The 56,761-nt window shown below is 72.2% G+C and carries 45 protein-coding genes, 1 tRNA gene and 5 pseudogenes (1 of these 51 running past the window's edge); 23 read left to right on the plus strand and 28 right to left on the minus strand.

What is annotated here, in order from left to right; all coding sequences use genetic code 11:
• Positions 1-173: 173 nt before the first annotated feature.
• Positions 174-2,129 carry an ABC transporter ATP-binding protein gene (locus ABTZ58_RS14315; protein WP_502996069.1) on the plus strand — a complete coding sequence of 652 codons (1,956 nt, stop codon included), beginning with the start codon at positions 174-176 and terminating at the stop codon, positions 2,127-2,129.
• Positions 2,130-2,213: 84 nt separating this feature from the next.
• On the opposite strand, the gene ABTZ58_RS14320 is transcribed toward ABTZ58_RS14315, so the two are convergent.
• The 3 genes and pseudogenes from ABTZ58_RS14320 to ABTZ58_RS14330 form a co-directional block, all read right to left on the minus strand.
• Positions 2,214-2,396 carry a DUF8839 family protein gene (locus ABTZ58_RS14320; RefSeq protein WP_309096974.1) on the minus strand — a complete coding sequence of 61 codons (183 nt, stop codon included), beginning with the start codon at positions 2,394-2,396 and terminating at the stop codon, positions 2,214-2,216.
• Positions 2,397-2,554: 158 nt separating this feature from the next.
• Positions 2,555-2,808 (minus strand): annotated as a pseudogene (locus ABTZ58_RS14325) (DUF899 family protein); the annotation flags it as partial.
• 65 nt (positions 2,809-2,873) lie between these two features.
• Positions 2,874-4,238 carry an amidohydrolase gene (locus tag ABTZ58_RS14330; protein ID WP_351355198.1) on the minus strand — a complete coding sequence of 455 codons (1,365 nt, stop codon included), beginning with the start codon at positions 4,236-4,238 and terminating at the stop codon, positions 2,874-2,876.
• 134 nt (positions 4,239-4,372) lie between these two features.
• On the opposite strand from ABTZ58_RS14330, the gene ABTZ58_RS14335 reads away from it, so the two are divergent.
• The gene (locus ABTZ58_RS14335) at positions 4,373-5,320 is read left to right on the plus strand and encodes an endonuclease/exonuclease/phosphatase family protein (protein ID WP_351355201.1); all 948 of its coding nucleotides are present in this window, start codon (positions 4,373-4,375) and stop codon (positions 5,318-5,320) included.
• Between the two features lie 59 nt (positions 5,321-5,379).
• Here the strand turns inward: ABTZ58_RS14335 and ABTZ58_RS14340 are convergent, their stop codons facing one another.
• Positions 5,380-7,272 (minus strand): FUSC family protein, encoded by a 1,893-nt coding sequence (locus ABTZ58_RS14340; RefSeq protein WP_351355204.1) that lies wholly within the window; start codon positions 7,270-7,272, stop codon positions 5,380-5,382.
• 304 nt (positions 7,273-7,576) lie between these two features.
• Between ABTZ58_RS14340 and ABTZ58_RS14345 the strand changes: the two genes are divergently transcribed.
• The 3 genes from ABTZ58_RS14345 to ABTZ58_RS14355 all read left to right on the plus strand — a co-directional run bounded on the left by ABTZ58_RS14345 (position 7,577) and on the right by ABTZ58_RS14355 (position 9,752).
• Positions 7,577-8,539, plus strand: coding sequence for an expansin EXLX1 family cellulose-binding protein (locus tag ABTZ58_RS14345; protein WP_351355207.1), 963 nt, complete (start codon positions 7,577-7,579; stop codon positions 8,537-8,539).
• A gap of 131 nt (positions 8,540-8,670) precedes the next feature.
• Positions 8,671-9,072, plus strand: coding sequence for a RidA family protein (locus tag ABTZ58_RS14350; protein ID WP_351355209.1), 402 nt, complete (start codon positions 8,671-8,673; stop codon positions 9,070-9,072).
• Between the two features lie 74 nt (positions 9,073-9,146).
• Complete coding sequence (locus ABTZ58_RS14355) at positions 9,147-9,752, plus strand: gamma carbonic anhydrase family protein (protein ID WP_351355211.1); 606 nt, start codon at positions 9,147-9,149, stop codon at positions 9,750-9,752.
• Here the strand turns inward: ABTZ58_RS14355 and ABTZ58_RS14360 are convergent.
• A pseudogene (locus ABTZ58_RS14360) lies at positions 9,747-9,896 on the minus strand (aspartate/glutamate racemase family protein); the annotation flags it as partial. The gene ABTZ58_RS14355 and the pseudogene ABTZ58_RS14360 overlap by 6 nt on opposite strands.
• Between ABTZ58_RS14360 and ABTZ58_RS14365 the strand changes: the two are divergent.
• Positions 9,888-10,281: pseudogene (locus ABTZ58_RS14365) on the plus strand (GntR family transcriptional regulator); the annotation flags it as partial. The pseudogenes ABTZ58_RS14360 and ABTZ58_RS14365 sit on opposite strands and share 9 nt — an antisense overlap.
• Here ABTZ58_RS14365 and ABTZ58_RS14370 read toward each other — a convergent pair.
• The 3 genes and pseudogenes from ABTZ58_RS14370 to ABTZ58_RS14380 form a co-directional block, all read right to left on the minus strand.
• Positions 10,278-10,985 (minus strand): uracil-DNA glycosylase, encoded by a 708-nt coding sequence (locus tag ABTZ58_RS14370; RefSeq protein ID WP_351355214.1) that lies wholly within the window; start codon positions 10,983-10,985, stop codon positions 10,278-10,280. The pseudogene ABTZ58_RS14365 and the gene ABTZ58_RS14370 overlap by 4 nt on opposite strands.
• Positions 10,985-11,716 carry a hypothetical protein gene (locus ABTZ58_RS14375; RefSeq protein WP_351355217.1) on the minus strand — a complete coding sequence of 244 codons (732 nt, stop codon included), beginning with the start codon at positions 11,714-11,716 and terminating at the stop codon, positions 10,985-10,987. Before ABTZ58_RS14375 ends, ABTZ58_RS14370 begins: the two co-directional genes overlap by 1 nt.
• A 684-nt stretch (positions 11,717-12,400) precedes the next feature.
• A pseudogene (locus ABTZ58_RS14380) lies at positions 12,401-13,042 on the minus strand (ArsR/SmtB family transcription factor).
• A gap of 468 nt (positions 13,043-13,510) precedes the next feature.
• Between ABTZ58_RS14380 and ABTZ58_RS14385 the strand changes: the two are divergent.
• Entirely contained in the window at positions 13,511-14,017 is a 507-nt protein-coding gene (locus ABTZ58_RS14385; RefSeq protein ID WP_351355626.1) for an RNA-binding S4 domain-containing protein, read from the plus strand.
• Between the two features lie 55 nt (positions 14,018-14,072).
• Here ABTZ58_RS14385 and ABTZ58_RS14390 read toward each other — a convergent pair whose 3' ends face one another.
• From ABTZ58_RS14390 to ABTZ58_RS14400, 3 genes are all read right to left on the minus strand, one after another.
• Positions 14,073-14,552 (minus strand): DoxX family protein, encoded by a 480-nt coding sequence (locus tag ABTZ58_RS14390; RefSeq protein ID WP_351355220.1) that lies wholly within the window; start codon positions 14,550-14,552, stop codon positions 14,073-14,075.
• Between the two features lie 136 nt (positions 14,553-14,688).
• Positions 14,689-15,363 carry a class I SAM-dependent methyltransferase gene (locus tag ABTZ58_RS14395; RefSeq protein WP_351355629.1) on the minus strand — a complete coding sequence of 225 codons (675 nt, stop codon included), beginning with the start codon at positions 15,361-15,363 and terminating at the stop codon, positions 14,689-14,691.
• 61 nt (positions 15,364-15,424) lie between these two features.
• Positions 15,425-15,580: a hypothetical protein gene (locus ABTZ58_RS14400; protein WP_502996070.1), complete on the minus strand. Its 156-nt coding sequence runs from the start codon at positions 15,578-15,580 to the stop codon at positions 15,425-15,427.
• A gap of 75 nt (positions 15,581-15,655) precedes the next feature.
• Between ABTZ58_RS14400 and ABTZ58_RS14405 the strand changes: the two are divergent.
• A pseudogene (locus tag ABTZ58_RS14405) lies at positions 15,656-15,916 on the plus strand (DUF6343 family protein); the annotation flags it as partial.
• 133 nt (positions 15,917-16,049) lie between these two features.
• Here ABTZ58_RS14405 and ABTZ58_RS14410 read toward each other — a convergent pair.
• From ABTZ58_RS14410 to rpsA, 4 genes are all read right to left on the minus strand, one after another.
• Complete coding sequence (locus ABTZ58_RS14410; RefSeq protein WP_351355226.1) at positions 16,050-16,430, minus strand: tetratricopeptide repeat protein; 381 nt, start codon at positions 16,428-16,430, stop codon at positions 16,050-16,052.
• A 50-nt stretch (positions 16,431-16,480) separates the two neighbouring features.
• A complete protein-coding gene (coaE, locus tag ABTZ58_RS14415) occupies positions 16,481-17,101 on the minus strand; it encodes a dephospho-CoA kinase (RefSeq protein ID WP_351355229.1) in 621 nt (206 codons plus the stop codon).
• A 139-nt stretch (positions 17,102-17,240) separates the two neighbouring features.
• Positions 17,241-18,179, minus strand: a complete 939-nt coding sequence (locus tag ABTZ58_RS14420; RefSeq protein WP_351355232.1) for a PAC2 family protein — start codon at positions 18,177-18,179, stop codon at positions 17,241-17,243.
• A 170-nt stretch (positions 18,180-18,349) separates the two neighbouring features.
• A complete protein-coding gene (gene rpsA, locus ABTZ58_RS14425) occupies positions 18,350-19,843 on the minus strand; it encodes a 30S ribosomal protein S1 (protein ID WP_351355235.1) in 1,494 nt (497 codons plus the stop codon).
• A 363-nt stretch (positions 19,844-20,206) separates the two neighbouring features.
• Here rpsA and ABTZ58_RS14430 point away from each other — a divergent pair, with 363 nt between their 5' ends.
• Positions 20,207-21,055, plus strand: a complete 849-nt coding sequence (locus ABTZ58_RS14430) for a class I SAM-dependent methyltransferase (RefSeq protein ID WP_351355632.1) — start codon at positions 20,207-20,209, stop codon at positions 21,053-21,055.
• Between the two features lie 49 nt (positions 21,056-21,104).
• Positions 21,105-23,618: an ATP-dependent helicase HrpB gene (gene hrpB, locus ABTZ58_RS14435; protein WP_351355238.1), complete on the plus strand. Its 2,514-nt coding sequence runs from the start codon at positions 21,105-21,107 to the stop codon at positions 23,616-23,618.
• 228 nt (positions 23,619-23,846) lie between these two features.
• Here hrpB and ABTZ58_RS14440 read toward each other — a convergent pair whose 3' ends face one another.
• Positions 23,847-25,592, minus strand: a complete 1,746-nt coding sequence (locus ABTZ58_RS14440) for a lytic transglycosylase domain-containing protein (RefSeq protein ID WP_351355241.1) — start codon at positions 25,590-25,592, stop codon at positions 23,847-23,849.
• Between the two features lie 318 nt (positions 25,593-25,910).
• Here ABTZ58_RS14440 and ABTZ58_RS14445 point away from each other — a divergent pair, with 318 nt between their 5' ends.
• Positions 25,911-26,765 carry a DUF4184 family protein gene (locus ABTZ58_RS14445; protein WP_351355244.1) on the plus strand — a complete coding sequence of 285 codons (855 nt, stop codon included), beginning with the start codon at positions 25,911-25,913 and terminating at the stop codon, positions 26,763-26,765.
• On the opposite strand, the gene ABTZ58_RS14450 is transcribed toward ABTZ58_RS14445, so the two are convergent.
• Together ABTZ58_RS14450 and polA are read right to left on the minus strand one after the other, a co-directional pair.
• Positions 26,686-27,273, minus strand: coding sequence for a hypothetical protein (locus ABTZ58_RS14450; RefSeq protein ID WP_351355247.1), 588 nt, complete (start codon positions 27,271-27,273; stop codon positions 26,686-26,688). The two genes, ABTZ58_RS14445 and ABTZ58_RS14450, sit on opposite strands and share 80 nt — an antisense overlap.
• 434 nt (positions 27,274-27,707) lie before the next feature.
• A complete protein-coding gene (gene polA, locus ABTZ58_RS14455) occupies positions 27,708-30,434 on the minus strand; it encodes a DNA polymerase I (protein ID WP_351355250.1) in 2,727 nt (908 codons plus the stop codon).
• A gap of 186 nt (positions 30,435-30,620) precedes the next feature.
• On the opposite strand from polA, the gene ABTZ58_RS14460 reads away from it, so the two are divergent.
• From ABTZ58_RS14460 to ABTZ58_RS14495, 8 genes are all read left to right on the plus strand, one after another.
• Positions 30,621-32,912: an FdhF/YdeP family oxidoreductase gene (locus ABTZ58_RS14460; protein ID WP_351355253.1), complete on the plus strand. Its 2,292-nt coding sequence runs from the start codon at positions 30,621-30,623 to the stop codon at positions 32,910-32,912.
• 56 nt (positions 32,913-32,968) lie between these two features.
• Positions 32,969-33,457, plus strand: coding sequence for a PaaI family thioesterase (locus tag ABTZ58_RS14465; RefSeq protein ID WP_351355256.1), 489 nt, complete (start codon positions 32,969-32,971; stop codon positions 33,455-33,457).
• 118 nt (positions 33,458-33,575) lie between these two features.
• The gene (locus ABTZ58_RS14470; protein WP_351355259.1) at positions 33,576-34,448 is read left to right on the plus strand and encodes a trypsin-like serine protease; all 873 of its coding nucleotides are present in this window, start codon (positions 33,576-33,578) and stop codon (positions 34,446-34,448) included.
• Positions 34,449-35,004: 556 nt separating this feature from the next.
• Positions 35,005-36,234, plus strand: coding sequence for a branched-chain amino acid ABC transporter substrate-binding protein (locus tag ABTZ58_RS14475; RefSeq protein ID WP_309096697.1), 1,230 nt, complete (start codon positions 35,005-35,007; stop codon positions 36,232-36,234).
• A gap of 139 nt (positions 36,235-36,373) precedes the next feature.
• Positions 36,374-37,303: a branched-chain amino acid ABC transporter permease gene (locus ABTZ58_RS14480; protein WP_309096686.1), complete on the plus strand. Its 930-nt coding sequence runs from the start codon at positions 36,374-36,376 to the stop codon at positions 37,301-37,303.
• Between the two features lie 4 nt (positions 37,304-37,307).
• Positions 37,308-39,116 carry a branched-chain amino acid ABC transporter permease gene (locus ABTZ58_RS14485; protein ID WP_351355264.1) on the plus strand — a complete coding sequence of 603 codons (1,809 nt, stop codon included), beginning with the start codon at positions 37,308-37,310 and terminating at the stop codon, positions 39,114-39,116.
• Positions 39,117-39,121: 5 nt separating this feature from the next.
• Positions 39,122-39,985 (plus strand): ABC transporter ATP-binding protein, encoded by an 864-nt coding sequence (locus ABTZ58_RS14490; protein WP_309096688.1) that lies wholly within the window; start codon positions 39,122-39,124, stop codon positions 39,983-39,985.
• Positions 39,982-40,698, plus strand: a complete 717-nt coding sequence (locus ABTZ58_RS14495; RefSeq protein ID WP_309096689.1) for an ABC transporter ATP-binding protein — start codon at positions 39,982-39,984, stop codon at positions 40,696-40,698. The genes ABTZ58_RS14490 and ABTZ58_RS14495 overlap by 4 nt, the downstream gene beginning before the upstream one ends.
• Positions 40,699-40,773: 75 nt before the next feature.
• On the opposite strand, the gene ABTZ58_RS14500 is transcribed toward ABTZ58_RS14495, so the two are convergent.
• The gene (locus ABTZ58_RS14500; protein ID WP_309096690.1) at positions 40,774-41,430 is read right to left on the minus strand and encodes an ANTAR domain-containing response regulator; all 657 of its coding nucleotides are present in this window, start codon (positions 41,428-41,430) and stop codon (positions 40,774-40,776) included.
• Positions 41,431-41,532: 102 nt separating this feature from the next.
• Between ABTZ58_RS14500 and ABTZ58_RS14505 the strand changes: the two genes are divergently transcribed.
• Together ABTZ58_RS14505 and ABTZ58_RS14510 are read left to right on the plus strand one after the other, a co-directional pair.
• A tRNA-Leu gene (locus ABTZ58_RS14505) sits at positions 41,533-41,619 on the plus strand.
• A gap of 86 nt (positions 41,620-41,705) precedes the next feature.
• Positions 41,706-42,485 (plus strand): helix-turn-helix domain-containing protein, encoded by a 780-nt coding sequence (locus ABTZ58_RS14510; protein ID WP_351355269.1) that lies wholly within the window; start codon positions 41,706-41,708, stop codon positions 42,483-42,485.
• 7 nt (positions 42,486-42,492) lie between these two features.
• Here ABTZ58_RS14510 and pyk read toward each other — a convergent pair whose 3' ends face one another.
• Entirely contained in the window at positions 42,493-43,929 is a 1,437-nt protein-coding gene (gene pyk, locus ABTZ58_RS14515; RefSeq protein WP_351355272.1) for a pyruvate kinase, read from the minus strand.
• 166 nt (positions 43,930-44,095) lie between these two features.
• Complete coding sequence (locus ABTZ58_RS14520; protein ID WP_351355275.1) at positions 44,096-44,815, minus strand: SIMPL domain-containing protein; 720 nt, start codon at positions 44,813-44,815, stop codon at positions 44,096-44,098.
• A gap of 165 nt (positions 44,816-44,980) precedes the next feature.
• Between ABTZ58_RS14520 and ABTZ58_RS14525 the strand changes: the two genes are divergently transcribed.
• Positions 44,981-46,789, plus strand: coding sequence for a bifunctional metallophosphatase/5'-nucleotidase (locus ABTZ58_RS14525; protein WP_351355278.1), 1,809 nt, complete (start codon positions 44,981-44,983; stop codon positions 46,787-46,789).
• A 21-nt stretch (positions 46,790-46,810) separates the two neighbouring features.
• Here the strand turns inward: ABTZ58_RS14525 and ABTZ58_RS14530 are convergent, their stop codons facing one another.
• From ABTZ58_RS14530 to ABTZ58_RS14555, 6 genes are all read right to left on the minus strand, one after another.
• Positions 46,811-48,229 (minus strand): lysine N(6)-hydroxylase/L-ornithine N(5)-oxygenase family protein, encoded by a 1,419-nt coding sequence (locus ABTZ58_RS14530; RefSeq protein ID WP_351355280.1) that lies wholly within the window; start codon positions 48,227-48,229, stop codon positions 46,811-46,813.
• Complete coding sequence (locus ABTZ58_RS14535; RefSeq protein ID WP_351355283.1) at positions 48,229-49,662, minus strand: pyridoxal phosphate-dependent decarboxylase family protein; 1,434 nt, start codon at positions 49,660-49,662, stop codon at positions 48,229-48,231. The genes ABTZ58_RS14530 and ABTZ58_RS14535 overlap by 1 nt, the downstream gene beginning before the upstream one ends.
• Positions 49,663-49,910: 248 nt before the next feature.
• Positions 49,911-52,406, minus strand: coding sequence for an aminopeptidase N (gene pepN, locus ABTZ58_RS14540; RefSeq protein WP_351355286.1), 2,496 nt, complete (start codon positions 52,404-52,406; stop codon positions 49,911-49,913).
• 67 nt (positions 52,407-52,473) lie between these two features.
• The gene (locus tag ABTZ58_RS14545) at positions 52,474-53,019 is read right to left on the minus strand and encodes a response regulator (protein ID WP_351355289.1); all 546 of its coding nucleotides are present in this window, start codon (positions 53,017-53,019) and stop codon (positions 52,474-52,476) included.
• A gap of 183 nt (positions 53,020-53,202) precedes the next feature.
• Complete coding sequence (locus tag ABTZ58_RS14550) at positions 53,203-53,553, minus strand: chorismate mutase (RefSeq protein ID WP_351355292.1); 351 nt, start codon at positions 53,551-53,553, stop codon at positions 53,203-53,205.
• A gap of 45 nt (positions 53,554-53,598) precedes the next feature.
• Positions 53,599-54,048 (minus strand): GNAT family N-acetyltransferase, encoded by a 450-nt coding sequence (locus tag ABTZ58_RS14555; RefSeq protein ID WP_351355295.1) that lies wholly within the window; start codon positions 54,046-54,048, stop codon positions 53,599-53,601.
• 121 nt (positions 54,049-54,169) lie between these two features.
• Between ABTZ58_RS14555 and ABTZ58_RS14560 the strand changes: the two genes are divergently transcribed.
• Positions 54,170-55,054 (plus strand): hypothetical protein, encoded by an 885-nt coding sequence (locus tag ABTZ58_RS14560; RefSeq protein WP_351355298.1) that lies wholly within the window; start codon positions 54,170-54,172, stop codon positions 55,052-55,054.
• Positions 55,055-55,197: 143 nt separating this feature from the next.
• Here ABTZ58_RS14560 and qcrB read toward each other — a convergent pair whose 3' ends face one another.
• Positions 55,198-56,761: the 3' portion of a cytochrome bc1 complex cytochrome b subunit gene (gene qcrB / locus ABTZ58_RS14565; RefSeq protein ID WP_351355301.1), read on the minus strand. It continues 92 nt past the right edge of the window; the window shows 1,564 of its 1,656 coding nt (coding positions 93-1,656); its start codon lies beyond the right edge, outside the window — the gene reads right to left on this strand; the stop codon is at positions 55,198-55,200.

The following is a 56,761-nucleotide window of genomic DNA, read 5'->3' on the forward strand; positions in this document are numbered from 1 at the left end:
CCCGCGGTACCCGCCCCCGCGCCGTAACGGGCCTCCCCGCCTCATGTCGTGCGCCCGCGCGCATCCGACGCCCCGGGCTGCGCCCTGCCCCGGTCGGCTCCGTCCCGCGATAGTGGCCGCTCACGAGCCGGGACGAACCGGGGCGGCGGCACGAGCGGGGAGGTCGGTCGACGGTGGCGAAGAAGCGGACCGCGCCGGAGGTGTCCGAGTCGGAGCGGCTGCTCTTCGGCGGGCCGCTCCGCTACGACATGGGCTGGAACCAGCACGCCGACGCGTTCCTCGAACTGAACTTCCGCGCCATGATCACCCGGCTGCCGTCCCTGCTGGCGTCCAGCCTCCGGCTCGCCCGGCAGGCCGACCGGAACGCCGCGCGGATCGTGCTGGCCGCCGAGGCGGGCCGGGGTGTGGCGCAGGCCGTGAGCCTGCTCGCCGTCAACAGCGTGCTGGCCCGGCTGATGGGCGGCGGCCCCATCGAGGACCGGCTGCGCGACGCCGTCCCGGCGCTGGTCACGGTGGCCGCCGTGATGATGCTGGCGGCCCTGCTGCGGGCCGCCAGCACGTACGCCACCGGCCGCCTGGAGCCCAAGGTGGAGCGGGTCGCGACCGAGCGGTACCTGGAGCGGGCCGCTGCCGTGGAACTGGCCGCCATCGAGGATCACGCCTTCCACAAACTGCTGGACACCGCGCAGTACGGGGCCGCCTCTGCCCGCCGGATGATCTCGTACGGGACGCGCGTGATCAACGCGATGATCTCGCTGGTCGCCGCCGCCGGCGTGCTGACCGTGCTGCACCCGGCCCTGCTGCCGCTGCTGATCACGATGGTGCTGCCGAGCGCCTGGAGCGCCCTGACCGTCGCCCGGCGGCGCTACGAGTCCTTCCACGCCTGGGTGCAGCACGCCCGGGCCGGCCGGCTGCTGGGCAACCTGCTGATCGAGCCGGAGGCCGCCCCCGAGATCCGGGTGCACGGGGTGGGCGCGTTCCTGCTGCGGCACTTCCGCGCGATGTCGGAGACGGCGGAGGCCGAACAGGCCCGTCTCGCCCGGCTCGCGGCCCGCACCGGCCTGATCGCGGCGGCCTGGACCGGCCTGGCGACGGTGGCGACGTACGCGACGCTCGGCGCGCTGCTGCTCGCCGGGGCGATGGCCCTGTCCGTGGCGGGCACGGCCGTGATCGCCATCCGCACCGGCTCGCAGAGCCTCGACACGCTCGTGGTGGAGGTCAACGCGCTGCACGAGGAGGCGCTCTTCGTCGGTGACCTGCACCGGCTGTACTCGGAGGCGGCGCAGCGGGCGATCCCGGCGGGGGGCCGGGCGCTGCCGGAGGACCCGCGCGAGATCCGCTTCGAGAACGTCACGTTCCGCTACCCGGGGGACTCGGCCCGTCCCGCCCTCGACGACGTCACGCTCACCCTGCCGCTGGGCCGGATCGTGGCTCTGGTCGGGGAGAACGGCTCCGGCAAGACCACCCTGGTGAAGCTGCTCGCCGGGCTGTACACGCCGGAGAAGGGGCGGATCCTCTGGGACGACGTGGACGCGGCGACCGCCGACCGGCACCGGCTGGCCGAGCGGATCGCGATGGTCGCGCAGGACTTCAAGAGGTGGCCGTTCACGGCCCGGGTGAACGTCGCCCTGGGGCGGCCGTCGGCACCCGTCTGCGAGGAGCGGCTGGCGGAGTCGGTCGCCGAGGCCGGGGCCGAGGCCGTGATCGCGGATCTGCCGCGCGGGCTGGACACGCTGCTGGCCCGCAACTTCTCCGGCGGGCACGAACTCTCCGGCGGTCAGTGGCAGCGGCTGGGCATCGCCCGGGCGGCCTACCGCAGGGGCCGCATCCTGATCGTGGACGAGCCGACGGCGGCCCTGGACGCCCGGGCCGAGCTGGAGGTCTTCGAGCGGATCCGCGCCCTGGCCGACAGCGGCCAGACGGTCGTGCTGATCACGCACCGGCTGGCGTCCGTACGCCACGCGGACCTGGTGCACGTCCTGGACCAGGGGCGGCTCGTGGAGTCCGGGACGCCGGACGAGCTGCTGGCGACCGGCGGGCTCTACGCCGAGCTGTACGCGCTCCAGGCGGAGCAGTTCGCCGCGTCACCCCCGCCGGCCGGGAAGGTGCCGGCGCCGAGGACGGGCTGACGACGGGCCGCGGGCTGACGACGGGCCGCGGGCTGAGGGCGGGCCGCGGGCTGAGGGACGTGCGGCGGCGGCCGAGGGCTTGGGTCAGGCGGTGGCGTCGGCGCCGTCCCCGCTGCGCACGATGACCAGGAACATGTCCGATGCCAGATCCATGACGACCTCGGCGGGCAGGCCTTCCAGACGCCGCGCCTGCGCGAACTCCTCCGCCGGCCAGGAGCCACGCGGCCCGCCTGCGGGAAAGCTCTCGAGCACCGTTCGTCCGTTCACCACCCTGCACCTCCATGTAGCGCTGTACTCGTAGAGTTAAACGCCAACCATGGGGTGAACGGCTCGCGAAGTGACGGTTCTGAGACGTAGTTGACACGCGTTCACCGTCAAGTGTGAGCAGACTCTCAGCCGCTTGGCTGATTTCCTCACTGTGGGTGTCAGTCGTCGTACTCGTCGTGACAGCTGACGCGCTCACTTCCCGCAGGCGCCCCGAGAGCCGACGCGCGCCCCTTGGGTTCCTCCCACTCCTCCTGCCGCCCAGCGCGGTGAGGTCCAGCAGGCCGGTGGTCGAACCGAGGCCGTCGAGGCCGCGCCCGTACGTCGAGTACGTGTGGAACACGCGGTCACGGTCCCGCGGGAAGCAGCTCAGGCCGGGCCGCTCCACGAGCTCGCCCTCGCGTTCGAGCGTCACGCGGCATCCGGCGTCCCAGATCTCCGGACGAATCGTCCCGCAAGGCTCCCCGTCGCCCCTCGGGCTCAGGTGTCGTACTCCTGGATGCGCCGGCCGTGGCTGCGGTCGACGAGCGCGGGCAGCCGCTCCTCCAGTTCCTGTACGACCGACGGCACGTCGATGCTCAGCAGCTCGCGGTCGCGCATCAGGATCCGCCCGTCGACGATGGTGGTGCGCACGTCCGCGGAGCGGGCGCTGTGCACGAGGGTGGCGGCGAGGTCGTGGACCGGCCGGGTGTGCGGACCGGTGAGGTCGACCAGGATGATGTCGGCCCGGCGGCCGGGCGCGATGCTGCCCACCCCGTCCCCCAGCCCCACGGCCCGGGCGCTCTGCAGGGTGGCGTGGTGCAGGGCCTGGCGGGAGGTCAGCCAGCGCGGGTCGCCCTCGGCCGACTTCTGGACCAGCGAGGTGAGGGCCATGGACTCCCACACGTCGAGGGAGTTGTTGGAGGCGGCGCCGTCGGTGGCGAGTCCCACGTCGACGCCGATGGCGCGCAGGGCGCGGACGGGTGTGGTGCCGGGCCAGGCGAACTTGAGGTACCCGCGGGGGGCGCTTGCGACGGCCGTACGTCCCGCCGCCCGCTCCAGCAGGGGCAGGTCGCGGTCGGTGATGCCGGTGCCGTGGGCGAGGAGCAGGTCCGTGTCGAGGACGCCGGTGCGGTGCAGCACCTCGATCGGGGTGACGCCGTGGCGGGCGAGACTGGTCTCCGTCTGGTCCCGGTTCTCGGCGGCGTGCAGATGCACCGGCAGACCGTGCTCGCGCGCGAGGTCCGCCGTGGCGGCGAGGTCGGTGTCGTCGACCGTGTAAGGGGCGTGGGGCGCGAGGGCGGTGGTGACGCGCCCGCCGGCCGAACCGCGCCGGCGCAGCGCGAAGTCCAGGGAGCGCTCGCGGCCTTCGGGCCCCTGGGAGGAGAAGAAGGCCTGGCCCAGCAGCGCCCGCATGCCGCACTCGGCGACCACGTCCGCCACCGCGTCCATCGCGAAGTAGTGGTCGGCGAAGCAGGTGACGCCGGCGCGGATCATCTCGGCGCAGGCGAGCCGCGCCCCCAACTCGACGTCCCTGTCGGTGAGGTTGGACTCCACCGGCCAGACGACGCCGTTGAACCACTCCTCGGTGGGCAGGTCCTCGGCGAGGCCGCGCAGCGCCACCATCGGCGCGTGCGTGTGACAGTTGATCAAGCCCGGCAGAGCCACCTGGCCGCGGGCGTCGACGCGCTCGGCGGCGGGCAGGGCGGCGACCGCCCCGGTGCCGGTGACCGCCTCGACGATCCCGTCCCGTACGACGATCGCGGCGTCCTCCCGGAACCCGATCCGCTCTTGATCGTCGTGCACGAGGACCGTACACGCGCTGATGATGAGCTCGGCGGGACTGTCCGCGGCAGAAGGCGTCATCACGCCAACGTACGACGAGGTCGTAGGGCGGTATGAGCCGAACCGCACATCCTGCCGCGGCTCTGTCGCGGGACGGGCCGGGCGAGCACCCTGGCCTCACCACCCCGCCTGTCGGCTTCGGAAAGGAGCCCGGCATGCTCCTCGGCACCTGGAACCTGGAGAACCTCTACCGGCCCGGCGGCCCGTACGGCCCGCGGGACGAGGCCGCGTACGAGACGAAGCTCGCCGCTCTCGCCGCCGTGGTCACCCAACTGGACCCGGTCCTGCTCGGCGTGCAGGAGGTCGGGGATCCCGAGGCCCTGAAGGACCTGGCCGGGATGCTCGGCGACGACTGGCACGTGACCCTGTCCGAGCACGCGGACGGCCGGGGCATACGGGTCGGGTTCCTCAGCCGTGCGGAGCCGACGGTGCTGGCCGACACCGCCGGGTTCCCGGCGCGGCTGCGGCCCGTCCAGGCGGACGACTCCGGGGCGACGGTGGCCGCGGCGGGGCGCGGCGTGCTCGCGGTGGAGGTCGGGGACGAGCCCCTGCGGGTGGCCGTCTGCCACCTGAAGTCGAAGCTGCTGTCGTATCCCGACGGCCGGTTCCACCCCCGTGACGAGGGCGAACGCGCCCGCTACGGCGCCTACGCGCTGTACCGGCGGGCGGCGGAGGCGACCGCCCTGCGCGCCCTGGCGGACGAGTTGCTCGACGGTGACGGGCGGGGCAGGGACGTGGCGGTACTGGGCGACCTGAACGACGAGGTGCAGGCCGCGACCACGCAGATCCTTCTCGGCCCGCCCGGCTCGGAGATCGGCACGCCGGGCCACGACAGGCCGGACCGGGGCGACGCGGCCCGCCTGTGGGACGTGGCCCCGCTCATCCCGGCCAAGCAGCGCTGGTCCCGCGTCAGCTCCGGGCGCCCGGAGCTGATCGACCACGTGCTGCTGAGCCACCGCCTGGTGCGCCGGGCGTCGGCGGCGGGCACGGGTCTGCCCGGTGAGGGGCCACCGGCTCTGCCCTCGGTCGGCCCCGACCCCGGGGAGCGGCGGGGCGCGCCCGGCTCGGATCACGCACCGGTGTGGGTGCGGATCGACGGGTGAGGCCGCAGCGGGGCGAGCACGACAGCACCCACGGCATCTCCCACGACAGCACCCAGGCATCACCCCGCGAGGGACGTTCGGGGCGGGCGCAGCCCCAACCGCTGCGCCGGTGCGGCGAGCTCGGTGAGGACGGCGGCCAGCCGTTCCCGGTGGCGGGGCCCGATCCGGCCCGTGTCGTCGAGGTGCACCGCGCAGGCGGTCGTCGTGTCGACGAGTTGTTCGAGGAGACCGGCCACCTCGTCCGCGCCCTCGGTGTGCCGGGCGAGGGCGGGCAGTTCGTGGGCGGCCAGGGAGACGGCCGTGCGGGCCTCCGCGAGGGTGCGGTACGCCTCACGGCGCAGGGTCCAGCGGGTGACGCGGTGGCCGGAGGGGACGCCGGCGCTGCCGATGCGCGGGGCGTCGGCCTCGTCGAGGACGTGGTCGAGGTAGGCGTACGCGGCCTCGCTCGCCGCCGCGAGCCGGGCGCGTACTCCCCCACCGCGCTGCCCGGGCATCGGCAGGTGGCCGACGATCAGCACGATGGCGCAGGCCAGCAGTGTCTCGCCGATCCGGCCCGCGGAGGCCTGCGGTTCGCCGCCGACCATGACGAGGGCCAGGACGAGCACCGTGACGACGGCCGTCTGGGCGGCGAAGTGCCGGGTGGCGACGGGGATCAGCGCACCGCTGAGGGCGACGAGCGCGATCAGTCCCCCGGGCCGGGGCAGGACCGCGGCGAACCCGGCGAAGAGGAGCGCGCCGAGTACGGTGCCGGCGGCCCGGTTCAGCACGCGTGAGGCCAGCGGTCCCAGGTCGGGCTTGACGAGGAAGACGGCGGTGGCGGGCAGCCAGTACCAGTGCTCGTGCTGCCCGTACCACCGGCTCTGGTGCAGGGCCTGCGCGACGGCCGCGGCGGCCCCGAAGCAGAGGGCGACGCGCAGCCCGTACTCGCGTCCGGCGCCTCCGAAGGCGGCGCGCAACCGGTCCCCCGCGCTACGGGGCCGGGTGTGCAGGTCCCCGCCCCGGCCCTGGTCGAACACCTCGGCGGCGTGCAGCAGGGCGTCGTCGAGGGCGCGCAGCGCGGGCGCCGAGCGGGAGGGGGCGGGCAGGGGGCCGGTGTGGGTGTTGCCGCGTACGGCGGCGGCGAGTCGCCTGGGGCCTTCCGAGGCCCGCCCGGACACGGTCTCCTCCGCCCAGGCCAGCGCGGTGGCGGCCTCGGCGAGGGGCAGGGCGGCGGCGTACTGCGCGTGCAGCCGCCGCTCGGCGGAGGAGGAGGCGTAGCGCCGCAGCCGGGGTCCGGCCAGGGCGTCCTGGGCGTGGTCGAGGGCGGCGGTGAGCGCGGCCCGGCGGCGGATGGCGTCCGGTCCGCCGGCGGCGTCGAGGAGTTCGGCGACGGCGTCGTACACCCCGGCCACCGCTTCCCGCTCCCCGTCGAACCGGAAGTCCCCGGCGAGTGATCCGGGGGTGGGCAGCGCCAGCCGGAGGAGGAGCAGCCAGCCGGCGCCGGCGAGGAAGGCCAGCGCGCGTTCCCAGCCCGGCTCGGGCAGCGGCATGCCGGCCCCGACCGCGGTGCCGACGAGCAGTTGCGTGCCGGTGGCGGACGCGACGGGCCCCACCGCGCTGATCCCCCCGCCGACCAGGCCGACGACGGCGAACAGGGCGGAGAGCACGGCCGCGCCGGTCTCCTGCCCGGCGTACGTGCCCACGACCAGTCCCAGGGCGCCGCCGAGCGCGGGCACCCCGAGCCGCTTGACCGAGGCGCGCCGGCTCCCGGGCCGGTCGTTGATCCCGGCGAGCATGGCGGCGATGGCCGCGACGACGCCGAGGGAGGTGTGCCCGGCCGCGACGGCCACCAGGAGCAGCGGCCCGGCCGACAGGAGCCCCCGCGTGACCGCGCTCCAGGGAACCGGGCCCCGCTGAGCGCGCAGGGCGTGCGCGAGCCAGGGCGGAAGGTGCGGGACGGGGCGGCGGGGCACGGGGCTCCTGTCGTCTGGCCGGAGGCAGGGGTGGGCCTTCGGGCGACGGTGGCCGGGGCGTGGTGTGGTCTCCACGGTAGGCGGGGTTCCTTGAGTAAAGGTTTCCGGAACGTGACGGAGGGCTTCGACAGCCGCGTTCTTTATGTACGCAATCGACGTACTCGACCGACGTACGCGATCGACGTACTCAATCGAGGCACGCCGTCGGCGGCCGCCCCGCGGCAACCTTCACGGGCCCGGCGGCCACTGACGAGTCGGAAGCGCGCGTTCTCCCGAACCACGCAAGGACTCGAAGGACTCATCCGTGGCATCCGCATCCCACCGCCGTCCCCGTCCCCCGCGCCAGCGGCGCACGGCACTAATCTCCGCTGTCGTCGTGGCAGCCGTCGGACTCCTCCTCTCCCTCGTGTTCGCGCTCCGCCCCGGCGGCGCGCCGGACACCGTGCGCACGACGGCCGGCCCCGGCGAGCACGGCGGCCCGCGCGCCACCCCCACGGCCGGGAAGGCGACGCCGGCCCCGAAGGCGAAGCCGGAGCCCTCCGGGGCGTCCCCCACCCGGGCCCGCACGCCGACCGCCACGCCGGCGCGCCCCTCGCCCACCCCCACGCCCCGGACTTCGGCGCGGCCGGCGTCCGGCACGGCGCCGCTCGCGGGCCGCGTGAGACCCGGGGTCACTTACCAGGGCATCGCCACGCACTACGACGCCGCGGACGGTGACGGTGCCTGCTCGTACGGTCCGAGCCCCGACCTGATGGTCGCTGCGATGAACCACACCGACTACGAGACGTCCGCTGCGTGCGGGGCGTACCTCCGGGTCCGCGCGGCGAGCGGCGCGTCCGTCACGGTCCGGGTCACCAACGAGTGCCCGCTGCCCTGCGCCCCCGGGCAGCTGGACCTCGGCAAGGAGGCGTTCGCGAAACTCGCCGGCCTGTCCGCGGGCCGGATACCGATCAGCTGGAGCCTGCTGAGCCCCACCACGTCCGACACGATCTCGGTCCGCTACAAGACCGGCTCCAGCCGCCACTGGTGCGGCATCCAGGCCCTCGGGCACCGCAACCCCCTGGCCCGTCTGGAGGTCCGCAAGGGCGGCGGCTGGCAGCGGCTGAAGCGCACCGAGTACAACTACTTCCTCTCCCCGGACGGCACCGGCTGCGGCGGCCCCCTCAGGCTTACCGACATCCACGGCGAACGACTCACCGTCGACGGCGTCCCCGTACGCCCGGACGTGGTGCAGCCGACCCGCGTCCAGTTCACGCGGGTCACGTGACGGTGTCGTCCGCTCCGGCGGGGGCGCGGTGAACCGAAATGGGGGTGCGGGCGGGCGGCCGCGCCGCGCATGATCGGCAGGTTGTCCGGTTGCCGTCCGCAGCGTCGTCGTGCGCAGATCGGAGCCCTCACGTGATCCGCCGTGTCACCGTCCCGAGTCTCTTCCCGCCGCCCGCCTACTCCCATGTCTCCGTCGTCGAGGCCGGCACGCGGCTGGCCTTCCTCGCCGGGTCCGTGCCCCTGGACGCCCAGGGGGAACTGGCCGGTCCCGGGGATCCCGTCCGGCAGGCCGAGCAGGTGGTCGCCAATCTGCGCGAGCAGCTGCACGCCGTCGGAAGCGATCTGGAGCATGTCGTGGCGACCGACGTGTACGTGGTGAGCGGCGAGCCGGCCGTGCTGTCCGCCGTCTGGGCCGTCGTCGAGGCCTCGGGGCTCAGTGCCGGCCCGCACTCCTCGACGCTGATCGGCGTGGCGTGCCTCGGGTACTCGGGACAGCTGGTGGAGATCACGGCGACAGCCGTCGTACCCGACTAGGCGGGGACCATCCCGCCGGGGCCGCCACGTCGGAGGACCGCCACGTCGGAGGACCGCCACGTTGGAGGACAGCCATGTTGATCGAGCATCGCGGGCAGCGTCCCGTCGTCCCCGAGTCCGCCTACGTCGCCCCGACGGCCGTGCTGTGCGGGGCCGTCGTCCTCGGTGAGCGCAGCCGGGTGCTGCACGGGGCCGTGCTCACCGCCGAGGACGGGGAGGTGCGGGTGGGCTCGGACGTCGTCGTCATGGAGAACGCGCTGGTGCGGGGACGGGCCCGGCACCCCGCGGTGCTCGGTGACGCCGTGCTGGTCGGGCCGCACGCGCACGTCAACGGAGGGACGCTTCAGGACGAGGTCTTCGTCGCCACCGGCGCCTGTGTCTTCCCCGGGGCGGTCGCGGGGGCCGGTGCCGAGCTGCGCATCCACAGCGTGCTGCACGTCAACTCGGTCCTTCCGCCCGGCACCGTCCTGCCCATCGGCTGGATCGCGGCGGGAGCACCCCGGGCGCGGCTCTTCGCGCCCGGCGAGCACGACGAGCTGTGGCAGATCCAGGAGGCGCTGGACTTCCCCGGAACCGTGTACGGCGTCCCGCGCGGCACCTCGATGCGGGAGGTCATGGCCCGCCAGGCGGATCTCTACGCGGCCCATCGCGACGACGTCCCACTCGACGGCCCGTCATGAGACCCCGCCGTCCGGCCTCCCCCACACCCTCCGCTTCGGCAGCGGCGCGGCGTAGCCGCCGGCCCGGCTGGTCGTCAGCCCCAGCGCCACCAGCGACTCCGCCAGCTTCACCGCCACGGCGACCCCGTCGACGACCGGCAGGCCCTGGAGGTCCACGCCGCCGGACTCGCCGCCTTGCGCGCGACCCCCGAGGACTTGGCCGAGGTCCGGGAACTCCTCGACCGGGCGGCCACCGCCACCGAGGCCGGGGACGCCGAGGCGATCACCGATGTCAACAGCCGGCTGCACGACCGCATCGTGGCGATGGCCGGCAACAGCCTGCTGACCGAGGCCCTGGAACCGGTCGCCGGCCGGCTGCGCTGGATGACCCGCCGCAACGAGGAGTGGCCCCAGCTCCTCGTGGAGCACCGCGAGCTGTACGAGGCCATCGCCTCGGGCGACCCCGACCGGGCCCGCGCACGCGCTGACGCACGTGCGGACCAACTACCGCTCCACCGTGCGGCACCTGTTCGGGGACGAGGGCCCTTAGTCCGTGTCCGCGGTGCTGAGCCCCGCCGCCCGTGCCGCCGTGCGCAGCACGTCACGCAGCATCGCGGGGGTGAGCCGGCCCGTGAAGGTGTTGCGCTGGCTGACGTGGAAGCAGCCGAAGAGCTGCAGGTCGTCGAGCAGGTACCGGGCCCCGTGGGCGAAGGCGGGCCGGGGCCGGGGCACGCTCCAGCCCGCCTCGGCGAACGCGGGCAGCGCGGCCTGCCAGCCGAAGCCGCCGAGCACGACGACGGCCCGCAGCGTCGGGCGCAGCAGCCGGAGTTCCTGCACGAGCCAGGGCCGGCAGGTGTCCCGCTCCCCGGGCGTGGGCTTGTTCGCGGGCGGGGCGCAGTGCACGGGCGAGGTGACGCGTACGCCGTACAGCTCCAGTCCGTCGCCGACGTGCACGGCGGTGGGCCGCGAGGCGAGCCCGACGTCGTGGAGCGCCTGGTAGAGGACGTCCCCGGAGCGGTCGCCGGTGAACATCCGGCCGGTGCGGTTGCCGCCGTGGGCGGCGGGGGCCAGTCCCACGATCAGCAGCCGTGCGTCCGCCGGCCCGAAACCGGGCACCGGCCGGCCCCAGTACGTCCAGTCCGCGTACGCCGCGCGCTTGGTACGGGCCACCTCCTCACGCCAGGAGACCAGCCGTGGGCAGGCCCGGCAGTCGGCGATGCGCCGGTCGAGGAGGGAAAGGGCGCTGTCGTCCATCACTCCACGGTAGGCGCGGGTGAGGGACGTGGCGGGCGCGGGGTCCGAGCCGGCTGGACCCGCCGGAGCCAGAGGAGGGCCCCGGCCAGCAGGGCGGCTCCGGTCAGCAGCCAGGGCAGCGGTCCTGGCCGGAGGGCTCCGACGGCCAGGCCGGTGAGCGCGCCCACGAGCTGCTGCGCGAGGGACTGCACGGACAGGGCGGTGGCGCGGCCCGCGCTGGGGACGCGACGGTGCAGCAGGTCGTTCTCGTTCGGGGACGCCCCGCCCAGGCCCAGATACACCAATCCAAAGCCGCCGACCGCGAGGGCCGTGGCCATCGGGTGCGCGCTGGAGGCGGTGACGCCGAGCAGCAGCAATCCGGCCGCCCCTGCCGCGAGACAGCCCAGCACGGCCCGCTCGCCACTGCCCGCGACCCGGGCGGCGAGCGGGGCGAGGTGGCTGCCGACCCCGGAGCAGACGAAGCCCGCACAGGCGAGCACCGCGTAGACCAGCGCCCCCGGGCCGGTCCCGCCGGTCAGCTCGACGGTACGGCCCGGGACGAGCAGTTCGACGGCGGCCAGGGCACTGCCGACGGCCGCGGCGGTGAGCAGCACCCGCCGCACCAGTGCGTCCCGCCCGCCCAGCCGCAACCCGCCGAGGACGGTGACCGGGACACCGCGCAGCACCGAACGCACAGTGGCCGGGGGCCGCGGCGGTTCCCGCAGGGCGGTCAGTACGTAGCCGACGAACACGACCCGGAGCGCTGCCCCCCAGCAGCAGCGGGACGGACAGCGGCAGCACCGCCCCGGAGGTCGCCTCGCTCAACCGGGCTCCCGGATCGGGTCCCAGGCTCAGCAGCCAGGGCAGGGCACCGCCGATCAGCAGACCGGCCGCGAGCGCCGCGGACGTGGCGGAACCACCCCGGGCCAGCCCCGTACGCAACTCGGCGCCGGGGCCGGAACACCCCTGGACGGTGTCGACGTACCAGGCCTCCGCGGTCCCGCTGGCCAGGGCACGGGCAGCGCCCATGAGCACCATGCCGGCGGTGAGCACCCAGGCGGTGGTGCCGAGGCCGACCAGGGTGAAGGCGACCACGTTGAGGGCGCCGGCCAGGGCCAGGACCGGCCGTCTCCCGAGCACGTCGGAGAGCCCGCCCGTGGGCAGTTCGAGTACGGCCACGGTCAGCGAATGAGCGGCGAAGAGCCCCGCGACGGCGGCGAGGGACATGCCGCGCTCGGTGAACAGGAGCACCATCGAGGCCAGCCCCAGCCCCGGCGGCAGCCAGAGGAGCGCGCAGACGGTGACGTAACGGCGGCGAGCGGTCCGTATCCCGGGCGGCTCGGTCGGCTCGGTCGGCTCGGGCGGCTCGGGCGGTCCGGAGGTGCCCGGTGTGTCAGGCGTCTCAGGTGTCTCAGGGGTGTCCGTCAGCCGGTCCGTCACGAGGAGGCCTCGTGGGGCGTGTCCTGCGACTTGCCCGTGTCGCCCTCGCCCCGCCGCGGAACGGCGAGCGGCAGCCCGGCGGTGAGGAGCATGACGTGCTCGGCGCGCGGATCGTCCGCGTCCCGCGCGGTCAGTTCCTCCAGCTTTCCGGCGATCGTCTCCCAGAGTTCGGTGAGCGACTCGGCCGTCAGCCGGGGCATGAGATCACTGATCCCGGACGGCTCCACCCACTCCTGACCGAACCGCCCGGCGGCCATGTCCGCCTCGTGCCGGACGAGGGATCGCTCCAGGTGCTCGACCTGCCGCCGCCGCGCCAGCCCCACGAAGGCACGGCCCGCCGCGGAGGACTCCATCGACTCGTTGCTCCAGGAGGTCACGGTGTGCAGCGCCCGCCACCGCCGCTCCCGCCCGTCCCGGTGCTCGGCCTCACCGATGAACGCGTACTTCGCCAGCACCCGCAGGTGGTAACTGGTCTACGCCGACGACTCCCCCGTCCGCGCGGCGAGCTCACTGGCCGTGGCGGGCCCGTCCTGCCGCAGCAGCCCGAGCAGCCGGATCCGCAGGGGGTGGGTGAGGGCCTTGAGGGCGGCGGTGTCGTGCTCGGGGTCCAGTACGCGCCGGTGGTCGTCGCTGTCCATACCGGAGGGTAGGGGGCCGAGCGGTTCTGCAGAAGAGATTTTGCAAAACTACCTTGGGGAAGTCGGCCGTGCACCCTTGCGCAGAGGAAATCCGCGCACAATCGGCCGAACCGGAGGACTAAGGTCGGATCCATGGCTTCTCGAGGCGCGGAGTACGGCAGGGCGAACGGAACCGGAGGCACGGTGTCCCAGGACCCGGCGTCCATGGACCCGGCGTCCTTGGACCCGGCGTCCTTGGACCCGGCGTCGAAGGGCACGCCGTCCACGGAAACCGGGTCGGAGGACACCACATCCCGGCGTCCGGCGCCGTCGGGCACACCGTCCACCGAGGCCGCGCCCGCCCCGGCCCCGGCCCCCGCAGCCGCTACCGCTACCGCCGGTGCTGCCGGTCCCGGCGAAGCGAAGGCCCCGGGCTCGAAGGCCCGGGATCCCAAGGCCCCCGACTCGAAGGCTCCGGATTCAACGGCCCTGGATCCGAAGGTCGCCGCCGCCATCGCCGCCGCCGAGGCCGCCGGTCCGCAGAGCGGCCAGACCGTCCGCGTCGACAGCTGGATCTGGTCCGTACGCCTCGTGAAGACGCGCTCCATGGGCGCTACCGCCTGCCGGGGTGGTCACGTGCGTGTCAACGGTGAACGCGTGAAGCCGGCCCACGCCGTGCGCGTCGGCGACGAGGTCCGCCTCCGGCACGAGGGCCGGGAGCGGATCGTCGTCGTCACGCGGCTGATCCGCAAGCGGGTCGGCGCCCCCGTGGCCGCGCAGTGCTACATCGACAACTCCCCGCCGCCCCCGCCCCGCGAGGCCGTCGCCCCCGCCGGCATCCGTGACCGCGGCGCGGGCCGCCCGACCAAGCGGGACCGACGGGAGCTGGAACGCCTGCGCGGCATGCCCGGGCCCGGGCCCGGTGGCGTCGGCTTCGGCCCCGGACCGAGGGGTGGCTTCAGCCCCGGCAGCGGGTTGGGCAAGTCGAGGCCTTGATCCGGGATCCGGCTCGGCTCGGCCCCGCTCAGGCCGAGCCGGGCCGGGCCGGGCGTCACACGCCCCGCCGCAGCAGCCGCACGAGATCCGCGTTGTGCCCCCGTCGCGCCCAGGCGATGAGGGCGAGCGGCAGGATCAGGATGAGAGGCGTCGCCGCGTACTCCCCGCCGAAGACGGCTATCTGGACGACGAACGCCCCCACCATCAACAGGCTCAGCGCGATCGCCGCCACCGACTGCAGCACCGGGATCAACAGGGCCACCGCCCCGGCCAGTTCCAGCACGCCGATCGTGTACATCCCCGCGCTGCCCCAGCCGAGTTCGTCGAAGGACTCGGCGGCCGACTCGTGCCCGATCAACTTGGGCAGGGCGCTCGCGATCGCGTAGAAGAGGGCGAGCAGCACCTGGAGGCCGCGCAGCGCGATCCGGGCACGCCGCCCGCGCGGGGTCGCGGACTCGCCGACGACGACGCCGGCCGGAGTGACGGAGGCGGCGGCCTCGGAAGCGGCGGCCTCGGAAGCGGTGGTCTCGGACATGGAGGTCTCCTGTGGAAGCGGTCGGTGCCGCACGGGCGGCCCGTGTCGGTGTCGCAGAGGTAGACCGCACCTCGCTGCGCGACTCATCGGAGGCCGGCCGCCGATCTGCCTCCCCTGTCCGTGACGGCGATCCGTCCTACACCACCGCCTTCACCCATATCCGGTCGTCCGTCAGATACCGGTCCACCCTCAGGCCCGCCTCCGCCAGGGCCTCCTCGAACTGCTCCCTGCTCAGCGGCCGGGCCCGGAACGTCTGTGTCCAGTGGGCGTCGGGGAACTCGTACTCCGCGCGCACCGAGTGGACTCCGTCGCCGACCGGCTCGGAGAAGACGATCCGTACGGTGAAGCCGCTGGGGTCCACGCGCTCGCGCGGCACGTTGGCGTGGTAGTCCTCGCCTTCCCGCTGGATCAGCACGCAGCCGCCCTCGGCGACATGGCGCGCACAGGTGCGCAGCAGGCCGCGCCGCACCTCGGCGTCTCCCGTGTGCACCAGGAACGACGCGAGCAGCACCACGTCGAACGTCTCGCCCAGGTCCAGTTCCTCGATGGGGCTGCATATCGTCCGCGCGCCGCGCACGCGCTCCAGCATCTCGGCGGACTCGTCCACCGCCGCGACCGTGAACCCGCGCTCCAGCAGCGCGTGCGTCATGCGCCCGACCCCGCTGCCCAGCTCCAGGATGCGCGCGCCCTCGGGCACCGCGGCGGCGATGATGTCCGGCTCGTCCCCGACGGGCAACCGCGCGTACAGCTCCACCGCGCAGCCGTCCGGGGTGATGGCCCCGGGTCCCGTCCCCTGATACCCCGCACGCATTTTCAGCTCCATGCCCGTCCAACGGGCGCTCCCCGCACGCCCGTTCCCCTCCCCGCCCCCTTCACCCGACCGAGTGAAGGAGCCCAGGACGGGCAACCGCATGGCCGCGGCGTCCGCGGTGAGCGTCCGCCCGCAGCGCGACCAGGTCGTTGACATCCTCGTGCGGCACCGCCAGGTCGAGCAGGATCCCGGGCAACGCGTCGGCGTCCGGCAGCATCGCGGCTCCCCCTGTCAGCCCTTGGTGAACCCCCGCCACGAGGAGTACGTTGCCCTCAGGAGTGGTGAACGGACGATGCGTACGGGCAGTGAACCGAGGACGGCGCGCAGTGCGCTGCGGGCCCGCTTCTGGCTGAGCCTGTGGGGGCTGGTCTGGGCGGTCGTCGGAACGGTCGCGTTCACGCTCGCCGGGCGACCCGGCTGGGCCGTCGCCTGCGGCGTGCTGCTGCTGGTCGTCACGATCGACCTCGCCGTCGTCCTCCGGCACATCCGCCAGGGCCCTCACTACCAGCCGGGCCCCGGCATTCCGCCCTACCGGCCGGTCGACGTCCGCCCGGCAGACGACCTGCCTGCGGACGGCCGGCCTGCGGACGGCCGGTCACCGGGCCGCCGGTCACCCGGCCACCGGTCGGCGGACGGCAGGCCGACGGGGAACCCGCCGCCGGACGACCGCTCCTAACGCGACGGCGTCACGAGTCGAAGCGCGCCGCCTTCAAAAACTCCGGGTTCGGATCCAGCGCGGCAGCCAGCCGGAAATGGCGCTTGGCCTGGTCGGGACGGCCCTGGCGTTCGAAGGTGCGGGCGAGCGCGAAGTGCGCGAAGGCGTTGTCCGGCTCGCGCTCCAGCACGATCGAGAACTCCAGCTCCGCCGGCCGCAGCTGCGCGGCCGCGAAGAAGGCACGCGCGCGCAGCAGCCGCGCGGCGGTGTTCTCCGGGTGGGCGGCGACGACCTCGTCGAGCAGCTTCACCGCGCCCCGCGGGTCCCGCGCGGCGAGCAGCTGCTCGGCGGCACGGAAGTCGATGACGTGCGTCTCCGGGGTACGTCCGGTGGAACCGCTGGTATCGGGCACGGCGAAGTCCTTCCCTCACTCCCCCGGTTCAACGCCCCCTCGGGGTGCCGCTATTCCTGAGGGGACTGCCGTGACACCTGGGACCTGCGCACGAGCTCGGCCCACACGTCCTTCACGCGGCGCTCCAGCTCCTCCAGCGGAACGTCGTTGTCGATGACGATGTCGGCGATCTCGCGGCGCTGCTCACGGGAGGCCTGGGCAGCCATCCGCGCGCGGGCGTCCTCCTCGCTCATGCCCCGCCGCCGCACGAGCCGGTCCAGCTGGGTCTCGGGGGCGGCGTCGACGACGATCACCAGGTCGTACAGCGGTGCCAGCCCGTTCTCCGTGAGGAGCGGGACGTCGTGGACGACGACCGCGTCCTCGGCGGCGGTCTCCTCCAGCTCGCGGGAGCGGGCGCCCACCAGCGGGTGCACGATCGAGTTGAGGGCGGCGAGCTTCTCCGGGTCGGCGAAGACGATGGAGCCGAGCCGGGGCCGGTCCAAGTTGCCGTCCCCGGCGAGGATCTCCTCGCCGAAGGCCTCCACGACCGCGGCGAGCCCCGGCGTCCCCGGCGCGACGACCTCCCGGGCGATGCGGTCCGCGTCGATCAGCACGGCTCCGCACTCGACGAGCAGCCGTGACACCTCACTCTTGCCGGCGCCGATGCCACCGGTCAGGCCCACCTTCAGCATGGCCGCAGCCTAGACGCTGCCCTGGGGGCGCCGGGTGGAGGGTGCCATGTGCCGAGTGCCCGTTCGTGTCCGTCGTGCGGCGTCGTGGGGCTGGTCGCGCAGTTCCCCGCCCCTCTGGCGGGGGCTGCCGCCCTCCTGGTCAGGTGTCGCCTTCTCGTTCCGCCAGGAACTTCTCGAACTCCCGGCCGATCTCGTCCGCCGACGGGATGTCCACCGGCTCGGCGAGCATGTTGCCGCGGGTCTCGGCGCCGGCCACGGCGTCGTACTGGTGCTCAAGGCCCTCGACGAGGGCGGTGAGGTCCTCGTCGCCCTCGCGGATCTGCCGGTCGATCTCCGTCTGGGTGCGGTGGGCGTCCGAGCGCAGGGCGTGGGCGATGCCGGGCAGGACCAGTCCGGTCGCCGCCGTGATGGCCTCCAGGACCGTCAGGGCCGCGTCGGGGTAGGGCGAGCGGGCGATGTAGTGCGGGACGTGCGCGGCGACGCCCAGGACGTCATGGCCGGCCTGGAGCAGGCGGTACTCGACGAGGGACTCGGCGCTGCCGGGCACCTGCGCCTCCTCGAACGGGCTGCGGTGGCCCGGGACGAGGTCGGTGCGGTTGCCGTGCGGGGTGAGGCCGACCGGCCGGGTGTGCGGGACGCCCATGGGGATGCCGTGGAAGTTGACCGAGAGGCGGACGCCGAGCCGCTCGACGATCTGCCGCACGGCGACGGCGAAGCGCTCCCACTCCACGTCCGGCTCCGGGCCGGACAGCAGCAGGAAGGGGGCGCCGGTGGCGTCCTGGACGAGCCGCACCTCGATGGCGGGGTCCTCGTAGTCGCTCCAGCGGTCGCGCTTGAACGTCAGCAGCGGGCGGCGGGCGCGGTAGTCGACGAGCCGGTCGTGGTCGAAGCGGGCCACGACCTGATGGGGCAGCGAGTCGAGCAGCCGGTCGACGATCTGGTCGCCCGTCTCGCCCGCGTCGATGTATCCGTCGAAGTGGTAGAGCATGACAAGTCCGGCCGACTCCTGGGCGAGCGCCATGTCGACGACGGCCAGCCCCTTCGGCTCCCATGCGTACAAATCCTGCGGATCAAGCACAGTGACCGCTCCTCCTCGTGTCCACACGGGACAACGCCGTCGCGGGTACGGGCATTCCCCGGAGGAGAAGATCATCGATCTTGGCGGAGGTGTGGCGGCCCGGGCAACACCGAGGGGCCGTACCCCGGAAGGTACGGCCCCTCAGTCAGGAGCTACTGCTCAGTGAGCGTTCAGCTCTGGCCGCCGGCCAGCTTCTCGCGAAGCGCGGCGAGCGCCTCGTCCGAGGCCAGCGCGCCGGAGTTGTCCGGGCCCTCGGAGGAGTACGAACCGCCACCGGACGCGGCCGGAGCGGCGGCCTCGCCACCCTCGGCAGCGGCCTTCTCGTCCGCCTCGCGGGACTTGATGACCTGCGCCTGGTGCTGCTCGAAGCGCTGCTGCGCCTCGGCGTACTGGCGCTCCCACTCCTCGCGCTGCTTCTCGTACCCCTCGAGCCAGTCGTTGGTCTCGGGGTCGAAGCCCTCGGGGTAGATGTAGTTGCCCTGGTCGTCGTAGGACGCGGCCATGCCGTACAGGGTCGGGTCGAACTCGACCGAGGCCGGGTCGGAACCGAAGGACTCGTTGGCCTGCTTCAGCGAGAGGCTGATGCGACGGCGCTCGAGGTCGATGTCGATGACCTTGACGAAGATCTCGTCGTTGACCTGGACGACCTGCTCCGGGATCTCCACGTGGCGCTCGGCCAGCTCGGAGATGTGGACCAGACCCTCGATGCCCTCGTCCACGCGGACGAACGCACCGAACGGAACCAGCTTCGTGACCTTGCCGGGCACGACCTGGCCGATCTGGTGGGTGCGGGCGAACTGCTGCCACGGGTCTTCCTGGGTCGCCTTCAGCGACAGGGAGACGCGCTCGCGGTCCATGTCCACGTCGAGGACCTCGACGGTGACTTCCTGGCCGACCTCGACAACCTCGGACGGGTGGTCGATGTGCTTCCAGGACAGCTCGGAGACGTGGACCAGACCGTCGACGCCACCCAGGTCCACGAAGGCACCGAAGTTGACGATCGAGGAGACGACGCCGGAACGGACCTGACCCTTCTGGAGGGTCGTGAGGAACGTCTGGCGGACCTCGGACTGGGTCTGCTCCAGCCAGGCACGGCGGGACAGGACCACGTTGTTGCGGTTCTTGTCCAGCTCGATGATCTTGGCCTCGAGCTCCTTGCCCACGTAGGGCTGGAGGTCGCGGACGCGGCGCATCTCGACCAGGGAGGCCGGGAGGAAGCCACGGAGGCCGATGTCGAGGATGAGACCACCCTTGACGACCTCGATGACGGTACCGGTGACGATCCCGTCCTCTTCCTTGATCTTCTCGATGGTGCCCCAGGCACGCTCGTACTGGGCGCGCTTCTTCGAGAGGATCAGGCGGCCTTCCTTGTCCTCCTTCTGAAGGACGAGGGCCTCGATCTCGTCACCGACGGCGACGACCTCGTTGGGGTCGACGTCGTGCTTGATCGAGAGCTCGCGGCTCGGGATCACGCCTTCGGTCTTGTAACCGATGTCGAGCAGGACCTCGTCCCGGTCGACCTTCACGATGACGCCGTCGACGATGTCGCCGTCGTTGAAGTACTTGATCGTCTCGTCGATCGCGGCGAGGAAGGCTTCCTCGTTACCGATGTCGTTGACCGCTACCTGCGGGGTGGTGGCGGTGGTCTCGGTGCTGCTCGTCATGTGGGAAAGGGCTCCGGTACGGACATTGAAGTCGTAGGTACTGCTACGCCGGGAGCCCGTTTCGCTCTGCAGAAGCCGGACAGCCAAGGAAGCGCCACACAACATCGGTGGCGCCTCGACAACCGAGGGGACATACATACAGATGCGAGCGCAGCCTGCTACGTCTGAGGTGCGCAGGCCCGCAGCGCAACTTGTAGCATACGGGGGCAGCCGGGCAGGGTCAATGCGCGAAGCCGCCCACGCGGGGCGGAACACCGCATACCCGGCACAAGTCGTGTCGTTCGAGGCCACGTAGGCCCTGCGACGACCCCTTCGTGACCTCCGGGACCGGCTGGACGGAAGAGTACGACGAGGGAGCCGATCATCCAAGAGCCCGAAGCGTCCGAACCCGAGGCCACCCGGCGTACCGCCGGGGTCTCGGAGAGCTCCCGCGCCAACCGTGGCTGGTGGGACCGCAACGCGGACGAGTACCAGACCGAGCACGGCACGTTCCTCGGCGACGACCGCTTCGTGTGGGGCCCCGAGGGCCTGGACGAGGTGGAGGCGGAGCTGCTCGGCCCGCCGGAGGAGCTGAAGGGCCGGGACGTGCTGGAGATCGGCGCAGGCGCCGCCCAGTGCTCGCGCTGGCTGGCCGCCCAGGGGGCGCGTCCGGTGGCCCTGGACATCTCGCACCGGCAGCTGCAGCACGCGCTGCGCATCGGCAAAACGTTCCCGCTGGTGTGCGCCGACGCCGGTGCGCTGCCCTTCGCGGACGGCTCGTTCGACCTGGCCTGCTCCGCGTACGGGGCGCTGCCCTTCGTCGCCGATCCGCGCCTGGTGCTGCGCGAGGTGCGCCGGGTGCTGCGGCCCGGTGGCCGTCTCGTCTTCTCGGTGACGCACCCGATCCGCTGGGCCTTCCCGGACGAGCCGGGCCCCGAAGGGCTGTCGGTGTCGGGCTCGTACTTCGACCGCACGCCCTACGTCGAGCAGGACGAGGAGGGCCGCGCGGTCTACGTGGAGCACCACCGCACCCTGGGCGACCGCGTCCGGGACGTCGTCGCGTCGGGCTTCCGGCTGGTGGACCTGGTGGAGCCGGAGTGGCCGGCCTGGAACACCTCCGAGTGGGGCGGCTGGTCGCCCCTGCGCGGGAACCTGATCCCGGGCACGGCGATCTTCGTGTGCGAGCGGAGCGAGGCGGGGGCGCCCCCGGCCGAAGGCCGAGTCAGGGGCTGAGGCACCCGCGCGTGCGGGGCGGCTGCCGCGCCGTACGACACTGAGGAACGTGATCCGTTACGACGCCCTGGACGCCCTGCCCGTACGCGGTGCCCTGCCCGCCCTGGACGACGCCCTGGCGGGGCACGGCACCGCCGTCCTGGTGGCGCCGCCGGGCACCGGCAAGACGACCCTGGTGCCGCTGGCCCTGGCGGGGCTGCTCGGGGAGGGTCCCCGGCGGCGGGTGATCGTCGCCGAGCCGCGGCGGATCGCGGCCCGGGCGGCGGCGCGACGGATGGCGTGGCTGCTGGGCGAGAAGGTCGGCGAGAGCGTCGGCTACACCGTGCGCGGGGAACGCGTCGTCGGGCGGCACACGCGCGTGGAGGTCGTCACGACCGGTGTGCTGGTGCAGCGGGTGCAGCGGGACCAGGAGCTGGCCGGCGTGGACGTGGTGGTGCTCGACGAGTGCCATGAGCGGCATCTGGACGCGGACACTGTGGCGGCGTTCCTGTGGGACGTGCGCGCCACCCTGCGGCCGGAGCTGCGGCTGGTGGCCGCGTCGGCGACGACCGACGCCGAGGGCTGGGCGGACCTGCTGGGCGGCGCGCCGGTGGTCGAGGCGCACGGGGCGGCTCACCCGGTCGAGGTGGTGTGGGCGCCGCCGGCGCGTCCGGTACGGCCGCCGCACGGCATGCGGGTCGATCCGGCGCTGCTGACGCACGTGGCGTCGGTGGTGCGGCGGGCGCTGGCCGAGCGGGACGGGGACGTGCTGTGCTTCCTGCCGGGCGTCGGGGAGATCGCCCGGGTCGCCGCTCAGCTCGGGGAGCCGGCCGGCGTGGACGTGCTCCAGGTGCACGGGCGGGCCCCGGCGGCCGTGCAGGACGCCGTGCTGGCCCCCGGGGAGCGGCGGCGGGTGGTGCTGTCGACGTCGGTCGCGGAGTCGTCGCTGACGGTGCCGGGGGTGCGGGTCGTGGTGGACTCGGGGCTGGCGCGTGAGCCGCGGGTGGACCACGCGCGCGGGCTGAGCTCGCTGACGACCGTGCGGGCGTCGCGGGCGGCGGGGCGGCAGCGGGCGGGGCGGGCCGGGCGTGAGGCGCCGGGCGTGGTGTACCGCTGCTGGGCGGAGGCCGAGGACGCGCGCCTGCCGAGGTATCCGTCGCCGGAGATCAAGGTGGCCGATCTGACGGCGTTCGCGTTGCAGGTGGCGTGCTGGGGGGATCCGGACGCGTCAGGGCTGGCCCTGCTGGACGCGCCGCCCGCCGGGGGCATGGCGGCGGCTCGGGAGGTGCTGGGGGCGGTGGGGGCGGTGGACGCCGCGGGGCGGGCCACCGAGCGGGGTGTCGCTCTGGCCCGGCTGGGGCTGCATCCGCGGCTGGGGCGGGCCCTGGTGGATTCCGTGCCGTTGGTGGGAGCCGAGCGCGCCTCGGAGATCGTCGCCCTGTTGAGCGAGGAGGCTCCTCGGGAGTACGGGGACGATCTGGCGGGTGCGTTGCGGCGGGCCCGGCGCGGGGGTGACGCCTACTCCTCGCGGTGGCGCGGTGAGGTGCGGCGGCTGCGGGGTGTCGTGCCCGGCACTTCGCGTCCTTCCGCGCCTTCCCTGGCGAACTCACCGGAGGAGCGGCAGGCCGGGGTCGTCGCCGCTCTCGCCTTTCCCGAGCGCGTCGCCAGAAGCGACGGCGGGTCGTACCTGATGGTCTCAGGGACTCGTGCCGAGGTCGGTGACGGGAGCGCGCTGCGGGGCGTTCCCTGGATCGCGGTCGCCGTCGCGGACCGGCCCGTCGGGAAGGGGCACGCGCGGGTGCGGCTCGGGGCCGTGGTCGACGAGGACGTGGCGCGGCTCGCGGCCGGGGCGCTGCTGGCCGAGCGGGACGAGGTCGGGTGGGACGGCGGGGACGTCGTGGCGCGGAGGGTGGAGCGGCTGGGGGCCGTGGAGCTGACCGTGCGGGCGCTGCGGGACGCCGATCCCGGGCTGGTGCGCGGTGCGCTGCTGGAGGGGCTGCGGCGGGAGGGGTTCGGGCTGCTGCGGTGGTCACCGGAGGCCCTGGTGCTGCGGCAGCGGCTCGCGTTCCTGCGGCTGTGTCTCGGTGACCCCTGGCCGGACGTCTCCGACGATTCCCTCCACGCGCGTGTGGAGGAGTGGCTGGAGCCGGAGCTGAGCCGGGCCCGGCGGCGGGCGGATCTGGCGCGGATCGACGCCGGGGAGGCGCTCGCCCGGCTGCTGCCGTGGGCGTCCGGTGAGGCCGGACGGCTCGACGAACTCGCACCGGAGCGGATGACCGTGCCGAGCGGGTCACGGATCCGGATCGACTACGCGCGGCCCGAGCAGCCCGTGCTCGCGGTGAAGCTGCAGGAGATGTTCGGCCTCCAGGAGTCGCCCCGGGTCGCCGGCGTGCCCCTGCTCGTGCATCTGCTGTCCCCGGCCGGGCGACCGGTGGCCGTCACCGCCGATCTCGCCTCGTTCTGGCGGGACGGCTACAAGGGCGTACGGGCGGAGCTGCGCGGCCGGTACCCGAAGCATCCGTGGCCGGAGGACCCGGCCGGGGCCGAGCCGACGCGGCACACCAACGCGCGGCTCAGTCGGTGACCGGCGACGGGTCCTCGGCCTTCGTGGCGGCGGGGCCGGTGGTGGTGGCGGCGACGAGAGCACGCATGCGGGGCCTCCCCACGGACGGAGCTGACACACCGTCAGGCTTCTCGACGCCGTAGCAACGCGCGGCGGAGAGGGGAACACGTCGCACGCACCACGACGCCCGCCCGCACGGACAACGGCGCCCCTGCGCAGAAGAGGGGCGCCGTCCGTCGTACCCGGGAGCTACGCGCTCGGGCTGACCGAAGGGCTCGGCGAGGACGTCTCCGCGGCCGCCACCGTCAGCTCGACGGTGAGGGTCGCTCCGCCCGCGGTGGTGATGCGCAGCAGGAACGTGCCGGTCGTGTCGTCCGCGTACAGCTTGGGCAGCGTCAGCAGGCCCTTCGCGTCGGTCTTCAGGCCCGCCAGGGTGCGCACGGGCTTGCCGGCGGCGTCCTTGAAGTAGGGGCCCTTGTCGTTGGCGGTGGGGTCGGCGGCCGACTTGACGAGGGTGGCGGTGGCGGCGACATCGTCGGCGACGGCCCCCTGGTACGTCGCCCTCACCTGGACCGGGCTCGCGAACTCGCCGCCCGGCACGCAGGTCAGCGCTCCGTCGCCGGTGCGGGTGAGCTTGTCGGCGGCGCGTTCGGTGACGGTGGCCGTGTAGTCGAGGCCCGCGACCGCCCGGCCCACGACCGTGGCCCGGATGGTGACGGCGCCCGTCTTCTCTCCCGCCCGCAGGGCGGGCGCGACGGCCACGCCGGAACTGTTGGTGGCGACCGTGGCCACACTCTCGCCGCCGGTGAAGGTGGTGTCCGTGTCGCCGAGGATCGTGAAACGAACGCGGACCTTGGCGACGGCCTTGCCCGCCTTCGTCTCGGCGCGGGTGCTGATGCGCTGGGCGAACGCGTCGCCGGCCATGGCGGTGAGCTTCGCCGTTCCGGCGTTCTCCAGGTGGTCCACCGTGTCGGTGGGCGTGGGGGACGTCGACGGCGGCGGGGTCGTCGAGCCGGGCGGGGTGGTGGGCGGCTTGGGCTGCGGCGTGCCGCCCCCGGGCTTTTCCGGCTTGGGGCCGGGCTTCGGCTTGGTGGTTTCCCGGCCCGGTGTGCCCGGCGTGGAGGGGCTGGACGGCGTGGACGGGTCGGGGTTCGCGCCGGAGCCGCCGTCGCTGCGGTTGCCGGGCAGCGTGCCCGTGCCGTCGGGAACCTCGTGCGTGCCCTTGCGGTAGTACTCCAGCCACCTCATGACGAGGTTGAGGTACTCGCGCGAGTTGTTGTAGCTGAGGATCGCCCTGTCGAGGTCGTCCTGGTCGGACAGGTCCCAGTTGTTGCGGCAGAGGTAGTGGCCGGCGGCGAGGGCGGCGTCGTAGATGTTGTTGGGGTCCTTCTTGCCGTCGGCGTTGCCGTCGCGGCCCGCCCACGCCCAGGTGGACGGAATGAACTGCATGGGACCGACGGCCTGGTCGTACGCGCTGTTGCCGTCGTACGCGCCGTTGTCGGTGTCCTTGATGAGGGCGAAGCCGTTGCCGTCGAGCTGCGGGCCGAGGATCTTCCCGATCGTGGTGCCCTCGGCGTCGACCCGGCCGCCGCGGGCCTGACCGGACTCCACCCGGCCGATGGCCGCGAGCAGTTGCCAGGGCAGGTTGCAGCCGGGCTTGGACTCGCGCAGCGAGGCCTCGGCCTTCTTGTACGCGTCGAGGACGGTGGCGGGAATGCCCGCCTCGGTCTCGCCCCGGCCGCTCGGGGACGGTCCGGTGGACGGGGACGGGTTGGGGCTCTTCAGCGGCGGCAGGTCCGTGTAGTACGGCGAGTTGCCGGTGGCGCTGCCGTCGGAGGCGTTCACGTCGGGCGACGGGGTGGCGTCGGCGGCGGTCTGTCTGCCGTGGTCGTTCACGCCCGGAGCCTGGGAAGCGGACAAGGCCGCGACCGCCACCGCGGCCACGGCGGTCGTCGCCGCCCCCTTGCGCAGCCTCCTGCCGAATTGCGCCGCCATAGAGTGAACCCCTCCCGTGGACGCCCGAGCGCCCGTCTCTGTCTGTTGCGCTCCGTGTGGTGCGTTCGCGTACTGCTGTTGCGTTCGCTCTGTTGTGACGATCGACCGGCCCGAGTGGTTGCCCTCCGGAAGACATCTCTCCACCCCGGCACGGTGACCCTGGCGACCCTACGACAACTTGCTTTGCGCAGACACCCGTTCGTGCCCGGTTTTCACCGGTTGGCCACGTGGAGGGCACCGCGAGGTACCGGCGTACGGCGTCCCCCATACTGAGGGCCCTGTGATCCTCCAGCCGAACACCGTCGCCGAGGAGCCGAGTTGCCGTTCACGCTGAGCCATGCGGCAGCCGTCCTGCCCGCCGTGCGGACCGACGGGAGCGGCCGGGGCCGACTGGTGCCCGCGGTGCTGGTGGCGGGTTCCTTCGCGCCCGACATGACCTACTACGCGGCGAGTGTCCTGCCCGGGGCGATGGAGTTCGGGGACGTGACGCACTCCTTCCCCGGTGTGTTCACCGTCGATGTGCTGGTCGCCTGGGCGCTGGTGGGGCTGTGGCTGCTCCTGCGTGAGCCTCTGGTGGCGCTGCTGCCGCGGGCCCGGCAGGGACGGGTGGCCACGCTGGTGCGGTGCGGGGCGCCCCGCGCGCGGGTGCGGCCGTCGCTGGTGGCGTGGTGGTACGGGTCGGCGGTGCTCGGGGCGCTGACGCATGTCGTGTGGGACGCGTTCACGCATCTCGACCGGTGGGGGATGCGCATGTTCCCGGTGCTGGGGCGGGAGGTGGCGGGCTCGCCGCTGTACTGGTACCTGCAGTACGGCGGTTCGGCGGTGGCCGCGGTCGTGATCATCGTGTTCGTGACGCGGGCGCTGCGCCGGATGCCGGGGGGCGAGCCGACGGGCGTTCCGGTGCTGTCGGCCGGGGACCGCTGGGCGGCCGCGGCCGTGATCGGCGGTTTCGCCCTGGTGGGGGCGGTCCAGCGGGCGCTGCGGTGGTGGGCTTACTGGGGGTCGGCGGCCAAGCCGTGGGAGATCGTCCCGACGGTGTGCTTCGGCGCGGGCGCGGGGCTCGTCCCGGGGCTGCTGCTGTACGCCGTGGCCGTCAGGGCGTGGCGTCCGGCTCCGGTCCGCGATGGCCCTGGACACGTCGGCGAGGAACCGAGCCGCTCGGCGGTTCGCTGAGGGTGCCGGGGCGGTGCCCGGCGTCCGTAGGGGTGGCCTCCGTGGGGGCGGTGTCTGCACGGCGCCCGGCCTCGTCCGAGGGCGCGGTGGGGGTGCGGAGTACGGCGTCGGCCAGGGGCTGGGTGCCGGTGCGCGGTACGGCGTCCGCCGGGGGCTTCGTACCGGTGCGCAGGACGGCGTCCGCCGAGGACTTCGTACCCGTGCGCAGTACGGCGTCCGCCGAGGACTTCGTACCCGTGCGCAGTACGGCGTCCGCCGAGGACTTCGTACCCGCGCGCAGTACGGCGTCCGCCGGGGGCTGGGTGCCGGTGCGCGGTACGGCGTCCGCCGAGGACTTCGTACCGGTGCGCAGTACGGCGTCCGCCGGGACGGTGGGAGGGGAAGGGCCGTCAGTGCCGGCCGGGTCCGTCGGGGGCGCCTCGGACGCCGGCCAGGCGCCGCCGGAGGTTCGTCGACGCGTGGCGCAGGGCCATGGGCCTACGGCCGTGGGCCAGACGCCGCCGGACATCTGCCGCTGCCCGGCTCACGGCGACGGGCTTTCGGCCGTGGGGCATGCGTAGCCCGAGGCGTACCGCGCTGCGGCGCAGAACCGTGGAGGCACCGGCCGGGACGCGCACGGTACTGGCGTCGACCGCGACGACCGGGACCGGCGAGAACGCCACGCGCAAGACCGGCGGGAGCGCCGCGCGGAAAATTGGCGGGAGCGCCGCGCGGAAGACCGGCGGGAGCGCCGCGCGGAGATTCGCGCCAGGAGCCGTGCGGCTGATGAGCGTGCGTATACCCATGCCCGCATCCTTGCGACGGCCCGGGAGCGGGGCGCCTTCTCGTCGGCCACGCGAGTGACGGGCCGGTGAGGCTGGAGGCGGCGCTCCGGGACAGGTGCCCCAGGGCATCGAGGGCGGCGGCCCCGCCGAGGCCGGCCCTCGATGCCCTGGCACGTCGCTAGTGCGCCGCCGACTCCCAGTCCGGTCCCGCGCCCACCGAGACGCCCAGCGGCACACGGAGCCGCACCGCGTTCGCCATCTCACGGCGGACCAGTTCCTCCGCGGCCGGCCGCTCGCCGGGGGCCACTTCGAGGACGATTTCGTCGTGCACCTGGAGGAGCATGCGGGAGGACAGACCCGCCTCCTTCAGCGCGCTGTCCACCTTGAGCATGGCGATCTTGACGATGTCGGCCGCCGTGCCCTGGATCGGCGCGTTCAGGGCCATCCGCTCGGCGGCCTCGCGGCGCTGGCGGTTGTCGCTGTTGAGGTCGGGCAGGTAGCGCCGGCGTCCGAAGAGCGTGGCCGTGTATCCCGTCGCCCGGGCCTCGTCGACCGCCCGGCGCAGATAGTCCCGCACGCCGCCGAACCGCTCGAAGTACGCGTCCATCAGGGCGCGGGCCTCAGCCGCCTCGATGTTCAGCTGCTGGGAGAGGCCGAAGGCGGACAGTCCGTAGGCCAGGCCGTACGACATGGCCTTGATCTTGCGGCGCATCTCGGCGTCCACCGCGTCCGGCTCCACCGCGAAGACCTGGGCGGCGGCCGTGGTGTGCAGGTCCTCGCCGGAGGTGAACGCCTCGATCAGGCCCTCGTCCTCGGAGAGGTGGGCCATCACGCGCAGCTCGATCTGGCTGTAGTCGGCCGTCATCAGCGACTCGAAGCCCTCGCCGACGACGAAGCCGCGGCGGATGGCGCGGCCCTCGTCGGTGCGGACCGGGATGTTCTGGAGGTTCGGGTCCGTCGAGGAGAGGCGGCCGGTGGCGGCGACCGTCTGGTTGAACGTGGTGTGGATCCGGCCGTCCGCGGCGATGGTCTTGATCAGGCCCTCGACGGTGACACGGAGCTTGGCCTGCTCGCGGTGGCGGAGCATGATCACCGGCAGTTCGTTGTCGGTCTGGCCGGCCAGCCAGGCGAGTGCGTCCGCGTCCGTGGTGTAGCCGGTCTTGGTGCGCTTGGTCTTGGGCAGGGCCAGCTCGCCGAAGAGGACCTCCTGGAGCTGCTTGGGCGATCCCAGGTTGAACTCGTGGCCCGCCGCCGCGTGGGCCTCCTTCACCGCCTGCTGGACGGCGCCGGCGAACATCTGCTCCATGGCCTCCAGGTGGGACCGGTCGGCCGCGATGCCGTGCCGCTCCATGCGGGCGAGCAGCGCGGACGTGGGCAACTCCATGTCGCGCAGCAGGTCCGCGGCGCCGACCTCCTCCAGGCGGCTCTCGAAGGCCTGGCCCAGGTCGAGGACGGTCCGGGCCTGGATCATCAGGGCCTCGGCCTCGGCGGCGTCGTCCGCACCGAAGGCGAGCTGGCCGTCGGCCGTGGCGGCGGGGGCGAGCTCGCGGTGCAGGTACTCCAGGGACAGCGCGTCCAGGTCGAAGGAGCGGCGGCCCGGCTTGACCAGGTAGGCAGCGAGCGCGGTGTCCATGGTGATGCCCTCGACGCTCCAGCCGTGCTCGGCGAAGACGCGCATGGCGCCCTTGGCGTCGTGGAAGACCTTGGGGCGCTCGGCGTCGGCGAGCCAGGCCGCGAAGGCCGTCTCGTCGGCCTCGTCCAGCTGCGAGGGGTCGAACCAGGCGGCCGGTCCGCCGGGCGCGGCCAGGGCGACCTCAGCGACGGAGCCGGTGCCGAGCGCCCAGGTGTCCACCGTGGCGACGCCGAGGGGCCCGGTGGCGTGCTCGGTGAGCCAGGCGGTCAGCTCGCCGGTGGAGAGCACCGTGCCGTCCAGCTGCACGCCCTCCGTGCTGATCGGGGTGGTCTCGGCCTCCTCGGCGCCGGGGTCGACGGCGAAGAGCCGCTCGCGCAGCGAGGGGTTGCGGATCTCCAGGGTGTCCAGGACCGTCGCGACGGCCTTGCGGTCGTACGGGGCCCGCTCCAGCTCCCTGACTCCCTTGGGCAGCTCGACCCGGCGCTCCAGCTCGGTGAGGCGGCGGTTGAGCTTGACCGCTTCGAGGTGGTCGCGGAGGTTCTGCCCGGCCTTGCCCTTGACCTCGTCCACGCGCTCGACGAGCTCGGCGAAGGAACCGAACTGGTTGATCCACTTCGCGGCGGTCTTCTCGCCGACGCCTGGGATGCCGGGGAGGTTGTCGGAGGGGTCGCCGCGCAGGGCCGCGAAGTCGGGGTACTGGGCGGGCGTCAACCCGTACTTCTCGAAGACCTTCTCCGGGGTGAAGCGGGTCAGCTCGGAGACGCCCTTGGTCGGGTACAGGACGGTCGTGTGCTCGCTGACCAGCTGGAACGAGTCCCGGTCGCCGGTGACGATCAGCACCTCGAAGCCCTCGGCCTCGGCCTGCGTGGCGAGCGTGGCGATGACGTCGTCCGCCTCGAAGCCGTCCACGGCGAAGCGGGCGGCGCCCATCGCGTCGAGGAGCTCGCAGATCAGCTCGACCTGGCCCTTGAACTCGTCCGGGGTCTTGGAGCGGTTCGCCTTGTACTCCGTGAACTCCTGGGAGCGCCAGGTCTTGCGGGAGACGTCGAAGGCGACCGCGAAGTGCGTGGGCGCCTCGTCGCGCAGCGTGTTCGCCAGCATCGACGCGAAGCCGTAGATCGCGTTCGTCGGCTGGCCCGTCGCGGTCGTGAAGTTCTCCGCGGGCAGCGCGAAGAACGCGCGGTAGGCCAGCGAGTGCCCGTCCATGAGCATCAGTCGCGGACGGCTGCCGCCGGAGGTCGTGTCGGTCGTCTTCGATGCTGTCTCTGCCACGCCCCCGATCCTGCCACGCCCCACTGACACTCGATCCCGCCCCCGGCCGTGCCGTGCCGAGCCGAGCGGTGCCGTGCCGAGCCGACGCCGAGGCCCGGCTCCGGTCCCGACCGCCCTCACCCCGTGTCACCGCCCCGTGCGAGGATCGGAGACGTACCTCACAGCGCAGTCGAAGGGGAGCGTGCGATGGCGTCGAAGCCGCCCAAGAGTGATCCGGTCCAGGACACGCCCCAGGTCGCCGGGCCGAAGCACGCGGCAGCGGGGCTCCCCGCGATCGGGCACACCCTGCGCGTCGCCCAGCGGCAGATGGGCGTCAGGCGCACGGCGCTGACGCTGCTGAGCGTGAACCAGAAGGACGGCTTCGACTGCCCGGGCTGCGCCTGGCCCGAGCCGGAGCACCGGCACAGGGCGGAGTTCTGCGAGAACGGCGCGAAGGCGGTCGCGGAGGAGGCCACGCTGCGCCGGGTCACGCCGGAGTTCTTCGCCGCCCACCCGGTCGCCGACCTGGCCGGCCGCAGCGGTTACTGGCTCGGCCAGCAGGGCCGCCTCACCCACCCCATGTACCTCCCGGAGGGCGGCACGCACTACGAGCCGGTCACCTGGGAGCGCGCCTTCGACATCATCGGCGAGGAGATCGCCGCCCTCGGCTCCCCCGACGAGGCCGTCTTCTACACCTCGGGCCGCACCAGCAACGAGGCCGCGTTCCTCTACCAGCTCTTCGCCCGCGAGCTCGGCACGAACAACCTGCCCGACTGCTCGAACATGTGCCACGAGTCGTCCGGCTCGGCCCTGTCGGAGACCATCGGCATCGGCAAGGGCAGCGTCCTGCTGGAGGACCTGTACCAGGCGGATCTGATCATCGTCGCCGGCCAGAATCCCGGCACGAACCACCCGCGGATGCTCTCCGCCCTGGAGAAGGCCAAGGCCAACGGGGCGCGGATCATCAGCGTCAACCCGCTGCCCGAGGCGGGCCTGGAGCGCTTCAAGAACCCGCAGACCCCGCAGGGCATGCTCAGGGGCGCCGCGCTCACGGACCTGTTCCTGCAGATCCGCATCGGCGGCGACCAGGCGCTGTTCCGCCTCCTGAACAAGCTGATCCTGGAGCGGGAGGGCGCCGTCGACGAGGCGTTCGTGCGGGAGCACACGCACGGCTTCGGGGAGTTCGCCGAGGCCGCCCGCGCCGCCGACTGGGACGAGACGCTCAGGGCGACGGGCCTGACCCGCGAGGAGATCGACCAGGCCCTCGCCCTGGTCCTCGCCTCCGAGCGGACCATCGTGTGCTGGGCGATGGGCCTCACCCAGCACAAGCACTCCGTGCCCACGATCCGGGAGGTCGTCAACTTCCTGCTGCTGCGCGGCAACATCGGCCGCCCGGGCGCGGGCGTGTGCCCGGTGCGGGGGCATTCGAACGTGCAGGGCGACCGCACGATGGGCATCTTCGAACGCCCCGCCCCGGCGTTCCTGGACGCGCTGGAGCGGGAGTTCGGCTTCGCGCCCCCGCGCGAGCACGGCTACGACGTCGTACGGGCGATCCGCGCGCTGCGCGACGGCGAGGCGAAGGTCTTCTTCGCGATGGGCGGCAACTTCGTCTCGGCATCGCCGGACACGGAGGTCACCGAGGCGGCCGTGCGGCGGGCCCGGCTGACCGTGCACGTGTCGACGAAGCTGAACCGCTCGCACGTGGTCACCGGCGCGCGGGCGCTGATCCTGCCGACGCTCGGCCGCACGGAGCGCGATGTGCGGGGCGGCGGCGAGCAGTTCGTGACGGTGGAGGACTCGATGGGCATGGTGCACGCCTCCCGGGGCCGCCTGGAGCCCGCGAGTGAGCACCTGCTGTCGGAGCCGGCCATCGTGTGCCGCCTGGCCCGCCGGGTGCTGGGCGAGAACAGCCGCACGCCCTGGGAGGAGTTCGAGAAGGACTACGCGACGATCCGGGACCGCATCGCGCGCGTGATCCCCGGGTTCGAGGACTTCAACGCGCGCGTGACGGGTTCGGCCGGCCGCCCCGGGGGTTTCGCACTCCCCCACGCCCCGCGTGACGAGCGCCGCTTCCCGACGGCCACCGGCAAGGCCAACTTCACCGCCGCTCCCGTGGAGTACCCGGAGCTGCCCGAGGGCCGCCTGCTGCTGCAGACGCTGCGCTCGCACGACCAGTACAACACCACGATCTACGGCCTGGACGACCGCTACCGGGGCATCCGGGGCGGCCGCCGGGTGGTGCTGGTCAACCCCGAGGACGCCCGGGCCCTGAAGCTGGCGGACGGGGCGTACGTGGACCTGGTGGGTGAGTGGAGGGACGGCGTGGAGCGCAGGGCGCCGGGCTTCCGGGTCGTGCACTACCCGACGGCCCGGGGCTGTGCCGCCGCCTACTACCCGGAGACCAACGTGCTGGTGCCGCTGGACGCCACGGCGGACACCAGCAACACCCCGGCCAGCAAGTCGGTCGTGGTGCGTCTGGAACAATCGGCGACCGACTGAGCGTTCGCTCAGGCGTAGAGCAGCCGCAGCGACCAGGACGAACGGAGCCGGGCCCCATGGGTGAGCAGCAGCACGTGAAGTTCCCGCAAGAGGTCATCGACGAGTACGCCGCACTCGGCGTGGACCTCCCGGCCCTGTTCTCCGCGGGCCACCTCGGCACCCGGATGGGCGTGCAGATCCTCGAGGCCTCGGCGGAGCGGGTCGTCGGGACGATGCCGGTGGAGGGCAACACCCAGCCCTACGGGCTGCTGCACGGCGGGGCCTCCGCGGTGCTGGCCGAGACGCTCGGCTCGGTGGGCTCGATGCTGCACGGCGGCAGCTCCAGGATCGCCGTGGGCGTCGACCTGAACTGCACGCACCACCGCGGGGCCCGCTCCGGCGTGGTCACCGGCGTGGCCACCCCCGTGCACCGGGGCCGCACGACCGCCACCTACGAGATCGTCATCACGGACGAGGACGACAAGCGGGTGTGCACGGCCCGGCTGACCTGTCTGCTGCGCGACGTGAAGCCGGGCGACGAGGAATTCGTCCGCTCGGCGAGCTGACCGACGTAGGGAAAACCCTGGAGGGGCGGCCGTGCTCTTGTCGCGGCCGCCGCCGGGCGCTTCACTGACGCTCCACCCCCACAGGAGAAGGCCCGTCCCACCCCCAGAAGGGTTTCTCTTGACCTCCGTACGCGCCATCGCCGTCATCGCCGCGGCCAGCGCCGCCGTGCTCGCCACCGCGCTGCCGTCCTCCGCCATCAACTCCTACAACGCCACGCCCGCCCCCGAACGCACCGAAGTGGGCGCGCTGGTGGCCACCTGGGACGACGACGGCGACGCCGCGACCCCCGACCGGGTCGACTGGGTCTGCTCCGGCACCATGATCGACCGGGACACCTTCCTGACCGCCGCGCACTGCACCACCGACTGGCCCGACAACGTGCGCTTCTTCGTGTCCCTGGACCAGGACGTGCAGGCCGGGCTCGACGCGGCGGCGAAGAAGCACCCCGGCGACCCCGCCGCGCAGGCCGCCGCCGTCGCCGTCCCGGGCACCGCCCACTCGCACCCCGACTACCCGGGACCCGCGTCCGACACCCACGACATCTCGGTGATCCAGCTGTCCGCCGCCGCAGTGAAGGCCCGCTGGAACTTCACCCCGGCCGCCCTGCCCACCGCCGACCAGCTCGGCAGGCTCGGGCCGCAGGGCCTGAGCGCCACCGACTGGGTCGTCGCCGGATACGGCACCCAGGAGGCCGTCAACGGCCCCGGCGGCCACACCCACCCCGGCGGCGGCGTCCGCATGAAGGCGCCCGTCACCTTCAACGCCCTCAACGACTCCTGGGCCCGCCTCGCGATGACCGCGCCGCAGGGCAACGGCGGTGCCTGCTACGGCGATTCGGGCGGCCCCAACTTCGCGACGCTGGGCGGCAAGCGGGTCCTCGCCGCCACCACCATCACCGGTGACACGCCCTGCTACGCAACCAATGTGACGTACCGTCTGGACACCCCCGGCGCCCGCGCGTTCCTCGCGCCCTTCACACAGCTGCCGTAGCCGACACCGGCCGCACGACCGCCGAACGCCCCGCCGCACCGGGTCCGACCCCGAAGCGGCGGGGCGTTCCTCCTGCTCCCTCCCCGGCGTCCACGGGAGTGGGAAAAAAGCCGTTTTCGTTGGTATGGCGATCGGTGATCTCGCCGCCCCGCCATTTCTCTACGTAACGCTCCGTAACGCGCGCGCAATACAACACCACGATTTCCCCCTTCGGCCGCGTCCGCTCCCGGAGCCTTTCCGATCTTGTCCGCGTGGCCAGCGGCCCGGGCGGCACACGATCTCAGCCACGGCCAACCGGAAGTGCGCGTTCTCAGAATGCGGACTTCGGCGAAAAACCACCAAACCCGCCGAGAGGGTCCATCGCCGAGAGCGGACATCCACCCCGTCATAACAAGAAAGTCACAAGCGAGCCCGCACCACTGACCCTGCCCTTACCCCGGGCTTAGAGTCACGGCCAGTCACCGCTCCACATCGGGAGTTCGGTACCAGCGCGGCACTCACCCCCCGACCAGGGCGGGGCCTGCCTGTGAAAGGACTGATTGTGCGACAGCGTTCCTTGGTGATTCTTACCTCCGTTCTCACGACCGGAGCTCTGACTCTCACCGCCTGCGGTTCCCGAGACGACAGCGGTGACAAGGGCGGAGACGGCGGGAGCAGCACGACACTGACCATCGGCGTCGACGCCCCCCTCTCCGGTGAGAACTCCACCACCGGCCTCGGCATCCAGTACGGCGCCCAGATAGCCGTCGACGACGCCAACAAGAACAACTGGGTCCCGGGCGTGAAGTTCAAGCTCAGGGCCCTGGACGACAAGGCGCAGCCCGCGACCGGACAGTCCAACGCCACCAACATCGTCGGCGACAAAACGGCCGTCGGCGCCGTCGGCCCGCTGAACTCCGGCGTCGCCCAGACGATGCAGCAGGTCTTCGCCTCGGCCAACATGGTCCAGATCTCCCCGGCGAACACCAACCCGGAGCTGACCCAGGGCAAGAACTGGCAGACGGACAAGAAGCGCCCGTTCAAGACCTACTTCCGCACCGCCACCACCGACGAGCTGCAGGGCAGCTTCGCCGCCGGCTACGCGTTCAACGGCCTCAAGAAGAAGAAGGCCTTCGTCGTCGACGACAAGCAGACCTACGGCGCCGGCCTCGCGAAGATCTTCGCCGAGCAGTACAAGAAGCTCGGCGGCAAGGTCGTCGGCACCGACCACGTCAACACCGGCGACAAGGACTTCGGCTCCCTCGTCACCAAGATCAAGAACTCCGGTGCCGACCTGCTCTACTACGGCGGCCAGTACGACGAGTCCGCGCTGATCACCAAGCAGCTCAAGGACGCCGGCGTCAAGATCCCGCTGTTCGGCGGCGACGGCATGTTCGCCTCCACCTACATCGAGGCCGCCGGCAAGTCCTCCGAGGGTGACCTCGCCACGGCGATCGGTGTCCCCGCCGACACCCTGCCCGCCGCCAAGCAGTTCATCCAGACCTACAAGGACAAGGGCTACAAGGGCGACTACGGCGCCTACGGTGCCTACGCCTACGACGCCACCACCGCCATCATCAAGGCCGTGAAGGCCGCGGCCGACGCCAACGGCGGCAAGGTGCCCAGCGACATCAACGACCTGCGCTCCAAGGTCGTCGACGGTGTCCAGAAGTCCGACTTCGAAGGCCTCACCGGCAAGATCGCCTTCGACCAGTACGGCGACACCACCAACAAGCAGCTCACGGTGTACCAGGTCGAGAAGGGCGCCTGGAAGGCCGTCGAGACCGGCACCGCCGACCTGCAGTAATCCCGGCCCCCCCATAGCCGCACCACGGGCCGCGCGGGAGGACGACCCCGACCGCGCGGCCCGTTTTCACACCCCCACACAGCACGCGACCACGCACGCATCCAGTGCACACGACCACCAGCGACATGGAGGCCATGCGGTGAACACCCTGCCGCAGCAGCTGGCCAACGGGCTGCTTCTCGGCTCGATGTACGGGCTGATCGCCATCGGCTACACGATGGTGTACGGCATCGTCCAGCTCATCAACTTCGCGCACGGCGAGATCTTCATGACCGGGGCGTTCGGCGCCCTCACGGTCTACTTCTACATCCTGCCCGACGGCACCTCGATGGCTCTCGCCGTACCCCTGATGCTCCTCGGCGGCGCCCTCGTGGCCATCCTCATAGCCGTCGGAGCGGAACGGTTCGCCTACCGGCCCCTGCGCGGAGCACCACGCCTGGCACCGCTCATCACGGCCATCGGCCTCTCCCTGGCCCTCCAGGAGGTCGTGCGCAACTTCTACCCCGGCGCCGACCGCGCCCGCGCCTTCCCGGGCCTCGACGCCACCCACGAGATCGGCTCCGTCACCATCAAGGACGCCGACATCTTCCTCATCCTCGCCGCCGTCATCTGCATGGCCGCCCTCGCCTTCTTCGTGCGCCGCAGCCGCACCGGCCGCGCCATGCAGGCCACCGCGCAGGACCCCGACACCGCGCAGCTCATGGGCATCGACACCAACCGCATCATCGTCATCGCCTTCGCCATCGGCGGCTTCTTCGCCGCCGTCGCCGCCGTCGCCTACGGACTCAAGTACGGCAACGTCGACTACCGCATGGGCTTCCTGATGGGCCTCAAGGCCTTCACCGCGGCCGTCCTCGGCGGCATCGGCAACATCTACGGCGCCATGCTCGGCGGCATCGTCCTCGGCATCGCCGAGACCCTCGCCTCCGCCTACATCGACGAGATCCCCGGCATGCAGCAGCTCGGCGGCCAGAGCTGGGCGAACGTGTGGGCCTTCTGCCTCCTCATCCTCGTGCTCCTCTTCAGGCCACAGGGCCTGCTCGGCGAGCGCGTCGCGGACAGGGCGTGATCACATGACCGAGACGACCAAGACCCCCGCCCCGGACGCCACCCCCGCGCCGCCCGCCCCGCGCGGCCTCATACCCCTGCCCCTGGCGGCCGCCCGCGCCCTGCTCCTCGGCGGCGGCATCGCCACCGCGGCCTCCGCCTTCCTCGCCTGGACCTGGACCTCCGAGTTCCCCGGCGACCTCACCATCAACGGCTACCCCGGCGGCCTGCAGTGGCTCACCTTCACCGCCGGGCTCCTCACCACGCTGTACGCGCTCGCCTCGTACGGCATCCGCGGCCTCGGCTGGCTGCTGCCCGCCCGCAACAACGCTCCGCTCGTCCTCACCGCGCTCGGCGGATTCGCCGTCACCTGGTTCACCGTCATCGCCATCAGCGCCGAACTCGGCGGTGTCGTCAACCTCGAACCCGGCGGCTGGATCGCGGCCGTCGCCTCCCTGCTGCCCGTCCTCGGCGCCTTCGCCCTCCCGCAGGAGCACGCCGGCGACGGCACCAAGGAAGCCCTCAAGGCCTACGTCGCCAAGCCCGAGCTGATCACCGCCCCCCAGGCCGTCGCGCCCTGGGTGCAGCGAGCCGTCATCACGGTCGTCACGATCATCGGCCTCGGCGTCTTCACCTACGGCATCGACACCGAGTACGGCGAACTCTTCGTCGGCTACCTCTTCGTCGTCGTCTTCGCCATCTGGGCACTGCACACCGCCGGCCTCCTCGACCGCTTCTCCGCGCTCGTCGCCGCCAACCGCAGCTTCACCCTCGCCATGGGCTTCGCCGCGGCCATCGCCTTCCCCTTCACCCAGACCGACGACCACTACGCCAACATCGGCGTCAACATCCTGATCTTCGGGACCGTGGCCCTCGGCCTGAACATCGTCGTCGGCCTCGCCGGACTCCTCGACCTCGGATACGTCGCCTTCCTCGGCGTCGGCGCCTACACCGCCGCCCTCGTCTCCGGCTCCGAGTTCTCCACCATCTCCGGCGTCCACCTGCCCTTCTGGGCCTCCGCCCTGGCCGGCGCCGCCGCCTCCCTGGTCTTCGGCGTCCTCATCGGCGCCCCGACCCTGCGGCTGCGCGGCGACTACCTCGCCATCGTCACCCTCGGCTTCGGAGAGATCTTCCGCATCGCCGTCAACAACATGGACGGCCAGTCCGGACCCGACGTCACCAACGGCCCCAACGGCATCCCCTCCATCCCCGACCTGAACCTCTTCGGGTTCAACTTCGGGCAGGCCCACGACATCGGCGGGTTCACCCTCGGCCGGTTCGCCAACTACTACCTGCTGATGGTCCTGATCATGGCCATCGTGGTCCTCGTCTACACCCGCGCCGCCGACTCCCGCATCGGCCGCTCCTGGATCGCCATCCGCGAGGACGAGACCGCCGCCACCGCCATGGGCATCAACGGCTTCCGCGTCAAGCTCATCGCCTTCGCCCTCGGCGCCGCCCTCGCCGGCCTCGCCGGCACCGTCAGCGCCCACGTCACCTACAGCGTGGTCCCCACGCCGTACCAGTTCGCCGGCTCCACCCCGCCCAACTCCGCGTTCCTCCTGGCCGCGGTCGTCCTCGGCGGCATGGGCACCGTCGCCGGACCGCTCCTCGGCGCGGCCCTGCTCTACCTGCTCCCCGAGAAGCTCGTCTTCCTCCAGGAGAAGTCACTCCTCGCCTTCGGCATCGCGCTCATCCTCCTGATGCGCTTCCGCCCCGAAGGCATCATCGCCAACCGCCGGCGCCAGCTCGAATTCCACGAGACCGGCCAACTCGACGTACCAAAACAGACCACGCTGACCGACGAACCGGCCGTCACCAAGGCGGGGGCGTAACCATCATGACGACACCTGTACTCGAAGCCCGCGACGTCACGATGCGCTTCGGCGGCCTCACCGCCGTCCGCTCCGTCGACTTCACGGTCAACGCCGGCGAGATCGTCGGCCTCATCGGCCCCAACGGCGCCGGCAAGACCACCTTCTTCAACTGCCTCACCGGCCTGTACGTCCCCACCGAGGGCACCGTCTCCTACAAGGGCACCGTGCTCCCGCCCAAGCCCCACCTGGTCACCCAGGCCGGCATCGCCCGCACCTTCCAGAACATCCGCCTGTTCGCCAACATGACGGTCCTCGAGAACGTCCTCGTCGGCCGCCACACGCGGACCAAGGAAGGCCTCTGGTCCGCCCTCCTGCGCGGCCCCGGCTTCAAGAAGGCCGAGCGCGCCAGCGAGGAACGCGCCATGGAACTCCTGGAGTTCATCGGCCTCGCCCACAAGCGCGACCACCTCGCCCGCAACCTCCCCTACGGCGAGCAGCGCAAGCTGGAGATCGCCCGCGCCATGGCCTCCGAGCCCGGCCTGCTCCTCCTCGACGAGCCCACCGCCGGCATGAACCCGCAGGAGACCAGGGCCACCGAAGACCTCGTCTTCGCCATCCGCGACAAGGGCATCGCCGTCCTGCTCATCGAGCACGACATGCGCTTCGTCTTCAACCTCTCCGACCGCGTCGCCGTCCTCGTCCAGGGCGAGAAGCTCGTCGAGGGAACCGCCGACGTCGTCCAGGCCGACGAACGCGTCGTCGCCGCCTACCTCGGAGAGCCCTTCGAAGGCGACCCCGGCCAGGCCGAAGCCGCCGAGGTCGAGGCCGCCGAAGCCGCCGCGGAAGCGCCCAGCACCACCAGCAGCACCAAGGGAGAAGCCAAGTGACCGCACTCCTCGAAGTCGAGGACCTCCGGGTCTCCTACGGCAAGATCGAAGCCGTCAAGGGCATCTCCTTCAGCGTCGACGCCGGGCAGGTCGTCACCCTCATCGGCACCAACGGCGCCGGCAAGACGACCACCCTGCGCACCCTGTCGGGCCTGCTCAAGCCCACCGCCGGGAAGATCCTCTTCGACGGCGAACCCCTCAACGGGGTCCCCGCCCACAAGATCGTCTCCCTCGGCCTGGCCCACTCCCCCGAAGGCCGGCACATCTTCCCGCGCCTGACGATCTTCGAGAACCTCCAGCTCGGCGCCTTCCTCCGCAAGGACAAGGAAGGCATCGAAAAGGACATCCAGAAGGCGTACGACCTCTTCCCCATCCTCGGCGAACGCCGCAACCAGGCCGCCGGAACCCTCTCCGGCGGTGAGCAGCAGATGCTCGCCATGGGCCGCGCCCTGATGTCCCAGCCCAAGCTGCTCATGCTCGACGAGCCCTCCATGGGTCTCTCCCCGATCATGATGCAGAAGATCATGGCGACCATCTCGGAGCTGAAGTCCCAGGGCACGACCATCCTCCTGGTCGAGCAGAACGCCCAGGCGGCCCTGTCCCTGGCCGACCAGGGCCACGTCATGGAGGTCGGCAACATCGTCCTGTCCGGGACGGGCCAGGACCTGCTGCACGACGAGTCCGTGCGCAAGGCCTACCTCGGCGAGGACTGAGTCCCGGCCGTACACGAAAGCGGCCTGTTCCCTTCCGCCCGGAAGGGAACAGGCCGCTTTTTCCGTACTGCCGGATCAGCCCTTGCCGGCCTTCTTCTCCTCGGCGTCCTGGATGACCGCCTCCGCGACCTGCTGCATCGACATGCGGCGGTCCATCGACGTCTTCTGGATCCACCGGAACGCGGCCGGCTCGGTCAGCCCGTACTCCGTCTGCAGGATGGACTTCGCGCGGTCCACCAGCTTGCGGGTCTCCAGGCGGAGCGTGAGGTCGGCGACCTCCTTCTCCAGCTCCTTCAGCTCCGTGAAGCGGGAGACGGCCATCTCGATCGCCGGCACGACGTCGGTCTTGCTGAACGGCTTCACCAGGTAGGCCATCGCCCCGGCGTCCCGGGCGCGCTCCACCAGGTCGCGCTGCGAGAAGGCGGTCAGCATCAGCACCGGCGCGATGCTCTCCTCGGCGATCTTCTCGGCCGCGGAGATGCCGTCGAGCTTCGGCATCTTCACGTCCAGGATCACCAGGTCGGGGCGGTGCTCACGGGCCAGCTCCACGGCCTGCTCACCGTCACCGGCCTCGCCGACGACGGTGTACCCCTCCTCCTCCAGCATCTCTTTGAGGTCGAGCCGGATCAGGGCCTCGTCCTCGGCGATGACGACCCGGGTCGTCATCGGAGGCACGTGCGACTTGTCCTCATCAGGCACGTCAACAGGCTGGGGCGACTCGGGGGCGCTCACGTGGGCTCCTTGGTACGGGGCAGGCCGGTACTGCTCCCAAGAGCGTACCTAGCAGCAAGGCCGCGCAGTGAACCGGTACACTGCTGACCGGTCTCCTGACTTGCCCGGTTGGAGGAACTGGTCAGACTCGCGGCACTCAAAATGCCGTGCCCTTTGGGCATGTGGGTTCGAATCCCACACCGGGCACCACAAGATCAGAAGCGGAGGATCACGTTCGCGTGGTTCTCCGCTTTTTTGCTGCAATCGGTCACGGCCAGTGGCACAGAGTTACTCACATGGAGCAGCACAGCCCTTCGATTCGAGCTCAAGCCGTCGCGCTGATGCGCCAGGGTGTACCGAACCGCACCGTCGCGGAACGCCTCGATGTCCCGCGAGGCACGGTCGGCTGGTGGCGCAGCGAAGATCGCAAAGCACGCGGCGAGCTCTACGAACGGCCGACCGACTGCCCCCGGTGCACAGGCCGAGAGTTCGACCGGGTCGCATACGCCTACCTGCTCGGCCTCTACCTCGGCGACGGCCACATCATCTCGAAGCGCAAGCAGCACCACCTGTCCGTGTTCTGCAATGCCACGCAGACCGGACTGATCTCTGCAGCCGAGGATGCCATGCGCACGGTGATGCCGTCGCCCAGCGTCAGACAGCGTCACAGGCCCGGCTGTGTCGAGGTGAAGTCATACACGAAGCACTGGACCTGCATGTTCCCTCAGCACGGCCCCGGCAAGAAGCATGAGCGCCGGATCGCCCTCGAACCCTGGCAGCAGGAGATCATCGACGCTCACCCGTGGGAATTCATCCGTGGCCTCGTCCACTCCGACGGCTGCCGCGTCACCAATTGGACGACCCGCATCGTCGCCGGCGAGCGCAAGCGCTATGAATACCCTCGGTACTTCTTCACCAACGTCTCCGAAGACATCCGACGGCTCTACACCGACACCCTGGACAAGCTCGGCGTCGAGTGGACCCACTGCACCCGCGCCGGCAACCCGTACAACATCTCCGTCGCCCGCAAAGCCTCCGTAGCCCTCATGGACGCCCACGTCGGGCCCAAGTACTGACCGTGGCCTACCTCGGGCTGTCGTCCTGGGCGATGTGGTGGACGCGGACCATGTTCGTCGAGCCCGAGACGCCGGGTGGGGAGCCTGCCGTGATGACGACCATGTCGCCCGGGCGGCAGCGGCCGTACTTGAGCAGCAGTTCGTCGACCTGGTGGACCATCGCGTCCGTGGAGTCCACGCACGGGCCGAGGAATGTCTCCACGCCCCACGTCAGGGCGAGCTGGGAGCGGGTCGCCTGGTCGGGGGTGAAGGCCAGCACCGGGATGGGCGAGCGGTAGCGGGAGAGGCGGCGGGCCGTGTCGCCGGACTGGGTGAAGGCGACCAGGAACGTCGCGCCCAGGAAGTCGCCCATCTCGGCTGCCGCCCGGGCCACCGCGCCGCCCTGGGTGCGGGGCTTGTCGTGTTCGGTCAGGGGCGGCAGGCCCTTGGCGAGGATGTCCTCCTCCGCCGCCTCGGCGATGCGGGCCATCGTGCGGACCGTCTCGATGGGGTGCTTGCCGACGCTCGTCTCGCCGGACAGCATCACCGCGTCCGTGCCGTCGATGATCGCGTTGGCGACGTCGGAGGCCTCGGCGCGGGTCGGGCGGGCGTTGTCGATCATCGAGTCGAGCATCTGCGTGGCGACGATGACCGGTTTCGCGTTGCGCCTGGCCAGTTTGATCGCGCGCTTCTGGACGATCGGGACCTGCTCCAGTGGCATTTCGACGCCGAGGTCGCCGCGGGCGACCATGATGCCGTCGAAGGCGGCGACGATGTCGTCGATGTTCTCGACCGCCTGGGGTTTTTCGACCTTGGCGATGACGGGGAGGCGGCGGCCCTCCTCGTCCATGATGCGGTGGACGTCCTGGATGTCGTGGCCGCTGCGGACGAAGGACAGGGCGATGACGTCGAAGCCGGTGCGCAGGGCCCAGCGCAGGTCGTCCTCGTCCTTCTTGGACAAGGCGGGGACGGAGACGGCGACGCCGGGCAGGTTCAGGCCCTTGTGGTCGGAGATGACGCCGCCCTCGACGACGGTGGTGTGGACGCGGGGGCCGTCGACCTCGGTGACTTCGAGGCAGACCCTGCCGTCGTCGACGAGGATGCGTTCGCCGGGGGTGACGTCGGCGGCGAGGCCGGCGTAGGTGGTGCCGCACCTGTGGCCGTCGCCTTCGACGCCGTCTTCGACGGTGATGGTGAAGGTGTCGCCGCGTTCAAGGAGTACGGGGCCTTCGGTGAAGCGGCCGAGGCGGATTTTCGGGCCTTGAAGGTCGGCGAGGAGGCCGACGCTGCGGCCGGTCTCGTCGGCGGCCTTGCGCACGCGGTGGTAGCGCTCCTCGTGTTCGGCGTGTCCGCCGTGGCTGAGGTTGAATCGGGCCACGTCCATTCCGGCGTCGACCAGGCCTTTGATCTGGTCGTACGAGTCGGTGGCGGGCCCAAGGGTGCAGACGATCTTTGCTCGACGCATAGGTCTGAGCCTATGAGTTACCGACTGGTAGAGAATTGGTCGAGCGTGACCACTCAACAGACGTTGCGTGAAGCGTTATTGACAAGTGTTGAATTGTGCGGCAGGGCGCTCCGATGAGCACCCTGGGAATTCGTTCGTGTATTCGGAATTCGTTTCTCCGCAAGGCTCACAGGCGCGGCGGCACCATCGTGAAGCGGGCGTTGATCTGCGCGTGGACGCGCTGGCGCTGGGGTTCGAGGTCGAGGGGGGCGGCCGGGGCGTCCTCGGCGGCACCGGCGAAGGCGGCGGAGCGCATCCGGCCGGGGGCCTGGGGGTAGGCGGGCGGGCTGTTCTCGGCGCCGATGTCGGCGAGCTCGACCAGGGCGGCGAGGGTGGTTCCGAGGGCCTCGGCGTACTCGCGGGCGCGCTGGACGGCTTCCGTCACGGCCTTCTTGCGGGCCTCGCGGTGGGCGGGCGAGTCGGGGCGCAGGGCCCACCAGGGGCCGTCGACGCGGGTGAGGTCGAGGTCGGCGAGGCGGGTGGTGAGTTCGCCGAGGGCGGTGAAGTCGGTGAGCTCGGCGGTGACGTGGACGCTGCCGTGGTAGGTGCGTACGCGTTCGCCGCGGCCGTGCTTGGTGAGTTCGGGCGTGATGGAGAAGGCGCCGGTCTCCAGGCGTTCCACGGCGTCGCCGTAGGACTTGACCAGGTCGAGGACGCCGGCGTTGCGGCGGGTGAGGTCGTCGAGGGCGGAGCGGCGGTCGCGGCCGCGGGCGGCGACGGTGATGCCGATGCGGGCGATCTCCGGGTCGACTTCGAGGCGGGCCTCGCCGCGCACGGCGATGCGCGGGGCTTCAGGCGTGCCGTAGGGGACGGCGGGCTGGGAGGCGTCTGCCGTGGGCGCGGTCATACGCCCCACTGTGTCACGGTGTGGCGGGCGGGCGGCATGGAGTGGACGGAACCGAGTCATCAGATCGCAACCTGGCGGGTCTGTTGCGGCCGGTCATGGCCGGGTCAGAATCTACGCGCGTTATCTACGCGCGTCGTTCCACAGATTCCGCGAGGAGAGCCCGAGATGCCGTTGAACCGCCGGAAGTTCCTGGAGAAGTCCGCCGTGACCGGGGCGGGGGTGGCGCTGGCCGGTGCGGTCGCGGCGCCGGGCGCCGAGGCGGCCGAGGCGCGGGAGGGCTCGCGGGGGCGTGCGAAGCGGTACGCGTTCACCGTGATGGGGACGACGGACCTGCACGGCAACGTCTTCAACTGGGACTACTTCACGGACGCCGAGTTCGACGACAAGGCGCACAACGACGTCGGCCTGGCGAAGGTGTCCACGCTGGTGAACCAGGTCCGCGAGGAGAAGGGCCGCCGCAACACGCTGCTCATCGACGCGGGCGACACCATCCAGGGCACACAGCTGTCGTACTACTACGCCAAGGTGGACCCGATCACCGCCGAGGGCGGGCCGGTGCACCCGATGGCGCAGGCGATGAACGCGATGGAATACGACGCGGCGGCGCTCGGCAACCACGAGTTCAACTACGGCATTCCGGTGCTGCGCAAGTTCGAGCAGCAGTGCCGTTTCCCGCTGCTGGGCGCCAACGCGCTGGACGCGAAGACGCTGCGGCCGGCGTTCGCGCCGTACAGCATGCACCGGCTGCGCACGCCGTTCGGGCGGGACGTGAAGGTGGCGGTGCTGGGGCTGACCAACCCGGGCATCGCGATCTGGGACAAGGCGAACGTGCAGGGGAAGATGACGTTCCCGGGTCTGGAGGAGCAGGCGGCGAAGTGGGTGCCGAAGCTGCGCTCGATGGGCGCGGACGTCGTCATCGTCTCGGCGCACAGCGGCTCGTCGGGCACGTCGTCCTACGGTGACCAGCTGCCGTACATCGAGAACGCGGCCGGTCTGGTGGCCGAGCAGGTGCCGGGCATCGACGCGATCCTGGTCGGGCACGCGCACACGGAGATCCCCGAGTACTTCGTGACGAACGAGAAGACGGGCGAGCGGGTCGTGCTGTCCGAGCCGCTGAAGTGGGGGCAGCGGCTGACGCTGTTCGACTTCGAGCTGGTCTGGGAGAAGGGCTGCTGGAAGGTCGAGAAGGCCGGCGCGCGGGTCCTTAACTCCAACACCGTCCAGGAGGACCCGAAGATCGTGCGGTTGCTGTCGGACGAGCACGAGAAGGTCGTGGCGTACGTCAACCAGGTCATCGGCACGAACGCGGCGGAGATGACGTCGGCCGAGGCGCCGTACAAGGACGTGCCGATCATCGACCTGATCAACCACATCCAGGCGGACACGGTGAAGCAGGCGCTGGCGGGCACGGAGTACGCGGCGCTGCCGGTGCTGTCGCAGGCGGCGTGCTTCTCGCGCAGTGCCCGGATCCCGGCGGGCGAGGTGACGATCCGGGACGTGGCGGGCCTGTACGTGTTCGAGAACACGCTGGAGGCGCGTCTGATGACGGGCGGGCAGATGAAGGCGTACCTGGAGTTCTCGGCGAACTACTTCACGCAGACCGCGCCGGGCGGGCCGGTGGACCCGGCGAAGCTGACCAACGCGGGCGGGACGCCGGACTACAACTACGACGTGGTGAGCGGTCTGTCGTACGAGATCGACATCGCAAAGCCGGCCGGGTCGCGGGTGACGAACGTGCGGTTCGGTGGGCAGCCGCTGGCGGACGACGCGCGGTTCGTGTTCGCGGTGAACAACTACCGGGCCAACGGCGGCGGGAACTTCCCGCATGTCGCCGCCGCGCCGCTGTTGTGGTCGAACTCGGACGAGATCCGCAACACCATGATCGCCTGGGTGAAGGCGAAGGGGTCGATCGATCCGGCCGAGTTCGCCGCGGTGGAGTGGCGGCTCACGCGGAACGGCACGCCCGTGTTCTGAGCCGCGTCCCCGTCGTCCTTCTCACCTCCGGTCGTCGACGAGCGGGGTCAGGGCCGGTGCCTCGCGGGGCGGCGGCACCTGCTGCCGCCGGGTGAGGCCGAAGGTGGTGAAGGCGGTGCGGCGCGGGAGCCCGTAGGCCTCACCGCCCATCAGGGAGTTGAGGATGATCACGCCGCGCCAGGCGACGAGGCCCAGGTCGGGTGTGCCGACGCCGTGGGTGTGGGTCTCGGCGTTCTGGACGTACACCGAGCCGGTGACGGACGGGTCCAGGACGAGCCGGTGGTCCTCGTCGATGCGCGGCCGCTCCTGGCTGTCCCGGCGCATGTAGGGGTCGAGTCCGGCGAGGACGCGGTCGAGGGGGCGTTCTCGGTAGCCGGTGGCGAGGACGACGGCGTCGGTGGTGAGGCGGGAGCGGCTCGCCTGCCGGTCGTGTTCGAGGTGCAGTTCCACCTGGGTCGTGGCGATCCGTCCGGCGGTGCGGACGCGCACGCCGGGGGTGAGGACGGCGTCGGGCCAGCCTCCGTGCAGGGTGCGGCGGTAGAGCTCGTCGTGGATGGCGGCGACGGTGCCGGCGTCGATACCCTTGTGGAGCTGCCACTGCCCGGCGAGGAGCCGGTCGCGGGCGGACTCGGGCAGGGCGTGGAAGTAGCGGGTGTGGTCGGGGGTGAAGTGCTCCAGGCCGAGCTTGGAGTACTCCATGGGGGCGAAGGCCTCGGTGCGGCCGAGCCAGTGGAGGTTCTCGCGCCCGGCGGGCCGGTTGCGGAGCAGGTCGAGGAAGATCTCGGCGCCGGACTGGCCGATGCCGACGACGGTGACGTGTTCGGCGGCGAGCAGGGCGGCGCGGTGGTCGAGGTAGTCGGCGGCGTGCACGACGGGCACGCCGGGGGCTTCGGTGAGGGGCTTGAGGGGTTCGGGGACGTAGGGCTCGGTGCCGATGCCGAGGACGACGTTGCGTGTGTACGTCCGGCCGAGGGCCTCCGCCTCGCCGTCGCTGTCGAGCTGGGTGAAGTCGACCTCGAACAGGTCGCGTTCGGGGTTCCAGCGGACGGCGTCGACCTGGTGGCGGAAGCGCAGGTCCGGGAGGCTCTCGCAGACCCAGCGGCAGTAGGCGTCGTACTCGGCGCGGTGGATGTGGAAGCGCTCGGCGAAGTAGAAGGGGAAGAGGCGCTCGCGGGACCTGAGCCAGTTGAGGAAGGTCCAGGGGCTGGTGGGGTCCACGAGGGTGACCAGGTCGGCGAGGAACGGGACCTGGATGGTGGCGCCCTCGATGAGCAGGCCGGGGTGCCAGGCGAAGGCGGGGCGCTGCTCGTAGAAGACGGTGTCGAGGTCGCGCAGGGGCTGGGCGAGCGCGGCGAGGGAGAGGTTGGCGGGGCCGATGCCGATGCCGACCAGGTCGCGGGGGGCGTCGGGCTCCTGGTGCTCAGGGGATGCGGGGTTCATCAGGGGGTGTGTCCTTCCACGAGTGTCGCTCGGCTCTCTGCCACGAGGTGCAGCAGGGCGGCCAGGTCGTCGGGCCCGGTGGCGGGGTTGAGGAGGGTGGCCTTGAGCCAGAGCCGGCCGTCGAGGCGGGCCCGGCCGAGGACGGCTCGGCCGTCGGTGAGCAGCGCGCGGCGTACGGCGGCGACGGTGGCGTCGGGGGCGTCCGCGGGCCGGAACAGGACCGTGCTGATGACGGGCGGGGCGTGCAGTTCGAAGCCGGGGTGGGCGTGGACCAGGGCGGCGAACTCGCGGGCGCGGGCGCACACCTGGTCGACGAGGGTGCCGAGGCCGGCGCGGCCGAGGGTCTTGAGGGTGACGGCGAGTTTGAGGACGTCGGGGCGGCGGGTGGTGCGCAGGGAACGGCCGAGCAGGTCCGGCAGGCCGGCCTCGGTGTCGTCGGTGGCGTTGAGGTAGTCGGCGTGGTGGCGCAGGGCGGTGAGGTCGTGGGCGTCACGGACGGCGAGGAGTCCGGCGGCGACCGGCTGCCAGCCGAGTTTGTGCAGGTCGAGGGTGACGGTGTCGGCGGCGTCGAGGCCGTTCAGCAGGCCGCGGTGCCGGGTGCTGAGGAGCAGGCCCGCGCCGTAGGCGGCGTCGATGTGCAGCCGGGCGCCGTGGGCCGCGCAGTGGGCGGCGATCTCGGGCAGCGGGTCGATGAGTCCGGCGTCGGTGGTGCCGGCGGTGGCGGCGACGAGCAGCGGTCCGGTCAGGCGGGTGAGGGTCTCGGCGAGTGCGGTGGGGTCGAGGGTGCCGGCCGGGGCGGGGAGAACGACGGGGTCGGGGAGTCCGAGCAGCCAGGCGGCGCGGGGCAGTGAGTGGTGGGCGTTGGCGCCGGTCACGAGCCGGACGGAGCCGCCGTACGCCTCGCGGGCGAGCAGGAGGGCGAGTTGGTTGGACTCGGTGCCGCCGGTGGTGACGACGGAGTCGGGGGTGACGACGATGTCGGGGGTGACGACGGAGTCGGGGGTGCGGGCCGGGTCGGTGCCGTAGACCTCGGTGGCCGTGAGCCGCGTGACCATGGTTTCCAGTTCGGAGGCGGCCGGGGCCTGGTCCCAGGAGTCCAGGGAGGGGTTGAGGGCGGAGGCTGCCAGGTCGGCGGCTGCGGCGACGGCGAGGGGCGGGCAGTGCAGGTGGGCGGCGCACAGGGGGTGGGCGGGGTCGGCGGCGCCTGCGGCGAAGGCCCGGACCAGCGTGTGGACGGCGTGCGGGTCGCCCTGTTCGGGGAGGATCTCCCCCACCGCATCCCGGAACCGTACGGCGACGGCACCCGGCCCGCCGGCCGGCAGCGGCCCGCCACGCGCCCGGGCGCCCGCCTCCAGGGCGTCGAGCACGGCGGTGAGCAGGGGCCGCAGGGCGTGCGGGCCGTCGGGGCCTGAGGCGAGGGGCGGCGTGCGCATGGACTGACCTCCGGGGCGCGGGTGCGGCACGCCCGGACAGCCCAACGACCCGACCGGGGTGGAGGTGTTTCCACGCGCGGGTGTCACTTTCGGACGACGCCCGCGCGGGTGTCACTTTCGGACGACACCGAGGAACCCGGTCCGGGGCGCGGCCCGGGCCCCGAAGTCCGCGAGAGGGCTGCCCTCGGCGGCGGTCGCCTTCCCGGGGCGGCCCGTCGCCGGCCGTGGCGGCCCGGGCGGGTCCTCCGTTATCCCCTGTGCGCTTCGCGTACCCGCAGCGCTCGTTCCAGGTCGTCCAGTTGGTCCACCAGAGCGCGGCGCAGCGCCGGGGTCGGGTCGGCGTCGCGCAGGCACTGCTCGCCGAGGCGGAGGGCGTCCGTGTCGACGGCGTGGGCGGGGAAGGCGTCCCGGCCGACGGCGACGGCGATGGCGGGGCCGCGGCGCTCGGCGACCGGGATCGCGTCGGCGTAGTAGCGCGGCACGTACTCCCGCACCAGGTCAGCCTGTTCGGGCTGCCAGAAGCCGCGGGCGGTGGCCGTGAAGAGGTAGTTCGACAGCTCGTCGGAGCCGAACATCGCCTCCCAGGCGCGGGCCTTGGCCTCCGGGCCGGGCAGTGCGGCCCGGCAGCGGGCGGCACCCTCCTGGCCGGTGGCGCTCGGGTCGCGGTCCAGCTCGGCGGCGATGGCGGCCTCGTCGGTCGCGCCGAGGACGGCGAGCCGGGCGAGGACGCGCCAGCGCAGCTCGGGGTCGAGTTCCGGGCCGCCGGGGACGGTGCCGTCGGCGAGCCAGGCGGCGATGGTGTCCGGGTGGGCGGCCACGTCGATGCGGTGGCGTACGGCGATCAGGCGCAGGCCGGGGTTGTCACCGTCCTCGGTGCGGCGGATGAGGTCGCGGCACAGCTCCGACAGCGTGGCGAGGGCGGCGGGCCGCTCCTCGGGGGTGAGGTAGCGGTCGGTGATGTGGGTGGCGGCGAAGGCCAGCACGCCCTGGACGATGGCGAGGTCGCTCTCCAGGGGGAGGTGGGCGCGGGCGGTCTCCAGGTAGGCGCCGGGAGCGAGTTCGCCGTCGCGGACGGCGTCCCGCAGGGCGTTCCAGACGACCGCGCGGGTGAGCGGGGCGGGCAGGCCGGACAGGTCCTTGCGGACGGTCTCGAAGGACTCCGGGTCGAAGCGGACCTTGGCGTAGGCGAGATCGCCGTCGTTGAGGAGGAGCAGGGCCGGACGCTTGCCGATGGGGTGGGCGCCGTCCTGCGGGAGGTCCAGGTGGAGGTGTTCGCGCAGCACGAGGTGGCCGCCGTCGTCGCCGAGGTCACGGTCGTACAGGCCGACGGCGATGCGGTGCGGGCGGCTGCCGGCGCGGTCGACGGTGAGGGCGCAGGTGCCGTGCTCGCCGGGGGCGATGTGCGGGGTGAGGGTGTCGACGCCGGTGGTGCGCAGCCAGGCGTCGGCCCAGGCGTGGACGTCGCGTTCGGTGGCGCCGGCGAGGGAGTCGATGAAGTCGGCGAGGGTGGCGTTGGCGAACCGGTGCCGGGCGAAGTGGGTGTTGATGCCGGCGAGGAAGTCCTTCTCGCCGAGCCAGGCGACGAGCTGCCGCAGGGCGCCGGCGCCCTTGGCGTAGGAGATGCCGTCGAAGTTGAGCAGCGCGGAGGCGGTGTCGTCGACGGCCTCGGGGGCGACGGGGTGGGTGGAGGGGCGCTGGTCGGCGTCGTAGCCCCAGGACTTGCGGGTGACGCCGAAGTCGGTCCAGGTGTCGGTGAAGCGGGTGGCCTCGGTGAGGGTCTGGTAGCCCATGTACTCGGCGAACGACTCGTTCAGCCAGATGTCGTCCCACCACTTGAGGGTGACGAGGTCGCCGAACCACATGTGGGCCATCTCGTGGGCGACGACCATCGCGCGGGTCTGGCGCTCGGTGTCGGTGACGGCGGAGCGGTAGACGAACTCGTCGCGGAAGGTGACCAGTCCGGGGTTCTCCATGGCGCCCGCGTTGAACTCGGGGACGAAGGCCTGGTCGTAGGAGTCGAAGGGGTAGGGCTCGTCGAACTTCTCGTGGTAGCGGTCGTAGCACGCGCGCGTGATGTCGAGGAGTTCGTCGGCGTCGGCGTCCAGGTAGGGGGCGAGGGAGCGCCGGCAGTGCAGGCCGAAGGGCAGGCCGCGGTGTTCGGTGCGCACGGAGTGCCAGGGGCCGGCGGCGACCGCGACGAGGTAGGTGGAGATCGGCGGGGTGGGGGCGGCCCGCCAGTGGCCGTCGCCGGTGTGCTCGGTGATCCCGTTGGCGAGGACGGTCCACTCCTGCGGGGCCCGCACCGACAGCTCGAAGACGGCCTTGAGGTCGGGCTGGTCGAAGGCGGCGAAGACCCGCTGCACGTCGTCCAGGAACAGCTGCGTGTAGACGTAAGTCGCGCCGTCGGTGGGATCGGTGAAGCGGTGCATGCCCTCGCCGGTGCGGGAGTAGCGCATGGCCGCGCGCACGCGCAGTTCGTGCTCGCCGGCGGTGAGGTTCTTCAGCGGCAGCCGGTTGCCGTCCAGGGCTTCCGGGTCCAGGGGGTGTCCGTCGAGGGTGACGGAGCGCAGCTCGGCGGGCTTGATCTCGACGAAGGTGTCACCGTCCGCGCGGGCACTGAACGCGATCCGGGTATGGGAGTCGAAGGTCTCGTCCCCGCCGGTCAGGTCCAGTTCGATGGTGTAGCGGTGGACGTCGAGGAGCTCTGCTCGGGTCTGCGCTTCGTCGCGCGTCAGTACGGACATGCGTGACATGCTGCCTGATGGCACCGGCAAGGCACAGGGGCGGATCGGTACGTACGCAATGTCCGGTCTATGTGCGGTCTCTTTCCAGCTCCCCGGCGTGCGCCCCCAAGGGCCGCTGGGACGGCACGCGCGCGTCGGGGTGCGGCAGGCGCGGCGGGTGGGGGGTGGCGTCGGTGTGCTCCCGGACGAGGGTGCGCAGCCGGTGTACCTCGCGCTGCAGGGCGAGGTGGCGCTGGTGGGTGTCGTAGAGGTAGCGGACCTTGGTGCGCAGGGCCCAGGGGTCCACGGGTTTCAGGACGAGGTCGGCGACGCCGAGGCCGAAGGCGGCGGTGGTCAGTTCCTGGTCGACGCCGAAGCCGGTGAGCAGGATGACCGGGATGTGCTGGGTCTGTTCGACGCGCCGCATGTAGCGCACGACCTCCAGGCCGCTGACGCCGGGCATGCGCACGTCGAGCAGCAGCAGGCCGACATGGCCGCGCAGGACCTGCTTGAGTGCCTCGTCGCCGCTGGTGGCCCGGCCGAGCTGGTAGCCCAGCGGGGCCAGGGCGCTCTCCAGCGCGTACAGCGTGTCCTCGTGGTCGTCGACGATGAGGATCCTGGTATCCGACGGCATGGCCCGACGCCCCTTCCTCGTGGAGGACCAGAGTAGTGCGGGACGCTGACGGGCCGTGCTCGTCAGCTGACATGCTGTGCACAGCGCAGCATGCCCCGTGCGGGCCGCCCTGTCACTCCCCCGTGGCCGGTTACCGGCGGTCGCGGTGCCGTGGCGGGGGGGTGCGGCCGGGGCGTCGGGCGGTCAGGTGCCGGCGGGTGCGATGCCGTTGAGCGTCTCGTCCGCGATGCGCTCGTGGTGGCGGATGACCTCGGCGACGATGAAGTTGAGGAACTTCTCGGCGAAGGCCGGGTCCAGCTTGGCATTCTCGGCGAGGGCGCGCAGCCGGGCGATCTGGCGGGCCTCGCGCGCCGGGTCGGCGGGCGGCAGCTGGTGTTCGGCCTTGAGGCGGCCGACCTGCTGGGTGCACTTGAAGCGCTCGGCGAGCATGTGCACGACGGCCGCGTCGATGTTGTCGATGCTGTCGCGCAGGCGGCCGAGCTCCTCGCGGACGGCCGGGTCGACGTCGCCGGGACGGGTGTTGCTGGTGGTCATGGGGCGTCAGCCTACGGGGGCCGGGCGGGACCGCAGCGGGTCGTCTCATCCTTCGGCCGGGGTGAGCCGCTTGTGGAAGCAGACGTCCTCGTGGCCGCCGGGTACGCCCTCGATCCGGCCCCGTTCCCGGTAGCCGAGGCGGGGGTAGAAGCCGGGGGCCTGGAAGGTGTAGGTGGAGACGATCATGTCGGTGCAGCCGCGCCGGGCCGCCTCGGTCTCCGCCGCGCGCATCAGCCGGCTGCCCCAGCCGGCGTTGCGCAGGTCGTCGCGCACCCAGAGCATGTCGACGGAGCACAGGCTGCCCCAGGTCCAGGCCGTGAGTCCGCCGGCCGGCTCGCCGGTCTCGTCGGTGACGCGGACGGAGAGGGGCTCGGTGGTGGCCCCGGTGGCGGCGGTGTTGAAGGCGGTCAGCTCCTCGTCGAGCCGCTTTTCGAGGTCGTCGTCCCGGCCGCCCACGCTGAGCGCGGCGGCGACGGAGCGCTGGTCGCTGGTCATGGCCCGGATTGTGCCGGGGCCCGGGGGTGAGGACGACCGGTTTTCGCCGCGGCCGCGCCCGTCCGTGGCGCGCCCGGCCCTCGTACAGTGGAACCGGGTTCCGGCGTCTTGGGGGTGAGGCGTGGCGAACGACGGGCCGGTCGAGCACGGCTACCCGCATCTGGAGACGGTGCGGGCCGCCATCACGGCGCTGTACAGGCGCCTGTCGTACGACACGATCCAGACGTTCGCGGCCAGCGTGCTCCCCGCCGACGTGGCGTTCTGCGACACCGACGACCTGTATCTGGGGGCGCAGCGGGTCGCGCAGGAGCTGGTGCGGCACTACCGGCTGCCGGACGCGCGGCTGATCGTGAGCTTCCGGCAGATGCGGCACGCGGCGAACGTCGAGCTGGCGGCGGGGCCGGAGTACTTCGTGGAGCTGAACGACCGGTTCCGTACGCATCGGCGGGACATCGGGGCGGCCCTGGCGCACGAGGTGACGCATGTGTACCTGCATCGCCTGGACCTGTCCTTCCCGGGCGTGCGGGACAACGAGATCCTCACGGACACGGTGACGACGTACCTGGGCGCGGGGTGGCTGCTGCTGGACGCCTACCGGGAGGACGGGGCGTCCTCGCAGAAGCTGGGGTACCTGACGCCGGAGGAGTTCGGGTACGTGCTGGCGAAGCGGGCGCTGGTGTTCGGCGAGGACCCGTCGGTGTGGTTCACCAGTCCGCAGGCGTACCGGGCGTACGAGCGGGGCAGGGAGCTGGCCCGGCGGGACGAGCAGCAGCCGCCGCTGACCGCGGCGGGTTGGGCGGGGCGGCGCCGGTACGCCCGGGACCGGCGGCACGCGCCGGAGGGGCCGCAGCCGGGGGTGCGGTACGCGTTCTCGCCCGACGCGGGCGGACGGCTGCGGGTGTCGTTCCCCTGTCCCACCTGTCACCAGCGGATCAGGGTGCCGGTGAAGGGACGGGTCCGGGCACGGTGCGCGCTGTGCGGGAGCGTGCTGGAATGCGACACCTAGGCCCCCGCTGGTCCCTGGGCGCACGTGGCGGCCCGGGGTGATCGCCCTCGGGTGAGCCGGGTCGTCCTCGGGTGAGCCGGGTCGCCAGGCCCGGGCCCCGCGCACCGCCCGGGGGCCAGGGCAGAAGTGCCGGGCCCTGGCGGTCAGTGACCGTGATCGCCGCTGGTGATCTCCCGGTACTCCTCCACCGTCGGCTTCTCGATCCGCGCGTCCGGCCCGAACATGGCGTGGGCGAGCCGGGCCCGCACCCGCTGGGACCGCTTGACCCTGCGCCGCACTCCCCCGGCGTCGACCTCGGGCCCGATCGTGTACGGCGGGTGCTGCTCGTGCTGGGTGAGGGTGAACAGGTCCGCCTGCGTGAGCGGTTCGTGCACCTCGATGTACTCGCCGGTGGGCAGCCGTTTGATGGTGCCGGTCTCCCTGCCGTGCAGGACCTTGGCGCGGTCGCGGCGCTGCAGGCCCATGCAGATCTTCTTGGTGACGAGGAAGGCGACGACCGGCAGCACGAAGACACCGATCCGCACGAACCAGGTGATGGCGTTGATGGACAGGTGCAGATGGGTGGCGACGATGTCGTTGCCGCCGCCGATCAGCAGCACGGCGTACAGGGTCAGCCAGGCCACGCCCAGGCCGGTGCGGACGGGCACGTTGCGCGGCCGGTCCAGGATGTGGTGCTCGCGCTTGTCGCCGGTGATCCACGCCTCGACGAAGGGGTAGACCCCGAGGGCGAGCAGGATCAGCGGGAACAGCGAGAAGGGGATGAACACGCCGAGGACGAGGGTGTGGCCCCAGAGGTTGATCTCCCATCCCGGCATCACCCGGATCAGTCCCTCGGAGAAGCCGAGGTACCAGTCGGGCTGGGCGCCGGTGGTGACGAGGTCGGGCCGGTAGGGGCCGAAGGCCCACACGGGGTTGATCTGGGCGATGGCGCCCATCACCGTCAGCACGCCGAAGACGAGGAAGAAGAAGCCGCCCGCCTTGGCCAGGTAGACGGGCAGGAAGGGCATCCCGACGACCGACCGCTCCTGGCGTCCGGGCCCCGGGAACTGGGTGTGCTTGTGGTAGAAGACCAGGATCAGATGGGCGGCCACCAGGCCCAGCATGATCCCCGGCAGCAGCAGCACATGGACCGGGAAGAGGCGCGAGATGATGTCGTCGCCCGGGAACTCCCCGCCGAAGAGGAAGAACGCCACGTACGTGCCGACGATCGGGATCGACAGGATCGCCCCGTGCGCGAAGCGCAGGCCGGTGCCGGACAGCAGGTCGTCGGGGAGGGAGTAGCCGGTCAGGCCGGTGATGATGCCGAGCATCAGCAGGGTCCAGCCGAAGACCCAGTTGAGCTCGCGCGGCTTGCGGAAGGCGCCCGTGAAGAACACCCGCATCATGTGCACCAGCATGCCGGTGATGAAGACCAGCGCCGCCCAGTGGTGGATCTGCCGGATCAGCAGCCCGCCGCGCACGTCGAAGCTGATGTCCAGGGTGGATTCGAACGCCCTGGACATCAGGACGCCGTTGAGCTCGGTGTAGGAGCCGTTGTAGACGACCTCCTGCATGCTCGGCTCGAAGAACAGGGTGAGGTAGACGCCGGTGAGGATCAGCACGACGAAGCTGTAGAGGGTGACCTCGCCGAGCATGAAGGACCAGTGGTCCGGGAACACCTTGCGCATGTTGGCCTTGGCCAGCGCGTAGAGCCCCAGCCGGCCGTCC

The sequence above is a fragment of the Streptomyces sp. NPDC094143 genome (genome assembly GCF_040303825.1).
In the GTDB taxonomy this organism is placed as follows: Bacteria; Actinomycetota; Actinomycetes; order Streptomycetales; family Streptomycetaceae; genus Streptomyces.

Bases quoted from the DNA above. Each gene is read 5' to 3' on its own strand.
- ABTZ58_RS14330 (WP_351355198.1), bottom strand. From the start codon at position 4,238: ATGACGCCTTCTGCCGCGGACAGTCCCGCCGAGCTCATCATCAGCGCG.
- ABTZ58_RS14335 (WP_351355201.1), top strand. From the start codon at position 4,373: ATGCTCCTCGGCACCTGGAACCTGGAGAACCTCTACCGGCCCGGCGGC.
- ABTZ58_RS14355 (WP_351355211.1), top strand. From the start codon at position 9,147: ATGTTGATCGAGCATCGCGGGCAGCGTCCCGTCGTCCCCGAGTCCGCC.
- ABTZ58_RS14370 (WP_351355214.1), bottom strand. From the start codon at position 10,985: ATGGACGACAGCGCCCTTTCCCTCCTCGACCGGCGCATCGCCGACTGC.
- ABTZ58_RS14390 (WP_351355220.1), bottom strand. From the start codon at position 14,552: ATGTCCGAGACCACCGCTTCCGAGGCCGCCGCTTCCGAGGCCGCCGCC.
- ABTZ58_RS14395 (WP_351355629.1), bottom strand. From the start codon at position 15,363: ATGCGTGCGGGGTATCAGGGGACGGGACCCGGGGCCATCACCCCGGAC.
- ABTZ58_RS14400 (WP_502996070.1), bottom strand. From the start codon at position 15,580: ATGCTGCCGGACGCCGACGCGTTGCCCGGGATCCTGCTCGACCTGGCG.
- coaE (WP_351355229.1), bottom strand. From the start codon at position 17,101: ATGCTGAAGGTGGGCCTGACCGGTGGCATCGGCGCCGGCAAGAGTGAG.
- rpsA (WP_351355235.1), bottom strand. From the start codon at position 19,843: ATGACGAGCAGCACCGAGACCACCGCCACCACCCCGCAGGTAGCGGTC.
- ABTZ58_RS14440 (WP_351355241.1), bottom strand. From the start codon at position 25,592: ATGGCGGCGCAATTCGGCAGGAGGCTGCGCAAGGGGGCGGCGACGACC.
- ABTZ58_RS14450 (WP_351355247.1), bottom strand. From the start codon at position 27,273: ATGTCCGGCGGCGTCTGGCCCACGGCCGTAGGCCCATGGCCCTGCGCC.
- ABTZ58_RS14460 (WP_351355253.1), top strand. From the start codon at position 30,621: ATGGCGTCGAAGCCGCCCAAGAGTGATCCGGTCCAGGACACGCCCCAG.
- ABTZ58_RS14465 (WP_351355256.1), top strand. From the start codon at position 32,969: ATGGGTGAGCAGCAGCACGTGAAGTTCCCGCAAGAGGTCATCGACGAG.
- ABTZ58_RS14485 (WP_351355264.1), top strand. From the start codon at position 37,308: ATGACCGAGACGACCAAGACCCCCGCCCCGGACGCCACCCCCGCGCCG.
- ABTZ58_RS14490 (WP_309096688.1), top strand. From the start codon at position 39,122: ATGACGACACCTGTACTCGAAGCCCGCGACGTCACGATGCGCTTCGGC.
- ABTZ58_RS14510 (WP_351355269.1), top strand. From the start codon at position 41,706: ATGGAGCAGCACAGCCCTTCGATTCGAGCTCAAGCCGTCGCGCTGATG.
- pyk (WP_351355272.1), bottom strand. From the start codon at position 43,929: ATGCGTCGAGCAAAGATCGTCTGCACCCTTGGGCCCGCCACCGACTCG.
- ABTZ58_RS14520 (WP_351355275.1), bottom strand. From the start codon at position 44,815: ATGACCGCGCCCACGGCAGACGCCTCCCAGCCCGCCGTCCCCTACGGC.
- ABTZ58_RS14525 (WP_351355278.1), top strand. From the start codon at position 44,981: ATGCCGTTGAACCGCCGGAAGTTCCTGGAGAAGTCCGCCGTGACCGGG.
- ABTZ58_RS14530 (WP_351355280.1), bottom strand. From the start codon at position 48,229: ATGAACCCCGCATCCCCTGAGCACCAGGAGCCCGACGCCCCCCGCGAC.
- ABTZ58_RS14535 (WP_351355283.1), bottom strand. From the start codon at position 49,662: ATGCGCACGCCGCCCCTCGCCTCAGGCCCCGACGGCCCGCACGCCCTG.
- pepN (WP_351355286.1), bottom strand. From the start codon at position 52,406: ATGTCCGTACTGACGCGCGACGAAGCGCAGACCCGAGCAGAGCTCCTC.
- ABTZ58_RS14545 (WP_351355289.1), bottom strand. From the start codon at position 53,019: ATGCCGTCGGATACCAGGATCCTCATCGTCGACGACCACGAGGACACG.
- ABTZ58_RS14550 (WP_351355292.1), bottom strand. From the start codon at position 53,553: ATGACCACCAGCAACACCCGTCCCGGCGACGTCGACCCGGCCGTCCGC.
- ABTZ58_RS14555 (WP_351355295.1), bottom strand. From the start codon at position 54,048: ATGACCAGCGACCAGCGCTCCGTCGCCGCCGCGCTCAGCGTGGGCGGC.